Below are 57,671 nucleotides of genomic sequence, written 5' to 3'. Positions count from 1 at the left end.
GGTGACGAGCTTCATCGTCGAGGCGGGGAGCATCGGCTGGTTCGCGTTGATCGCGACGAGCGGCACCGGCGCGCCGATCCGCTGCACGACCACGCTCATCGACGACACCGGCACGTGCGCGCGCGCGAGCGCGGCCATCACGGTTGGCGGCAGCGGGCCGGCCGGCACGGCGATGCGTTCCGCGCGCTCGGCGCGCTTCGCCTTGAGCCCACCGCGCGCCGCGCGCTTGGGCGACTGCGCCTGCGATTCGGCTTTCGTGCCGCCGCGCGCGTCGGCGTAAGGCGCATACGCGAGCGCGCCGCCGACGACGAACGCAACGGCGAGCGCGTAAGAGGACAGGCGCGCAAAGGAGGAGCGGGGGAAGGCGAAAAGCGGAGCGAGCAGCATGAATTCTTTTTGGATGCGAAGTGATGAGCGCCGCACATGCGTCGGGGCCCGGAACAAAGCGGCTATTGTAGACAAGCTTCCTTGCTAAATCGTTGCCGTGCGTCGCAATGTGCCTGACGCGCGTTTAAGGCCCGCTTAATCCTCGGGCCGCCGGGCGCGGCTAAAATGGACCGCTCCCCCATACGACAACGAGCGCGCCATGCGAATCCTGCTAGTCGAAGATGATCGGATGATCGCCGAGGGCGTGAGGAAGGCGCTTCGTGCCGACGGCTTCGCCGTCGACTGGGTGCAGGACGGCGACGCGGCGCTCACGGCCGTCGGCGGCGAGCCCTACGACATGATGCTGCTCGACCTCGGCCTGCCGAAGCGCGACGGGCTCGATGTGCTCAAAAGCCTGCGCGCGCGCGGCAACGCGCTGCCGGTCCTGATCGTGACGGCGCGCGACGCCATCGCCGATCGCGTGAAAGGGCTGGACGCCGGCGCGGACGACTATCTCGTCAAGCCCTTCGATCTCGACGAACTCGGCGCCCGCATGCGCGCGCTGATCCGCCGTCACGCGGGACGCGGCGAGTCGCTCGTGCGCCACGGGCCGCTCACGCTCGATCCGGTCGGCCATCAGGTGACGCTCGAAGGCTCCCCCGTCACGCTCTCCGCGCGCGAGTTCGCGCTGCTCGAAGCGCTGATGGCGCGTCCAGGCGCGGTGCTGTCGAAGAGCCAGCTCGAAGAAAAGATCTACGGCTGGGGCGAGGAGATCGGCAGCAACACGGTCGAGGTCTACATCCATTCGCTGAGGAAGAAACTCGGCGCCGACCTGATCCGCAACGTGCGCGGGCTCGGCTACATGGTCGCGAAGGACGCCTGATGCATTCGATTCGCCGCCAGCTCCTCGTGTGGCTGCTTGCGCTCGTGATCGTCGGCGTGGGGTTCGCGGGCTGGCTCATCTACCGTCAGGCGCTCGCCGAAGCCAACGAACTCTTCGATTACCAGTTGCAGCAGATCGCCTCCGCGCTGCCGTCCGAGCCGTTTTCGTCGGTGCTCAGTTCGCGCGCGGACAGCGACGAAGGCGTCGTGATCCAGATCTGGAATCGCAATGGCGTGCTGATGTACTACTCGCATCCGCGCGTGCCGCTCGCGCCGCACGCGGAACTCGGCTTTTCCACCGAGATGACGGTGCGCGGCGAATGGCGCGTGTATAGCGCGATCGTCGGCGACAACGTCGTGCAGCTCGCGCAACCGCTCTCGATCCGCAACCGGCTCGCGGCGGGCGTCGCGTGGCGTACGCTCTGGCCGCTCGTGCTGCTGCTGCCGTTCCTCGGGCTCGCGGTGTGGCTGATCGTCGGGCGCGGGCTCGCGCCGTTGCAGCGCGTGACGCGCGCGCTCGACACGCGTCATCCCGAAGCGCTCGAACCCTTGCCCGACACGCGTTTGCCGCAGGAAGTGCAACCCGTCGTGCACGCGCTGAACGCGCTCCTTTCGCGCCTCGCGACGGCGCTCGACACGCAGAAGGCGTTCGTCGCCGACGCCGCCCACGAACTGCGCACGCCGCTCGCGGCCGTGCAGATCCAGGCGCAGCTCGTTGCGCGCGCGCAGGACGACGGCGCGCGCAAGGAAGCGCTCGCGGACCTGCAGGCGGGCATCGCGCGCGCGACGCGGCTGGCGGAGCAACTGCTTGCGCTCGCGCGGGCCGAGCCGGACAGCAAGACGTCGATGCAGGACGTCGACCTGCATGCGCTCGTCGACGAATGCGTCGGCGCAAGCGTGCTGCTCGCGCAGGAACGCGGCGTCGATCTCGGCATCGAGACGAGCGAGGCCGCGACCGTCACCGGCAATCGCGACGCGCTGCGCGTGATGCTCAACAACCTCATCGACAATGCGACGAAGTACACGCCGCGCGGCGGGCGCGTCGACGTTTCGTTGAAGGTGGAAGAGGGACGCCCGGTCGTGCGGATCGCGGACAGCGGCCCGGGCATTCCCGCCGACGAACGCGAGCGCGTGTTCGACCGCTTCTATCGCGTGGGCGAAGGCGCGAGCCGCACGCGCACGGACGTCGCGGGCAGCGGCCTCGGCCTTGCGATCGTCAAGCGCATCGCGGACCAGAACGGCGCGCGCGTCGTGCTCGGCGAATCGGCGGCGGGCGGGCTGCTCGTCACGGTGCGGTTTTGAGCGGGACGCGTCGGCGCGAAGTTTCGAGACAGCTTTAAGCGACCTTTAAGCGACGCCACGTAAGCTTCGTTTCATCCTAAAACGCCCCTGTCAGGAGCACACGATGAAAGCGAAGATTTTTACCCGCAGCGCCGTTGCTGCAGCCGTCGCCATCGCCTTGTCGGCGGGCTACGTGGCCGGACACAACAACCTCCCGGCGCCGCAGGTCATCGCACCCGCGCAAGCCGCCGCGATGATGCCGGCCGAAGCCGCCGCGAAGACCGGCGTGCCCGACTTCTCCGGTCTCGTCGAAACCTACGGGCCGGCGGTGGTGAATATCAGCGCGAAGCACGTCGTCAAGCAGACGTCGTCGCGCGGCAATGGCGCCTCGCAACTGCCCATCGATCCGAACGATCCGTTCTACCAGTTCTTCAAGCGCTTCGGCGGCATGCCCGGCTTCGGCGGCCCCGGCGGCGGCAACGGCAACGGCGGCCAGGACCGCCCGAGCGAGGGCCTCGGCTCCGGCTTCATCGTGAGCAGCGACGGCTACATCCTGACCAACGCGCACGTCGTCGATGGCGCGAATGTCGTCACCGTCAAGCTCACCGACAAGCGCGAATACCGCGCGAAGGTCGTCGGCGCGGACAAGCAGTCGGACGTCGCGGTGCTCAAGATCGACGCGAAGAACCTGCCGATCGTGAAGATCGGCGATCCGAACGGCAGCAAGGTCGGCCAGTGGGTCGTCGCGATCGGTTCGCCTTATGGTTTCGACAACACGGTGACCTCGGGCATCATCAGCGCGAAGTCGCGCTCGCTGCCGAACGAGAACTACACGCCGTTCATTCAGACCGACGTGCCGGTGAATCCGGGCAACTCGGGCGGCCCGCTCTTCAACCTGCAAGGCGAAGTGATCGGCATCAATTCGATGATCTATTCGCAGACGGGCGGCTTCCAGGGACTTTCGTTCGCCATCCCGATCAACGAGGCGATCAAGGTGAAGGATGCGCTCGTGAAGACGGGCCACGTCGATCGCGGGCGCCTCGGCGTGACCGTGCAGGGCATGAACCAGACGCTCGCCAATTCGTTCGGCATGAAGACGCCGCAGGGTGCGCTCGTGAGTTCGGTCGAGCCGGGCGGTCCGGCCGCGAAGGCGGGTCTGCAACCGGGCGACGTGATCATGTCGCTCAACGGCCTCGCGGTCACGGATTCGACCTCGTTGCCGTCGCAGGTCGCGGGCCTGCCGCCGGGCAGCCAGGCGAAGGTGCAGGTGTGGCGCGACAAGGGCTCGAAGGACCTGACGGTGACGGTCGGTGCGCTCAAGGACGCCAAGACCGCGAACGCGAAGGGCGACAAGAGCGACGGCGACGGCGCCTCGGCGCAGGACGCGCGCCTCGGCGTCGCGGTGCGCCCGCTCACGCCGGAGGAAAAGCAGGACAGCTCGCTCTCGCGCGGCCTCATCGTGCAGCAGGCGAACGGCGCCGCGGCGAACGCGGGCATCCAGCCCGGCGACGTGATTCTCGCGGTCAACGGCCAGCCGGTGACGAGCGTGCAGCAGTTGAAGGCGATGGTCGCGCACGCGGGCGACAGCCTCGCGCTCCTGATCCAGCGTGACGACGCGCAGATCTTCGTACCGGTCGATCTTGGCTGATCGTCGATGTCGGGGTCGGTGCTGATAGGGCGCGATCGGGCACGAAGTATGCTGTCGCCACGTCGTGGTGCCCCATCGCGCCGTACCGGCGCATCGGGCGGTTTTCGGGTCGAGCGTAGCCCTGCGCTGCGCGAAACACATGGAGCGAAACGACAATGACGATCAAGACCAAAGGCAGGCACGCGACGCTGACACTGGCAGCCGCGATGGCCCTGAGCATGACGGGCGGCGCGTGGGCGCAAGCATCGAGCGCGGCGGCGAGCGACACGAGCAGCGCCGGCAACACCAACGGCGGCGGCCTGCCGCAGATCGAGCAGCAAGGCAGCGTGTCGTATACGTCGGGCGGCGTCGGGCTCGACGAATCGAAGGCGCTGTTGCGCGAACAGGCTCAGTGGCCGCTATCGTTGCGTTTCACGGGGCCGACCGCGGACTATCTCTCGGGCGTCCACGTGAGGATCGTCGATGCGAAGAACGGCGAAGTGCTCAATGCCGAAGCGATGGGTCCCTACATGCTGGTCAAGCTGCCGGCCGGCAGCTACACCGTGTATGCGAAATACAAGGATCAGGAGCAGAAACACGCGGTGAGCGTCGCGGGCGCGGGCAAGGCGAAGGCTGCGTTTCACTGGAGTATTCAATGACCGGCGCGTGAGCGCCCTGCAAAACGCCGGTTGGCGATGGCGCGAAATACGCACGATCGAGCGCGTGAAAGCGCGCACACAGCCGGCCGGAGTTTGCTCATAATGAAGCCGCGGGTCATGAATGTGCCCGCGGCTTTTTTTTGCGGTTAGTCTGGGCACGACGACGTGCCTCGCGCTTTTCTCAGCCGAACCGGGAGGGCATCGATGAACACCGACACGCAAGATTTCGCGCATCGCATCGAGATCACGCCCAATGGCCGACGTTGCCGGGTGATCCACCAGGGCGTCACCTACGCGGATACGCACGCGTCGCTGACGGTCGTCGAAAGCGGCTTGCCCGCCGTGCATTATTTCCCGCGCGCGGACGTCAACATGGCGCGCCTGCAGCGCTCGATCCACGTCTCGCATTGCCAGCACCTGGGCGATGCCACGCATTACCACTTGCTGACCGAGGACGGCCCCGTCGAAAACGCCGCGTGGAGCTACGAACAGCCCACCGCCGACGCCGCCCGGATCAAGGGCTACCTCGCGTTCCATGCGTCGCGCGTCGACCGCATCGACGAGACTTCCTGAACGCTGCAGCCGTTTTGCCGTTTTGCCGTTTTGCCGTTTTGCCCGCTTTGCCCGCTTCGCCCGCTTCGCCGATTCTGCTTCGCCGCTTCATCCACGCCGCAACATAACGAACGAGTGCAGTCTTTGCCTGGGAGGCTCAGATGGAAGTCACCGATGCGTTGCGTGTTCCCCTCGACCCGGCGCACGTCCGGGAAGCCCTCGGCGATCTCGCGCTGCTGCGGGCGAGCCTCGACAACTGCGAATCGTTCGCGAAACTCTCGGGCGGCGAATATGCGCTCACGATGATCGTGCCGCTCGGTGCGTTGCGCGCGCGCTACGAGATTCGGGCGCACGGCGCGGGCGTCACGCGGCAGAACGCCCACACCGATGGCGAAGCCGACGCCGCCGCCGTCGCGCCGGACGCGGCCGGTGCGTACGCCCGCACGCTCAGTTTCAAGGCGCGGGGCGAAGGCGTCGGCTCGTTGCGCGGACAGATCGCCGTCGCGCTCAATCCGGACGCCAGCGGCGAATCGACGTGGGTCGACTACACGCTGTGGGCGACGCTCTCCGGGCCGCTCGCCGGCTTGCCCTCGCGGCAGATCGAGAATTCGCTGCGCGAAGTCGCCGACGATTTCTTCTCCGAATTCTGCGAAGTGGTGCGCGCGAAGCACGGCTTGCCGTCGATGCGCGCGCAGCAGGACCCCGGCACGCGGCGCCATGTGTTCCTGCGGCCGAGCGCGATGTCGGCGGCGTTCATGCGGCGTCCCGGCGCGACGCAACGCCAGATCCACCCGGGCGGCGCCGACGCCGCGAGCGGCGTGCTGCATCACCGGCTGCCGGGACACGGCCTCGGGCACCGCGACCGCGATCATTCCCACGATCCGCATCCGCTCGGCTTGCCTGTCTGGGCGTGGGCGGCGATGCTGGTCTGCATCGCGCTGTTCGCGTTTCTCGCGCCGCGCGTCGGGTTGCAGTAAACGCGCCGCGCGCCCGCTAATTTCCCCGAAACTCGCGTCGATACGTCGACGGCGACGTCTTCAGCGTCTGCGCGAACTGCTGGCGCAGCGTCGCGCCGGTATTGAAGCCGCACGCCTCGGCGATCCGGTCGATCGGCAGGTCGGTGCTTTCCAGGAGCCGCCGTGCGAACGCGATGCGTTCGCCGAGCAGCCACGCGCCCACCGTCGCGCCCGTCAGACGATGGAATCGCCGCGTGAACGTGCGCCGGCTCATCGCGACGCGCGCCGCGAGTGCGTCGAGCGAATGCGGCGTCGCGAGATTGCCGCGCAGCCAGTCGAGCAACTCCGCGAGACGGTCGCCGTTCGCGTGCCTCGGCAGCGGCTCTTCGATGAACTGCGCCTGCGAGCCCTGCCGATGCGGCGGCACGACGAGCCGCCGCGCGACATGATTCGCGGCTTCGGCGCCGCACAACTGCCGCAACACATGCAAACAGCAGTCGATGCCCGCCGCCGTTCCCGCCGACGTGGTGAGCGTCGCGTCGTCGACGTAGAGCACCTTCGGATCGAGCCGCACGCGCGGAAAGCGCCGCGCGAAGTCGTCGGCCCAGGCCCAGTGCGTGGTCGCGACGCGGCCGTCGAGCAAGCCGGCGGCCGCGAGCACATACGCGCCGAGGCACAGGCCGATCAGGCGCGCGCCGCGTGCGTGGGCGGCCCGCAGCGCGTCGAGGAGGGCGGCGGGCGGCGTCTCGGCCGGATCGCGCCAGCTGGGGACGATCACGATATCGGCGTCGGCGAGGGCGTCGAGCGCGTGATCGGCGGCGATCGTGAAACCTGCGGTGGTCGAGAGGCGCCCCGGCTCGGCCGCGCAGACGCGAAACTGGAAGCGCGGCAGGCCGGCGTCGGTGCGGTCTTCGCCGAACACGATGCACGGCACCGAAAGATGAAACGGACTGATCCCGTCGAAGGCGACGACAGCGACAACGGACATTGGCGGATTCCCGGCGCGTGGCATATTGGCCCGATTCTATCGCTGTCTGGCTATCGGGCCACTTACGCCCGCACGCGCGGATCGCGAGAATGACGCCATTGCCAACCAGTTCGAGGAAAGGAAACCATGCCGCGCCGCGCCCTCATCGTGATCGATGTCCAGAATGAATACGTCACCGGCAATCTGCCGATCGAATATCCGGATGTGAACGTCTCGCTTGCCAATATCGGCCGGGCGATCGACGCCGCGCACGCGCACCGCGTGCCGGTGGTCGTCGTGCGGCAGGTGGCGCCGGCCACTTCGCCGCTTTTCGCTGCGGATTCGCACGGCGCTGAATCGCACGAGGTGGTCGCGAGCCGCCCGCACGCGCACCGGATCGACAAGGCGCTGCCGAGCGCCTTCGCCGGCACCGATCTCGCCGGCTGGCTGGCGGAGCACGAGATCGACACGCTCGTGATCGCCGGCTACATGACGCACAACTGCGACGATTCGACGGTGAAGCACGCCGTCCACGCGGGTTTGTCGGTGGAATTTCTCTCCGACGCGACGGGTGCCGTACCCTACGAAAACCGCGCCGGGCGGGCGAGCGCGGAGGAAATCCACCGCGTCTTCACGGTCGTGATGCAGTCGCGTTTCGCGGCGGTGCTCACCACCGCCGAATGGATCGCCGCGCTCGACACGGGCGAGGCGCCCGCGCGCGATTCGATCTACGCGTCGAACCAGAAGGCGCGTTCAGGCCGCGCCGCGGGTTGAGCGCAGCGCCGGGCTGTAGCGCAGCGAGTCGAAGCAGGCGTCGATCAGCCGTTCGGCGTCGCGCTCCAGATCGACGCCTTCGGGGAACATGAGCGAGTCGTGCAGGATGCCGGTGAAAAGCGCGTGGAGGATCGTCGTGGCCTGCCGCGTGTCGAGGTCGGCGGGAAGCTGGCCCTGCGCGATCGCGTTGACGAGCCCGCGCTCGATGCGCTCGATCCCCTCGCGCATGTTGTTCTGATGCCGCTCGCGCACCGGCCCCATTTCCTCGACGAACTCGCATTTCAGAAAAAGAATGTCGAACACGCGCCGGCGCTGCTCGTCGAGCGCGATGTTGCGCATGCACCAGACGAAGATGTCGCGCATCCGGCCGAGCGGATCGGGCTCCTTGCTATCGAGCGTCGCGACGATCAGTTCGTCGAGCGGCATGAGACTGCGGTCGAACATGGCGGTAAACAGGTCGCCCTTGTTCGCGAAATGCCAGTAGATCGCGCCGCGCGTGACGCCGGCTTCCTGCGCGATGTCGGCGAGTGTGGTGCGCGACACGCCCTTGTCGTAGAACACGCGCTCCGCCGCGTCGAGAATGCGGTTGCGCGTCAACTGCGCTTCTTCCTTGGTTCGTCTGACCATATCCTGCGGCCGTGGCCGTCATCTCCTGCTTCACTGCGATCGCCTGGCCGCTGCGGTTGCAGCGGCGTCAAATGTTTGTCAAAGGTAATCGGTACCTTTGAGGGGAATCCGCTCCCGCCCCGCATCTTGAATTAATTTCGTCACTTATACATTCATTCATGAATGTATATACAATACCATCCGTCGATCGATGACCCAAGTCATGTCGAACGGTTAATATCCGACAAGCTTTCAATCCAACCGCCCGATTCAGGCCGTCCCTCCGGCCGAAGGCGCCATCAGAGCGCCACGCGCGGGCATGAATGACGAGTCGGCGCCGGCCGTTTTATCTGCCAGCCGGCTGTAGGTCAGCGTCGTGAAGACGCTCGTGCGCGGCCTGCCCGAAGAAGGCGGCCGCGCACTTATTTCAAACTCAGTCTTAGACAGAGGTCGCTCCATGCGCGTCGAACGGGTTCCATTCCGCTTAATCAGTGCCGCGACGGCTGCCTTGTTTTTTGCAGCCTGCGGACAAAAACAATCGGCACCGCCGCCGCAGACGCCCGAAGTGGGCGTCGTCACCGTCCAGCCGACCAGCGTGCCCGTCGTGGACGAACTGCCGGGCCGCACGAGCGCGTTCCTGAATGCACAGGTGCGCGCGCGGGTCGATGGCATCGTGCTGCGCCGCGAGTTCACCGAAGGCGCGGACGTGAAGGCCGGCCAGCGCCTCTACAAGATCGATCCGGCGCCCTACATCGCGGCGCTGAACAACGCCAAGGCGACGCTGGCGAAGGCGCAGGCGAACGTCGCGACGCAGAACGCGCTCGTCGGGCGCTACAAGGTGCTCGTCGCAGCGAACGCGGTCAGCAAGCAGGACTACGACAACGCCTTTGCCGCGCAGGGCCAGGCGGTCGCCGACGTCGCAGCCGGCAAGGCCGCCGTCGATACCGCGCAGATCAACCTCGGCTACACCGACGTCGTCTCGCCGATCAGCGGCCGCACGGGTCTCTCGCAAGTGACGCCCGGCGCATACGTGCAGGCGAGCGCGGCCACGCTGCTCACGACCGTGCAGCAGCTCGATCCGGTGTACGTGGACCTGACGCAGTCGAGCGTCGAAGGTCTCAAGCTGCGCAGGCAGATCCAGGAAGGGCGTCTGCAGACGCAGGGCATCCACGCGGCGAAGGTGACGCTCGTGCTCGAAGACGGCCGCGTCTATCCCGAAGCCGGCAAGCTCCAGTTCTCTGACGTGAGCGTCGATCAGGGCACGGGTTCCGTCACCGTGCGCGCGATTTTCCCGAACAAGGACCGCGTGCTGCTGCCGGGCATGTTCGTGCGCGCGCGCATCGAGGAAGGCGTGAACGACCGGGCGCTCGTCGTGCCGCAGATCGGCGTGACGCACGACCAAAAGGGTCAGGCGGTCGCGCTCGTGATCGGCCAGGGCGACAAGGTCGAACTGCGCACGCTCGTGACCTCGGGCACGCACGGCAGCAACTGGGTGGTCGACAGCGGGCTGAATCCGGGCGACCGCGTGATCGTGAATGGCGTCGAGAAAGCGAAGCCGGGCATGACGGTCAAGCCGGTGGCGGCTCAACTGCCCGCCCAGCCTGCCTCGGACGCACAAGCGGCGGCTCTATCCAATGCATCCGGCGCGCCCGCCGCGAGCGGCGCGCAGGGCGCCGCGAGCGGTGCAGCGGGGGCGTCGAGCGCTCAGGCCGCATCCGGCGCGCAATAACAGGGAGCCTGTTTCATGGCAAAGTTTTTTATCGATCGTCCGATCTTCGCCTGGGTGATCGCCATCATCCTGATGCTGGCGGGGATCGCGTCGATCTTCAACCTGCCGGTCGCGCAGTACCCGACCATCGCGCCGCCTGCGATCCAGATCAGCGCGACGTATCCGGGCGCATCGGCTTCGACCGTCGAAAACACGGTGACGCAGGTGATCGAGCAGCAGATGAGCGGCCTCGATCACTTGCTGTACCTGTCGTCGACGAGTGACGACTCCGGCACCGCGACCATCACGCTGACGTTCGCCGCCGGCACGAATCCGGACATCGCGCAGGTGCAGGTGCAGAACAAGCTGCAGCTCGCGACGCCGCTTCTGCCGCAAGCCGTGCAGCAGCTCGGCACGAAGGTGACGAAGTCGAGCAGCAGCTTCCTGCTCGTGATGGCGTTCGTCTCCGAAGACGGCACGATGAGCAAGTACGACCTCGCGAACTACGTGGCGTCGAAGGTGCAGGACCCGATCAGCCGGATCGACGGCGTGGGCACGGTCACGCTCTTCGGCTCGCAGTACGCGATGCGCGTGTGGCTCGACGCGACCAAGCTGACCAACTACAGCCTCACGCCCGTCGATGTGAAGACCGCGATCACGGCGCAAAACGTGCAGGTGGCGGGCGGCGGTCTCGGCGGCACGCCGTCGGTGCCGGGCCAGATGCTGCAGGCGACCATCACGGAAGCCACGCTGCTGCAGACGCCCGAGCAGTTCGGCAACATCCTGCTGAAGGTGAACCAGGACGGCTCGCAAGTGCGCCTGAAGGACGTGGCGCGCATCGAGCTCGGCGGCGAAAACTACAACTTCGACACGAAGTACAACGGCGCGCCGACGGCCGGCTTCGGGATCCAGCTCGCCACGGGCGCGAACGCGCTGCAGACGGCGAAACTGGTGCGCCAGAAGATCGACGATCTGTCGAAGTACTTCCCGCACGGGCTTGTCGTGAAGTATCCGTACGACACGACGCCGTTCGTCAAGCTCTCGATCGAGGAAGTGGTCAAGACGCTGATCGAAGGTATCGTGCTCGTGTTCCTGGTCATGTACCTGTTCCTGCAGAACCTGCGCGCCACGCTGATCCCGACGATCGCCGTGCCGGTGGTTCTGCTCGGCACGTTCGCGGTCATGTCGATCGTCGGGTTCTCGATCAACACGCTCTCGATGTTCGGTCTCGTGCTCGCCATCGGCTTGCTGGTGGACGACGCGATCGTGGTCGTGGAAAACGTCGAGCGGGTGATGGCGGAAGAGGGCTTGTCGCCAAGAGACGCCACCCGCAAGGCGATGGAGCAGATCACCGGCGCGCTGATCGGCGTGGCGCTCGTGCTCTCCGCGGTGTTCGTGCCGGTGGCGTTCTCGGGCGGCTCGGTCGGCGCGATCTACCGGCAGTTCTCGCTCACGATCGTCGCGGCGATGGTGCTCTCGGTGCTCGTCGCGCTCATTTTGACGCCGGCGCTCTGCGCGACCATTCTCAAGCCGATCCCGCAGGGCCATCACGACGAAAAGACGGGCTTCTTCGGCTGGTTCAACCGCACCTTCGCGAAGAGCCAGACGAAGTACCACAGCGGCGTCGAGCACGTCATCAGGCGCTCGGGCCGCTGGCTCATCATCTATCTGGTGGTGATCGTCGCGGTGGGGATGCTGTTCATCCGGCTGCCGAAGTCGTTCCTCCCCGACGAAGACCAGGGCACGATGTTCGTGCTCGTCCAGGCGCCGGTGGGCTCGACGCAGGAACGCACGGCCAAGGTGCTCGTCGACGTGCAGAACTATCTGCTGAACGACGAGAAGGCGATCGTGGAATCGGTGTTCACGGTGAACGGCTTTTCGTTCGCGGGCCGCGGCCAGAACTCCGGTCTCGTGTTCGTGCGGATGAAGGACTACGCGCTGCGGCAGTCGAGCAACGAGAAGGTGCAGGCGCTCGTCGGGCGGATGTTCGGGCACTTCGCGGGCTACAAGGACGCGATGATATTCCCGGTCAACCCGCCGTCGATTCCGGAACTCGGCACGGCCTCGGGCTTCGACTTCGAGTTGCAGGACCGGGCGGGCGTCGGCCACGCGAAGCTGATGGAAGCGCGCAACATGCTGCTCGGCATGGCGGCGAAGGACCCGTCGCTCGCGCAGGTGCGTCCGAACGGCCTGAACGACACGCCGCAGTTCAAGGTCGATATCGACCGCGAGAAGGCGAACGTGCTCGGCGTGACGACTGCCGACATCGACCAGACGTTCTCGATCGCGTGGGCGTCGCAGTACGTGAACAACTTCCTCGACGTCGACAACCGGATCAAGAAGGTCTACGTGCAGGGCGAACCGCGCTTCCGCATGAATCCGGAGGACCTGAACGCGTGGTACGTGCGCAATGCGTCGGGCGGGATGGTGCCGTTCTCCGCGTTCGCGACCGGCCAGTGGATCTTCGGCTCGCCGAAGCTCGAACGCTACAACGGCATTTCGGCGGTCGAAATCCAGGGCGCGGCGGCGGCGGGCAAGTCGACCGGCCAGGCGATGACGGCGATCGAGGCGATTGCGGCGAAGCTGCCGGCGGGTATCGGCTACGAGTGGACGGGGCTGTCGTATCAGGAACGCCAGTCGGGTTCGCAGGCGCCGATTCTGTACGGCATCTCGATCCTCGTCGTGTTCCTGTGTCTCGCGGCGCTGTATGAAAGCTGGTCGATTCCTTTCTCGGTCATCATGGTGGTGCCGCTCGGCGTGCTCGGCGCGTTGCTTGCGGCCACGCTGCGCGGTCTGGAAAACGACGTGTTCTTCCAGGTCGGCCTGTTGACCACGGTCGGTTTGTCGGCGAAGAACGCGATTCTGATCGTCGAATTCGCCCGCGAACTGCGCATGCAGGGCATGTCGACGATCGAAGCCGCGGTGGAAGCGGCGCGGCTGCGGCTGCGCCCGATCCTGATGACGTCGCTCGCGTTCATTCTCGGCGTGCTGCCGCTCGCGATCAGTAACGGCGCGGGCTCGGCGAGCCAGCACGCGATCGGCACCGGCGTGATCGGCGGCATGCTCACGGCGACCTTCCTTGCCATCTTCATGATCCCAATGTTCTTCGTCGTGATCAGCAAGTTCAGCAAGAGCAAGGATACGCCGACACCGGGCACGTCGGCCGCGATCGAAGGCCCGCACGGCGGCGACGGCAATGGCGGTGCGCCCAAGGAAGGACATTGAAATGCTTAGACACTCTTTGATGGCGACAGCCGTCGCCGCGGCGCTCACCGTGCTCGTGGCCGGCTGCACGTTCGAGCCGAAGTACGAGCGGCCGGCCGAGCCCACCACGTCGACCTTCCCGGAAGGCGGCATCTACAGCAACCAGCCGACTTCGTCGTCGACTGCAAGCAACGGCCGCACGGCGAACAACCTCGCGGCGCCCGACATCGGCTGGCGCGATTTCTTCAACGATTCGCGCTTGCAGCGCATCGTCGAACTCGCGCTGAAGAACAACCGCGACCTGCGCGTTTCGGTGCTCAACGTCGAGGCGGCGCGCGCGCAGTACCAGATCACGCGCGCGGCGCTGCTGCCGACGATCGACGCGGTCGCGAGCCAGAACAAGCAGCGCACGCCGCGCGATCTGTCGTTCTTCAACCAGACGATCTCGAATACGTATTCGGTCGGGCTCAATGCGTCGTGGGAAATCGACTTCTTCGGGCGCATCCGCAGCCTGAAGGACCAGGCGCTCGCGCAGTATCTGTCGACGGCGGAATCGCGCAAGGCGGCGGAGATCGCGTTGGTGTCGTCGGTGGCGGACCAGTATCTGCAAATGCTCGCCGTCGACGATCTCTTGACCGTCACGCGCAATACGCTCAAGACGGCCGAGGATTCGTACCGCATCACGAAGCTGCAATACGACAACGGCGTGGGGTCGGAACTCGACGAGCGTCAGGCGGAAGGCATCGTCGAACAGGCGCGCGCGAATCTGCAGACGGAGATGCGTCTGCGGGCGCAGGCGGAGAACGCGCTGGTGCTGCTCGTCGGCGAACCGCTGCCGGCCGATCTGCCGACGGGTTTGCCGCTCGACAGCCAGAATCTGCTCTCCGACATTCCGGCCGGCTTGCCGTCCGATCTGCTCGTGCGCCGGCCGGACATCGCGGCGGCCGAGCAGTCGCTGCTCGCGGCGAACGCGAACATCGGCGCGGCGCGCGCGGCGTTCTTCCCGCGCGTCTCGCTGACGGGCAGCTTCGGCACGCTGTCGCCGACGCTCGGCGGGCTGTTCAAGCCGGGCTCGGCGGCGTGGTCGTTCGCGCCGCAGATTTCGGTGCCAATCTTCGAAGGCGGCACGAACCTCGCCAATCTCGATCTGGCGCAGGTGCAAAAGCGCATCGAGATCGCGAACTACGAGAAGGCGATCCAGAACGCGTTTCGCGAAGTGGCGGACGGGCTCGCTGCGCGCGGCACCTTCGACGACCAGATCAAGGCGCTCGAACGCTTCACGAATTCGCAGAGCCGGCGGCTGGAATTGTCGGATTTGCGGTATCGGAACGGGGTCGACAGCTATCTTGCGGTGTTGACGGCGCAGACCGATCTGTACAACGCGCAGCAGTTGCTGATCAACGCGCGCCTGCAACGGCTGACGAATCTCGTCGACCTGTATCAGTTCCTCGGTGGCGGGTGGATCGAGCACGCGGGTGATCAGCCGCGTCCGGCCGACGCGCCGGTCGACTACGGTTCAACGGCGCCGGCCGTTCCGGCTTCGGGAGCGCCGGCTGCGTCGTCAGCGACGGTTTCGCAGATGACGCCCGTCGAACGGTTGCTGCCGCGCGCGCCGCAAGCCGAATCGGCTCGGAAGACCGTCGCGCCGGGCTGATTCGCCGGACGCGCAGGACAAAAAACCGCAGTCTCGAAAGAGGCTGCGGTTTTTTTTGCTTTTCAGCGAGACGAGGCGTCGCTCAGACCCCGATCGCTCCGCCATCGTCCTTCGTGATGAAGATCGTCGCCGAACGCGGACGCGCCGTGCTCGCGGCGTTCCCCTGGCTGTCCGGCCAGTGGCTCGTGAGCTTCGACACCGTCCCGTCTTCGCCCGGATGCTGAATGTTCACCATCAGCGTCTTGTTGTCGGGTGTCATCGCGATGCCGGTCAGTTCGCATTCCTTCGGCCCGACCAGAAAGCGCCGCAGGTTGTGCTCGCCCGGATTCGCGCCCTTGAACGTCGCCGTGCCGCCGCCCGCGGTGATCGCGCCGCCGTCGCCGACCTGGCCCGGCGTCGCCGCGAGCAGCATGCAGTTCGTCGTCGATGTGTAGGCGCCGTCGTCGGTTTCGATCCACAGCATGCCGCGCGAGTCGAACCAGAGGCCGTCGGGGCTCGAAAAGTCATTGTTGTCGGTGAGCGCGGAGAGGTTGTAGCCCGGCGCCTGCGCCGACGGCGATCCGAACAGGTACACGTCCCACTGGAACTGGGTCGCGTCGGCGCGGGCGTTCGCTTCCCGCCAGCGCAGGATATGCCCGTTCACGTTGCCCGGGCGCGGGTTCGCCGCATCGGTCGCGCTTTGCGGGCGCACGGCGGCGTTGCCGTTGGTCAGCGTCACGTAGACCTCGCCGTTCGCGGGATGCACGGCCGTCCACTCCGGCCGATCCATCTTCGTCGCGCCGACGATGTCCGCCGCGAGCCGCGTGTCGATCAGAATGTCGGCGTCGCTCGCAAACGACGCGAGCGCGGCATTCGAAGTCGACAGCGCAACCCAGTTGCCGGTGCCGTCCGCGTTGAATTTCGCGACGTAGAGCGTGCCTTCGTTCAGATACTTCGCGCCGGCGGCGAGGCCCTTGTCGGCGGCGGACCACGGCGCCTTCGACACGAACTTGTAGATGTACTCGTTGCGGCTGTCGTCGCCCATGTAGAACACGAGCGGCTGGCCTTCGACCGGGTTCGACGGCTGGCAGCCCTCGTGTCCGAAACGGCCGAGCGCGGTGCGCTTGACGGGCGTCGAAGCCGGATCGAACGGATCGATTTCGACCACCCAGCCGAACGTGTTCGCGACGTTGGCGTAGTTGGCTGAACCATCGGAAGAACCGCCGGCGCCGGGCGTCGACGAGGTGTCCCAGCGGCGGTACAGGTCGCCCTCCGGCGTGCTCCAGCCGTAGTTGCCAGACTGTCCGGCTTTCACGCCATAACGATTGAGGCTCTTTGCGTCGGCGCGCGTGGTGTCGGTGGCGGCGCGCTTGAAGTAGCCAGCCCAGTTTTCCTCGCAGGTGAGATACGTGCCCCACGGCGTGTAGCCGTTCGCGCAGTTGTTGACGGTGCCGCGCGTGGCGAGGCCGTCGGCGGCGTAGAGCGTCTTCATGCGCGCCGAGCCCGCGGCCGGTCCTTCGATCGCGAAACGGCTCGCCGCCGTGAGACGCCGGTTCAGGCGCGAGCCGCGCACGTAAGCCAGCGCGTTGCCGGTCGAGCGCTTCAGTTCCAGCACGCTGACGCCGTGGCAGTTCACTTCCTTGTCGACTTCGGCGGCGGGGCGCGCGCCCGCGACGGTCGTCGGGCCGGCGGCGTGCAGGTAAGTCTGCGTGATGTTCTCGTGGTTCACGCAGAGCACGCCGCGATCGGAGCGCGAGGCGGCGTAGGTGCCGTTGTCGGCGAGACCGAAGAAGTGCATGCCGTCGTGATGATCGCCCGCGCGGCGATCGTACGATTCCGCGCTCTCCGAGCCGTTGCCCGACCAGCTCGCATCGCCGAACTGCTGTGGGTCGCCGAGCGCATACAGCACGCCGACGCTATAGCCCGCCGGCACCTTCACGATGTCGTCGAGGCTGTGGCCGACCGCGCTGAAGTTCAGCGTGGCCTTCGTGACGGCGGGGGGCGTCGGCGTGGCGGGAGTGTCGTCGGAACTGCCGCACGCGGACAGCGAAAACGAGCCGAAGAGAGCGGCCGTCGTCGCGGACAAGCCGCCGAACACCGTCTGCCGGCGGGTCAGGCGGGCGTTCAGAATGTCGGTGAAATGAAAGTTCGCGCTGGGGTTGTCGTCGTCGGGTTCGGTGTAGGTCTCGGGCGTGTGGGCGTAGCGGTTCTGGCTCATTGTGGATTTTCCGAGGGGAAGAAGAGTCCACGAATGTAGGCTGTCTGTATGGAAGTAATATTACAAAGAACTTTCTCGTTTGTCGGGTTTATCCCGAATCGTCTCAAGCGCAAAAACGCCGCGACTTTCGTCGCGGCGTCCGAGTGCCCAGGCGTTTATCGTTGCAGCGTTACTTTGCTTCCGTCGCCGTTCCGTCGAAATCGTGACCCGCGTGGCGAATCTCGCGGCGCGCATCGCGTTCCTTTCTCACGCCGTTGAAGATGACGTTCAGCACCACCGCCGACACCGACGCCAGCAGAATCCCGCTGTGCAGAATCGGTTCGAGCGCATGCGGCAGTTGCGAGAAGAACTTCGGCGCGACGACCGGCACCATCCCGAGGCCGATGCTCACCGCGACGATGAACAGGTTGTGGTGATTCTTCACGAAGTCCACCTTCGACAGCACCTTGATGCCGTTCGCCGCGACCATCCCGAACATCACGATGCCCGCGCCGCCGAGCACGAACGGCGGCACCGAGGCGACCACCTGCGCCATCTTCGGAAAGAGGCCGAGCACGACGAGGATCACGCCGCCCGTCGCGCAGACGAAGCGGCTCTTCACGCCCGTCACGCCGATCAGTCCGACGTTCTGCGAGAACGACGTATGCGGGAACGAGTTGAAGATGCCGCCGATCAGCGTGCCGAGTCCGTCGACGCGCAGTCCGCGCACCAGCGCCTTCTGGTCGACCGGACGTTCCACCAGATCGCCGACCGCGAGGAACATGCCAGTCGATTCGATGAAGGTGACGAACATCACGATGATCATCGTCGCGATCGAGAGCGGGTCGAAGTGCGGCAGGCCGAAGTGGAACGGCAGCACGACGCCGACCCACGGTGCGTGCGCGACGCCGTCCATGTTGACGAGGCCGAGCGCCGCCGCGATCGCGAAGCCCGCAACCATCCCGAGCAGCACCGAAATGTTCGCGATGAAGCCGCGCATGAACTTGTTGATGAGCAGGATCAGCATCAGCACGACGAGCGACAGCAGCAAGTACACCGGATTGCCGTACTCGGGATTACCGATGCCGCCCGCCGCCCAGTTGATCCCGACGCCCATCAGCGAGAGCCCGATCACCGCGATCACGGTGCCGACCACGACCGGCGGGAAGAAGCGCAGGAGCTTGCCGATCATCGGCGCGAGCAGGATGCCGACGACACCCGCCGCGATCGTCGAGCCGAACACGTCGAGGATGCCGAGGCTCGGATTCGTGCCGATCGCGACCATCGGACCGACCGCCGCGAACGTGCAGCCCATGATGACCGGCAGGCGAATGCCGAAGATCCAGAGGCCGAGCGTCTGGATCAGCGTGGCGATGCCGCACGAGAACAGGTCGGCGCTGATGAGGAACGCGATCTGGTCTTTCGGCAGATTCATCGCGGCGCCGAGGATCAGCGGAACCGCGACCGCGCCCGCGTACATCACGAGGACGTGCTGAATGCCCAGCGTGAGCAATTGTCCGGTGGGTAGCCGCTCGTCGCACGGATGCACGGTGTTCGAAGCCATATGCTGTCTCCTGATTGCTGTTCTGATTGAGTGGCATCAAAGGTAAGCGCCACAAAAAGGCACAACAAGACTGCGTGGCGCTATACGTCGCGTTCGCCGGACGATATGCAAGACGCGTCGGACGATCGGTGCGATCGGGCCGAAGCCCTTGCTGCAAGGGGCTTGACGCACATCGCCCGGTATTTGTCGCGCGGCGAAAGGCCACGATCTTGTGCGCGTCGTTATGATGTTTATCCGTCCGCCGATATAGGCCGTTTTCGACCACTCGTGCGGTCAAAGCGGGTTAACCCGTCTTTCTACGGGATTTCCCTTAACTTTTGAGGCTCCGAATTCCCATGCGTTTTCTCGGCATCGATCTCGGTACGGCTTCGCTGAAACTCGCCATCGTTGACGAGGATGGACGCGAAATCGCGTTCTCGAATGCCGCGTATGCGGTCAGGACCGAGCACCCTGGCTGGGCCGAGACGCCGGTCGACGACTGGTGGCATGCGCTTCTCGCCGCCGCGTCGCGGCTGCCGGCGGCCGAGCGCGAGGCCGTCCGCGCGATCGGCTTCTCCGGGCAGATGCACGGCGTCGTGCTGACGGACGGCCGAGGGCGCGCGCTGCGTCCCGCGATGCTCTGGCCCGACACGCGCGCTCGCGATCTTCTCGATGCGTGGCCTGTGCCGCAGGTCAATCCGGTCGCGCCCGGCATGGCCGGGCCGCTCTTGCGCTGGATCGCGCTCAACGAACCCGCGCTGCTCGACGAAGCCCGCTGGGCGCTCCAGCCGAAGGACTGGCTGCGCACGCGCTTAGGGGGCGAACTCGGGGGCGAGATCGCGACCGATCCGTCCGACGCCTGCGCGACCGCGCTCGCCGAGCCGTCCGGTCTCTGGGACGACGCGCTAATCGCGAACCTGGGCCTGCCGCGCAGATGGTTCGCGCAGTTGGCGCCTTCTTATGCGGCGGCGGGCACGCTGTCGGCCGAGGCGGCGGACGCGCTCGGATTGAAGGCGGGCGTCGTGATGGCGGTCGGCGCAGGCGATACGCCTTGCGCCGCGCTCGGCAGCGGCCTGTGCCGCGACGGCGACGCGCTGCTCACCACGGGCACGGGCGGCCAGATCGTCGTGATGTCGCACGATGCGCCCGCGTCGGTCGCCGGTTTGCACGCGTATCGCGCGGCCACCGACGAGTGGTACCGGATGGCCGCGATGCAGAACGTCGGCGTGGCGCTCGAAGCCGTGCGCGGCTGGCTCGCGTTCGATGCGTGGCCGCGCGCCTACGAGGACGCGTTCGCGGCGCAGGCATCGGCGCGCGTGAGCTTCCTGCCGTATCTGAGCGGCGAGCGCTCGCCGTGGTTGAATCCGTCGGCGCGCGGCGGCTGGCTTGGCCTCGGTCTATCCGACACGCGCGGCACGCTGATGCGCGCGGCGTTCGAAGGCGTCGCGTTTTCGTTGCGCGCCGGTCTCGATGCGATCCGTTCGAGCGGCGCAACGATGACAACGATGCGCCTCGCGGGCGGCGGCTCGATCGATCCGCGCTGGCGGCAATTGCTCGCCGATGCGCTGAAGGTCGAGCTGCACGCCGTCGATTGCCCGAACGCCGCGACGCGCGGCGCGGCGCTCCTCGGCGGCCTTGCGGTCGGCCACTGGCACGCGGGCGATCTCGCGACGCTCGCGCCATCCGCGACACTCGTCGCCACGCCTCGCGACGACGCCGCGCTCGACGAACGCCATGCGCGTTTCGTCGATCTGTACGGGCGCGTCAAGGACTGGTTCTGACATGAGACTTGCCTGAACGCTTACACTTGAACCCCGCGACGCTTTTGGCGCGCGACGTCGAGACATCACTTCGAACTTTCCATGCCCGCCATCGAAACTCCGACATCCACGCAGCCTGCACTACCCGATTTCCGCTCGCGCGAGTTCCTGCTGGACCACGCGTTGCGCACGATGACCTTCTATCACCCGCACTGCATGGACCCGGCGGGTGGCTTCTATCACTTCTACAAGAACGACGGCACGATCTACGATCGCAAGACGCGGCATCTCGTGTCGAGCACGCGCTTCGTCTTCAACTACGCGATGGCGTACCGGCACTTCGGCCTCGACGAGTATCGCGGCGGTGTCGCGCATGGCATCGACTATCTGCGGCGGTTCCATCGCAATCCCGAGACGGGCGGTTATGCGTGGACGCTGAACGGCCGCGACGTCACCGATGCCACGAACCATTGCTACGGCCTCGCGTTCGTCGTGCTGGCGTATGCGAAGGCGCTCGAAGCCGGTTTCGAAGAAGCGCGCGCCTACCTCGATGAAACGTGGAACCTGATGGAGTCGTGCTTCTGGGACGCACCACACGGCCTGTACAAGGACGAAGCGACCGCCGACTGGCAAGTGTCCGACTATCGCGGGCAGAACGCGAACATGCACGCCTGCGAGGCGTTCCTCGCGGCCTATGAAGCGAGCGGCGAAGCGCGCTATCTGGACCGCGCCGCGCTTCTCGCCGACAACATGGTGAACCGGCAGGCGGCGCTCGCGGGCGGCCTCGTGTGGGAGCACTACAAGCCCGACTGGTCGATCGACTGGGCGTACAACAAGGGCGATCGCAGCAACATCTTTCGTCCGTGGGGTTTTCAGCCGGGGCATCAGACGGAGTGGGCGAAGCTCTTGCTGATCCTCGACCGGCATCGGCCGGACGCGTGGCATCTGACGCGCGCGCGTGAGCTGTTCGACCGCGCGCTCGATTTGTCGTGGGACGGCGAGCACGGCGGCATGGTCTACGGCTTCGACCCCGAAGGCCGCTTCTACGACGAAGACAAGTATTTCTGGGTGCAGGCCGAATCGCTGGCGGCGGCCGCGCTGCTCGCTGGACGCATGTCGGAGCAGGGCGACGAAGCCGCGGCCCGGCAATACTGGAACGAATACGAACGACTGTGGGCCTATAGCTGGACGCATTTCGTCGATCACAAGTATGGCGCGTGGTATCGCATTCTGACCCGCGACAACCGCCAGTACAGCGACGAGAAAAGCCCGGCCGGCAAGGTCGACTATCACACGATGGGCGCGTGTTACGAGGTTCTGAACGTCACGCGCTAAAAGCCGAATTGCATTGTCATGAAAGGAGCGACACCATGAAAACCAAAGCCGCCATTGCATGGGAAGCGGGCAAGCCGCTGACGATCGAGGAAGTCGATCTCGAAGGGCCGCGCGCCGGCGAAGTGCTGATCGAAGTGAAGGCGACGGGCATCTGTCACACCGACTACTACACGCTCTCGGGCGCCGATCCGGAAGGCATCTTCCCGGCGATCCTCGGACACGAAGGCGCGGGCGTGATCGTCGATGTGGGGCCGGGCGTCGGCACGCTGAAAAAGGGCGATCACGTCATTCCGCTCTACACGCCGGAATGCCGCCAGTGCAAGTTCTGCCTGTCGCGCAAGACCAACCTGTGTCAGGCGATCCGCTCGACGCAAGGCCGCGGCCTCATGCCCGACGCGACCTCGCGCTTCTCGCTTAACGGCAAGCCGTTGTTTCACTACATGGGCACCTCGACGTTTTCGAACTACATCGTCGTGCCGGAGATCGCGGTGGCGAAAGTGCGCGAAGACGCGCCCTTCGACAAGATCTGCTACATCGGTTGCGGCGTGACGACGGGCGTCGGCGCTGTTGTCTATTCAGCGAAAGTCGAAGCGGGCGCTAATGTCGTCGTGTTCGGGCTTGGCGGCATCGGCCTGAACGTGATTCAAGGCGCGAAGATGGTGGGCGCCGACAAGATCATCGGCGTCGACATCAATCCGGGCCGCGTGGAACTCGCGAAGAAGTTCGGCATGACGCACTTCATCAACCCGAAAGAGATCGAGAACGTCGTCGATCACATCGTGCAGTTGACCGATGGCGGCGCCGACTATTCGTTCGAGTGCATCGGCAACACGAAGGTGATGCGTCAGGCGCTCGAATGCACGCACAAGGGCTGGGGACAGTCGTTCATCATCGGCGTGGCGGCGGCGGGCGAGGAAATCTCGACGCGTCCGTTCCAGCTCGTGACCGGCCGCGAGTGGAAGGGCTCGGCATTCGGCGGCGCGCGGGGACGCACCGACGTGCCGAAGATCGTCGACTGGTATATGGAAGGCAAGATCAACATCGACGATCTCATCACGCATCATCTGCCGCTCGAGCGCATCAACGAGGGCTTCGATCTGATGAAGAAGGGCGAATCGATTCGCTCGGTCGTGGTCTACTAAACCGGAGGCGACGACGATGCTTGAACTCGTGGAAGAACATCGCTCGTGGGGCGGCGTGCAGCGGACCTATCGGCACGACTCGAAGTCGATCGGCCTGCCGATGCGCTTTTCCGTGTTTTTGCCGCAGCAGGCGTCGTCGGGGAAGGTGCCTGCGCTGTTCTATCTCGCCGGGCTGACTTGCACCGAAGAGACGTTTGCGATCAAGGCCGGCGCGCAGCGCTATGCCGCCGAGCACGGCATCGCGCTGATTTCGCCGGATACGAGCCCGCGCGGCGCGGGCATTCCGAACGAGGGTGCGGCGTGGGACTTCGGCGTCGGCGCGGGGTTTTATGTCGATGCGACCGAGGAGCCCTGGTCGAAGCACTATCGGATGTATTCGTATGTGACGCAGGATCTGCGCGAGGCCGTGCTGGCGGAGTTGCCGGTGCGCGGCGACCGGCTCGGGATCTTCGGGCACTCGATGGGCGGACATGGGGCACTCGTTCTGGCCTTGCGCAATCCCGATCTTTACCGGTCGGTGTCGGCGTTTGCGCCGATCGCGGCGCCTTCGCGGTGTCCGTGGGGGGTGAAGGCGTTTTCCGGCTATCTCGGCGAGGATCGCGAGGCGTGGAAAGCGTATGACGCGAGCGAGCTGGTCGCGGCGACGGCGGCGGGGCGGTTCGCCGAGGGCATCCTGATCGATCAGGGGCTCGCGGATCAGTTTCTCGCCGAGCAGTTACACCCCGATGTGTTCGAGGCTGCCGCTGCGGGCGCGGGGCAGAAGGTCGTGCTGCGCAAGCATGAGGGATACGACCACGGTTATTACTTCATTTCCACCTTCGTCGGGGAGCATGTTGCGCATCATGCGCGGGTGTTGAGCCGTTAGGGCGGGGAGCGCCTGCGTGGGGTTCAACACCCCATTGCGACCGTCCGCTCACCGCCGCCCCAACAGACTCCCGCCATAAACCAGCGCCGCGAGCATCGTGATCCAGAAACTGGTGGGCCAGTCCGTGTAATAGGCGAGCACGAGCCCGGCCCACGCTTGCCCGAGCGCGAACACGGCGGCGAGCAGAAGTCCGGTCGAGAGCCGCGTCGTCACGTTCTGCGCCGCCGCTGCGGGACCTACCATCAGCGCGAACACGAGCAGCACCCCGACGATCTGCGTACACGCAGCAACCGCGAGCGCGGTCACCGCAAGAAACAGCACCGACACGAGCCGCAACGACACTCCTTTCGCCTCCGCGAGTTCGGGCTGCAACGAGGCAAACAGCAACGGCCGCATGATCGCCGCCAGCGCGACGAGACTGACCGCCGCGAGCGCGGCCAGAATCCCAAGCGTCTCGCGGCTCACCCCGAGCACATTGCCGAAAAGAAGCGCGGTCGCCTGCGTGGCGTAAGCCGTGAAGAAGTGCAGGAACAGCAGCCCCAACCCGAGCGACAGCGACAGAATCACGCCGATGGCGACATCGCGCCCCGACAGCCGCTCGCCGAGCGCGCCCATGCCGACGCCCGCCGCGAGCGTGAATCCGACCATGCCCCAGAGCGGCGACACGCCGACCAGTACCGCGCCCGTCGCGCCCGTGAAGCCGACATGCGATAGCGCATGACCCGCGAAGGTCTGCCCGCGCAAGACCAGAAAATATCCGACGATGCCCGCCAGCACCGCGACGATCCCCGACGCCGCGAAGGCGTTCACCATGAATTCGTATTCAAACATTGTGCGTGTGCTTTCCCTTGGCCTTGTGTCCGTGCGCGTGATCATGCTCATGGTCGTGCTCGTGCTCGTGCTCGTGGCCTTCGTCGCCTTCTTCGTGCGCGTGGTCGAGCTTGTCGATTTCGACATCGCCCGACATCACGAAGATGCGGCCGTTCACGCGCATGACGTCGATCGGCGAACCGTACAGCCGCGAGAGCACCGCCTTCGTGATGACCTCGTCGACGGTGCCGAGCGCCGCGCGCCCCTTGCCGAGATACAGCACGCGATCGAGCGAGTTGAGCAGCGGATTGAGTTCATGCGCGGAGAACAGCACGGTGATGCCGAGTTCGCGCTGCACGCGCCGCACGAGGTCGACGACACCCGTCTGATGCCGCGGATCGAGGCTGATGAGCGGCTCGTCGAGCAGCAGCACCTTCGGCTTGCCGAGCAGGCATTGCGCGAGCAGAAGGCGCTGCCGCTCGCCGCCCGAAAGCTCCGATAGCGGCCGCGCGGCGAGCGCGTGAGCGTCGACGAGATCGAGCACGCGTTCGACATCCGCGCGCACGGCGGGGCTCGCATGCGGCAGGCCCCAGTGATGCCCGTCGGCGGCCATCGCGACGAAATCCCGTCCGCGCACGCGCCGTCCCGCGAGGCCGCTGCGAATCTGCGGCATGTAGCCGATCGACGGATTGCCGCGCACGACCGCTTGACCATCCACGCGGATCGATCCGCTCGACAACGGCAACAGGCCGAGCAGCGCGCGCATCAGCGTCGTCTTGCCGGCGCCGTTCGGTCCGAGCACGCCGATGAATTCGCCGCGGCGCACGGTAAAGGTCGCGTCGTCGAGAATCGCGCGGTCGCCCAGTTCGAGCGTCACGTGATCCACTTGGATTGCGTTCGCGCGGGTGTCGCTCAAAGCGTCGTTCATTGCTGCCATCCCTGTAGCGCGCCGGAGAGCGCGTCGAGCTGCGCCAGCATCCATTGCTGGAACGTCTTGCCGGCGGGCAGCGTCTCGGTGACGCTCACGCTCGGCACATGCCAGTCCTTCGAAAGCTTGAGCATGCGCTTCGTCAGCCCTTCCGTGGCCTGGCTGTTGTAGATCAGCACGTGTACGCGCCGCTCGCGCAGGTCCTTCTCGAAGGCGGCGATGTCGCTCGCGCTCGGCTCCGTTTCGTTCATCGCGGCGAGCTGGAAGCGCAGGTTGCGCATCTCGAAGCCGATCGCGTCCGCCATGTAGCCGAAGACCGGCTCGGTCGCGGTCACGGGCACGCCCTTGTAGTGCGCATGCAGCGACGCGACGCGGTCGTCGATCGTCTTCAGCGAGGCGAGGAATGTCGCGAGCCGCGCGTCGTAGTCGCTCTTGTGCGCCGGGTCGGCCTGCACGAGATAGCCGCTCACCGCCTTCGCGACAGCGGGCATCGTCGCCGGGTCATACCAGAGATGCGGGTTGTCGCCGGACTTCCTGCCGACGAGATTCGCCACGACGATCGTCGTGCGCTTCTCACCCTTCGATACGGCGAGAAGCTTCTCCATCCAAGGATCGTAGTCGGCGCCGTTGTAGACGACGAGCGCCGCGTGTTGCAGCGCGCGTGCGGTCTTCGGGCTGGCTTCGAAGAGATGCGGGTCTTCGTCGGGATTGTTGAGGATGCTCGTCACCTGGACGCGCTCGCCGCCCAGTTGCTTCACCACGTCGGCGTAGAAATTCTCCGCGGCGACCACCGGGATGCGCGCGCTCTGGGCCGCCACGCTGCCGCACAAACCGAGCGCAAGCGCGGCTCCCGCCAGAAAAATGGCAAGTCTTTTCATGTTGTTGTCGGATGTCGGGTTGGTCGGATTGGATCGTGTTCAGGCGTCGCGATGCTTGTGCTGGCAGTCGCTGCACACACCGCTCAGTTCGACGACCTGATGGCGCACTTCGAAGCCGTGCGCGGGCGCGCTCGCGGAAAGCGTGGACGCGAGTTCGTCGCCGGGAATTTCGAGCGTCGCGCCGCATTCGTCGCAGATCAGGAACTGGCTTTCGTGCGGCTGGCCGACATCGCAGCACGCGAAGAACGCGTTCTTCGACGCGATCCGGTGCACGAAGCCGTTCTCCACCAGAAAGTCGAGCGCGCGATAGATCGTCGTGGGCGGCACGCGGCCGCCGCGATGCGGTTCCATCGCGTCGATCAAGTCGTAGGCGCCGATCGGTTTCTGCGCGCGCAGGACGAGTTCGTAGACCTGGCGCCTGAGCGGCGTGAGCGCGAGGCCGCGTTCGGCGGCGAGCCGTTCGGCTCGCGAGAGCATCTGTTCGTGGGACGCGGACATGAGCGTTTGGCGGCGTTAAAAAGTTCCGAGATGATATAACGTATCACGCGCTTCTGCATGCCGAACTTGCACGGCGCGCGGCTCCCCGAAATGCCTGTCGTCGCGCTGTCAGCCGCGCCAGCAGGGGTTTTCCCGAAGATAACGAGATGGCGCGCCGCAGCATCGAAAGATCGCGACGCGCCTTGACAGCGCCCGGCGCGTCGCCGATCATTCGATCAAAGAGAGAGCAATTGTTCGCATGCAGAGCGTTCGCTCGGTGCGACGGCCGGAAAAACGAATTCGGAGACAGCCTTGAAACTGCAAGACAAGGTCGCGATCATCACCGGCGCGGCGAGCGGCATCGGTGAGGCGGTTGCCAGGCGGTATCTCGACGAAGGCGCGAAAGTCGTCGTCGTCGACGTGAAGGACGCAGGCGAGCTGGCACAGCGGTTCACCGCCACCGCCGATCGCGTGCTTGCCTTGCGCGCCGACGTCACGAAGCGCGAAGACATTCAGCGCATCGTCGAGTCGACGGTCGAGCGTTTCGGCGGCGTCGATATTCTCTTCAACAATGCGGCGCTCTTCGATATGCGCCCGATCCTCGACGAATCCTGGGACGTCTACGACCGCCTCTTCGCGGTCAACGTGAAGGGCATGTTCTTCCTGATGCAGACGGTCGCGCGGCGCTTAGTCGAGCAGGGACGCGGCGGCAAGATCATCAACATGTCGTCGCAGGCGGGCCGGCGCGGCGAGGCGCTCGTATCGCACTATTGCGCGACCAAGGCAGCGGTCATCAGCTATACGCAGTCGGCGGCGCTCGCGCTCGCGAAGGCGCGCATCAACGTGAACGGCATTGCGCCGGGCGTCGTCGATACGCCGATGTGGCAGCAGGTCGACGCGCTCTTCGCGAAGTACGAGAACCGGCCGCTCGGCGAGAAGAAGCGGCTCGTCGGCGAGGAAGTGCCGCTCGGCCGCATGGGATTGCCCGCGGATCTGACGGGCGCCGCGCTCTTTCTCGCATCGGCGGATTCGGACTACATCACCGCGCAGACCCTGAACGTGGACGGCGGCAACTGGATGAGCTGATCGCGCGCGCCGGGGCGCATGCAGGCGCCGCCCGCCGTGTCATCCGGCTTGGCTTCACTTGATTGCCTTCTCGCGCCGTCTACTCGCGCCGTCTATATTGGAACGGCGCAGGACCGAACGACGGCCGGAACGCAATCGAACGGCGGCGCATGCCGCTACATGCATCGGTAACTTGCATCATCAGGGCAGCTTTGTCGGCAACACATAGAGGGAGTCGCAACGCGATGCGTCTCGTGCTGTTTAAGGCGCGTGAATACGCATCGGGCGACCCGCACTATCCATAACCAACCGCATCGAGCCTGCTATCAGGCAAGCCACGCAGCACGAGTGCCCGTGCTCACGAAAAAGGAGACGAAACAACATGAAACGCGCCCAATTCAACGTTCGAGCATTGCAGGGCCGCACGACGGCTGCCCGCGCGCTGGCCCTTGCCGCCTTCGCCGCGGCCGCGCTCGGTTCCATGACGGCGAAGGCCGCCACCACCGTCACGGTCGCCACGCTGAACAATCCGGACATGATCGAGTTGAAGAAGCTCGCCCCGGCGTTCGAGAAGGCGAATCCCGACATCCAGCTCAAGTGGGTGATCCTCGAGGAGAACGTGCTGCGCCAGCGCGCCACGACCGACATCACAACCAACAGCGGCCAGTTCGACGTGGTGACGATCGGCACCTATGAAGCGCCGCTCTGGGGCAAGCGCGGCTGGCTCTCGCCGATCACCGGCCTGCCCGCGTCCTACGATCTCGACGATGTCGTGAAGACCGCCCGCGACGGTCTCTCGTACAACGGCCAGCTGTACGCGCTGCCGTTCTATGTCGAAAGCTCGATGACCTACTACCGCAAGGACCTGTTCCAGGCGGCCGGCCTGAAGATGCCCGACCAGCCGACCTACGACCAGATCAAGCAGTTCGCCGACAAGCTCACCGACAAGTCGAAGGGCCAGTACGGCATTTGCCTGCGCGGCAAGGCGGGCTGGGGCGAGAACATGGCGTTCGTGTCGACGGTGGTGAACACCTACGGCGGCCGCTGGTTCGACGAGAACTGGAAGGCGCAGCTCGATACGCCCGAATGGCAGAAGGCGGTCGGCTTCTACGCGGATCTGCTAAAGACCGACGGCCCTCCGGGAGCCAGCTCGAACGGCTTCAACGAGAACCTCACGCTGATGTCCTCGGGCAAGTGCGCGATGTGGATCGACGCGACGGTCGCGGCCGGCATGCTCTACAACAAGTCGCAGTCGCAGGTGGCCGACAAGATCGGCTTCGCGGCGGCGCCGGTCGCGGTGACGCCGAAAGGCTCGCACTGGCTGTGGTCGTGGTCGCTCGCGATCCCGAAGACGTCGAAGTCGCAGGACGCCGCGAAGAAGTTCATCGCGTGGGCGACCTCGAAGGAATACATCGAGATGGTCGGCAAGGACGAAGGCTGGGCGTCGGTGCCGCCGGGCACGCGCAAGTCGACTTACGCGCGTCCCGAGTACAAGCAGGCGGCGCCCTTCGGCGACTTCGTGCTGAAGGCGATCGAATCGGCCGATCCGAACGATGCGTCGCTGAAGAAGGTGCCGTATAGCGGCATCCAGTTCGTCGGCATTCCGGAGTTCCAGTCGTTCGGTACGGTCGTCGGGCAGTCGATCTCGGGTGTCGTCGCCGGGCAGACCACCGTCGACGCGGCGCTGAAGGCCGGCAACGCCACCGCCGACCGCGCGGTGAAACAGGCGGGGTATCAGAAATAAGCACGGACGTTATTGCTGAACCCAACGCAGTGAAGCGGGCCGCACTCGACTGAGAGCGCGGTGCGGCCCGCGCATCATCGAGAGGTGACACGATCATGAGTCAACTGAATCCCCCCATGACGGAGCACTACGCCGAATCGGCGGCCGAGCGCGACAAGCGCCGCGCGAAGTCGGTCCGCTGGCTCATCTCGCCGTCGACCGGACTGCTGTTCCTGTGGATGGCGATCCCGCTCGCGATGACGATCTGGTATTCGTTCTCGCGCTACAACCTGCTTAATCCCGATGTCAAAGGCTTCGCCGGCCTCGACAACTATCACTTCCTCGCCACCGACCCCGCGTTCGGTCCGTCGATCGGCCACACGCTGACGCTGATCGGCTCGGTGCTCGCGATCACCGTGATCGGCGGCGTGCTGCTCGCGGTGTTGTTCGACCGCAAGTTCATCGGCCAGGGCATCGCGCGGCTGCTCGTGATCGCGCCGTTCTTCGTGATGCCGACCGTCAGCGCGCTGATCTGGAAGAACATGATCCTGCATCCGGTGTACGGGCTCATCGCGCAGGGCATGCTCGCGCTCGGCATGCAGCCGATCGACTGGTTCGCGCAGTATCCGCTCTTCGCGGTGATCATCATCGTGGCGTGGCAGTGGCTGCCGTTCGCGTTCCTGATCCTCTTCACGGCCATTCAGTCGCTCGACCAGGAACAGAAGGAAGCCGCGCGCATCGACGGCGCCGGGCCGTTCGCGATGTTCTTCTTCATCACGCTGCCGCACCTCAAGCGCGCGATCGCGGTCGTGGTGATGATGGAAACCATTTTCCTGCTGTCGATCTTCGCTGAAATCTACACGACGACGGGCGGCGGTCCCGGCACCGCGACGACCAACCTGTCGTACCTGATCTATTCGCTCGGCCTGCAACAGTTCGACGTCGGTCTCGCGTCCGCGGGCGGCATTCTCGCGGTCGTGCTGGCGAACATCGTCGCGTTCTTCCTCGTGCGCATGCTCGCGAAGAACCTGAAAGGGGAGTACGAGTCATGAGCCATCCCGTTACCGCCACCCCGTCCGTACCGGTCCTGGACACGGTCAAGCGCGCCATTCCCGGCATCTTCGCGTGGTTCTTTGCGATCCTGCTGTTCTTCCCGATCTTCTGGATGACCATCACGGCGTTCAAGACCGAGCAGCAGGCGTATGCGTCGTCGCTCTTCTTCACGCCGACGCTCGAGAGCTTTCGCGAGGTGCTCGCGCGCAGCAACTACTTCGGCTTCGCGCTGAACTCGGTGCTGATCTCGCTCGGCGTCACGGTGATCTGCCTCTTGCTCGCGGTGCCGTGCGCCTACGCGATGGCGTTCTTCCCGACGAAGAAGACGCAAAAGGTGCTGCTGTGGATGCTGTCGACGAAGATGATGCCGTCGGTCGGCGTGCTGGTGCCGATCTACCTGCTGTGGAAGAACACGGGGCTGCTGGATACCGTGACCGGCCTCATCATCGTCTACACGCTGATCAACCTGCCGATTGCCGTGTGGATGGCGTTCACGTACTTCAACGAAGTGCCGCGCGACATTCTCGAAGCAGGGCGCATCGACGGCGCGACGACCTGGCAGGAGATCATCTACCTGCTGATGCCGATGTCGCTGCCGGGACTCGCATCGACGGGACTGCTGCTCGTGATCCTTTCGTGGAACGAGGCGTTCTGGAGCATCAACCTGTCGAGCTCGAACGCGGCGCCGTTGACCGTCTTCATCGCGTCGTATTCGAGCCCCGAAGGGTTGTTCTGGGCGAAGCTCTCGGCGGCATCGCTGCTCGCGGTCGCACCGATTTTGATCGTCGGCTGGCTGTCGCAGAAGCAACTGGTGCGCGGTCTGACCTTCGGCGCCGTGAAGTGAGGCCGGGCTCGTGAACCTGAACCTCACTTCCAACCCGGCCGAACACGCGGATCGCCTGATGATCTGCGACTGCGACGGCGTGCTGATCGACAGCGAGGCGGTCGCGGCGCGGGTGCTCGTTTCGGAGCTGCATGCGCTGTGGCCGGGCGTCGATGTCGAGCCGGTCGTGATGCCGCTGCTCGGCCTGCGCATCGAGGGCGTGCTCGCGAGCACCGCCGACACGCTCAACCGCACGCTGACGCACGAGCAGATCGACGCGATCCGGCGCGCGGTCGAAGCGGCCGCCGTCGAGGCGCCGGCGGTCGAGGGCATCGCCGAGGCGCTGGCGGCGATTCCGCTTCGGAAGGCCTGTGCGAGCAACAGCTTTACGCCCTATGTCGAGACCGTGCTCAAGCGCACGGGCCTCGTGCGCTTCTTCGGCGAGCGGCGTTTTTGCGCGGACATGGTGGAGAACCCCAAGCCCGCGCCCGACGTCTACCTCGCCGCGGCGCGCACGCTCCGGGTGTCGACCGCGCACTGCCTCGTGGTCGAGGACAGCGTGACGGGCGTCACTGCGGCGCGGGCGGCGGGCATGGCGGTGCTCGGCTTCATCGGCGGCGGGCACGCGACCGAAGGACAAATCGATGCGCTGCGGCGCGCGGGCGCGAGCGTCGTCTTCGACGACATGAAGCGGCTGCCCGCGCTCGCTGGCGAGTGGTTGCAGAACGCGACTTTCGAAATTCGTTAGGGGCCGCAGTCACGGCCTCACCAGCCTTATCGGCATCGGATGCATGGGAGACACATCATGGCAAGCCTGACCTTACGCGGCATCAACAAGCGCTACGAAGAAACCGAGGTGATGAAGAACGTCAACCTCGACATCAGCGACGGCGAGTTCGTCGTGTTCGTCGGCCCGAGCGGCTGCGGCAAGTCGACGCTGATGCGCATGATCGCGGGACTCGAAGACATCAGCGCCGGCGATCTGATGATCGACGGCACGCGCGTGAACGAACTGCCGCCCGCGAAGCGCGGCATCGCGATGGTGTTCCAGTCGTACGCGCTTTATCCGCATATGACGCTCTACGACAACATGGCGTTCGGCCTCAAGCTCGCGGGCGAAAAGAAGCCGGCGATCGACGCGGCGGTGAAGAATGCCGCGAAGATCCTGCACATCGATCACCTGCTCGATCGCAAGCCGAAGCAGCTGTCGGGCGGACAGCGGCAGCGCGTCGCGATCGGCCGGGCGATCACGCGCAAGCCGAAAGTGTTTCTCTTCGACGAACCGCTCTCGAACCTCGACGCCGCGCTGCGCGTGAAGATGCGCCTCGAATTCGCGCGCCTGCACGACGAGCTCAAGACGACGATGATCTACGTGACGCACGACCAGGTCGAAGCGATGACGCTCGCGGACAAGATCGTCGTGCTGTCGGCGGGGAACGTCGAGCAGGTGGGCACGCCGAACCAGCTTTATCACGCGCCGGCGAACAAGTTCGTCGCGGGGTTTATCGGTTCGCCGAAGATGAACTTCCTGAACGGCACGGTCACGCAGGTGATGTCCGACGGCGTGCTCGTGAAGTACGCGACCGGCGAGACGCAACTGGTCGCGGTCGAGCCGGGGCCGGTGAAGGTAGGCGATGCGGTGACGGTCGGCATCCGGGGAGAGCATCTGCACGCGGGCACGGCGGCGACCGTCGAGCATGGCGTGTCGAGCACGACGATGGCGGTCGAGTCGCTCGGCGATGCGGCCTATCTCTATGCGGAAACGCCGGTCGCGCCGGACGGGCTGATCGCGCGGATTCCGCCGCTCGAACGGCACGCGCGCGGCGAGACGCTCAAGCTCGGCGCGACGCCCGAGCATTGCCACCTGTTCAACGCGGAGGGGCAGGCGTTCAAGCGGAAGATCATCGAGGTGTTGTCGGCGGCTTGAGGAGGCGCCTGGACCGCGTTGCGGCCGGGCGCTTTCATCTTCCGATCCGGATCATTTTCAGGCGCAGGCTGTGCCAGAGGCGCCTCACGCCTCCAGCGCCGCCCTCGCGCATAGCTCGTCGGTCACGAGACCCGACAGCCATTTGCCCTTGAGCGTCGCGATCAGCGCTTCCCGTTTTCGCTGTCCGCCGGCAAAGCCGATTGTCGGGCGCTTCGGCGGCGTGTCCAGCCGCAGACTCGTCACGCGCGCGCCGGTCGCCGAATTCACCCGCGCGCCCCCGGCATCGATCGGCAAGCCGAGCAGTTCCGCCACCGCGCCCGCCTGCATTAGTTCCTTCACTTCGGCCGACGTGATGAACCCGTCCTCATGCAGCGGACAGTTGATGCCCACATTGCCGATCCCGACGAACGCCACGTCCGCCTTCTGCGCGAGCGCATCGACGATGCGATACAGCCGGTGATTGCACCACTGCGCGCGCTCGGCCTCGTTATCGGCCATGAGTGGTGCGGGCAGCATGAAATGCTTGCCGCCTGTTTTCTCGGAAAGATGCTGCGCGACGTCGTAGCGATTCGACGATCCGTCGTGTGCAATCGCGCCCACCATCGACACAAGCCGATGCTGCGGCCGTTCTAGCTGCCCGATCTGCGCGACGGCTGCCTTCAGCGTCCGGCCGCTGCTGATCGACACGACGAGCGGCTTTTCCTCGACGAGAAATCGTTCCATCACCTGCGCGCCCGCGACCGCGAGCTTGCGGTCGACCTGCTCGCTGGTATCGCCGTCGATCGGCACGACTTCGCACATCGAGAGCCCGTAGCGCTTCGACAAAGCCGCCGCGAGCGACAGGCAATCGGCAATCCGATGATCGACCCGCACGCGGATCAGGTTCTTTTCGACCGCAAACGCCACGAGCCGCTGCGCCACCGGCCGCGAAATCTGCAGCTTCTCGGCGATCTCGTTCTGCGTGTTGCCCGCGACGTAGTAGAGCCAGGCGGCTCGCGTCGCGAGATCGAGTTTTTCGTTGGACTTGGGCACGGTGTCGTCGCTGTCGTTACGCGGACGCGGCAAAAGCCTGCGCCCGCTTCGTTCTTATTCTAGATGCTGTGCCTCTGAGGTCGGCGGCGGATGTCGCCGACCCGCTTACGCGAGCCGCGGACGCGCCGGATCGAAGAGCGGCCGCACATGCTGATACAGCTCGCGGAAACCCTTCAGACGCTGGCGCAGCAATTCATGTCGTTCCTGGTTCGGCCTGAACTCGTCCCTGACGGGCGGTTTCGCGAGCACCGTCGCCGGATCGCCGCCCGCCGCGAGCCAGCCGAGCCGTGCCGCGCCGAGCGCCGCGCCCGTCTCGCCGCCGCCATGCGTGCGGGTGGTCGTATCGAGCGCATCGGCGAACATCTGCCCCCAGTACGCGCTGCGCGCACCGCCACCGAGGAGCGACAGCGCGCGCGCCTCCGTGCCGCCCGAGCGCAATGCGTCGAGGCCGTCGGTCAGCGCGAGCGTCACGCCTTCGAGCACCGAATAGCCGAGCAGGGCGCGGTCGGTCGCGTGCGTCATGCCGAAGAACACGCCCTGCGCGAACGGATCGTTGTGCGGCGTGCGCTCGCCGCTCAAATACGGCAAAAAGAGTGGAGCGATGGCAGTCGACTCGGGTCCGAGCGCGGCGATTTCGGCGAGCAGCGTCGGTTCGTCGGTGGACGTGAGCTTGCAGACCCAGCGCAGGCAGCTCGCCGCCGAGAGGATCACGCTCATCTGATGCCAGCGGTCGGGGATCGCGTGGCAGAACGCGTGCACCGCCGACGCCGGATTCGGCCGGAAGCGGTCGCCGACAACGCACAGCACGCCCGACGTGCCGAGCGACAGGAAGCCGTCGCCCGGTTCCGTCGCGCCGATGCCGATCGCGCTCGCGGCGTTGTCGCCGCCGCCCGCCGCGACGATCACGCCCTCCGCGAGGCCCAGTTCGCGCGCGAGTTCGGGAAGCAGCGTGCCGGACGGCTCGCTGCCCTCCGCGAGCGCGGGCATCTGCGCGCGCGACATGTCGCAGGCGGCGAGCAGTTCGTCGGACCAGTCGCGGCGCGCCACATCCAGCCAGAGCGTGCCGGCCGCGTCCGACGGATCGGAGACCTTCGTGCCCGTCAGGTGCAGTCGCAAGTAATCCTTCGGCAACAGCACGCAAGCCGTCTGCCGGAAGATGTCCGGCTCGTTGTGCGCGACCCACAGCAGCTTCGGCGCGGTGAAGCCGGGCATCGCGAGATTGCCCGCGATCCGATGCAGTTCCGGCGCGCGCTCGGTGAGTTCCGCGCATTCCTTGTCGCTGCGCATGTCGTTCCAGAGGATCGCGGGGCGCAGCACGCGATCGTTCGAATCGAGCAGCACGGCGCCGTGCATCTGCCCCGAGAGGCCGATGCCGCGCACTTGCGCGAACTCGTTCGGATACTTGTCGCGCAAGGCGAAGAGCGCGGTGCGCGTGCCTTCCCACCAGTCGAGCGGATTCTGTTCCGCCCAGCGCGGCTTCGGCCGGGACACGGAGAACGGCGTGCCCGCCGTGCCGATCACGCTGCCGTCGCTCGCGAGCAGCAGGACTTTTACTTCAGAGGTGCCGAGGTCGATACCCAGATACATGAACGAACCCTTATCGAAGGCGAAAGGCGATGGGGAAAGCCGCGAGCCGCTAATGTAGCGCCGCGCCCCGCGTTGCGCCATGAGCATTAGAACGGAGCCCGCAGGCTCCGTGTGCCGGGGTGAGCGCCCGCAAGCGCTCGCGGATCAGGCGCGCTTCTCGAGCCACCCGTCGACGCGGGCGACGGCGGCGCGCAGCACCCGTTCGAGCCCTTCCGAGCCCGCCATGCTGCCCCACAGCAGCTTGTCGCCGGCGAACGCCTTGAGCGGATCAGGCGAGGTGAAAAAGCCGTGCGCGACCGCCGGGTCCATCACGCCGTCCTGGTAGGTGTAGGGCAGCTTGCCCTCGTGCCAGCGTTCGAGGAAGCGGAAGAAGAGCGCGGGCAGGATGGCGGTCGCGTTCGGATCGACATGGCGGGCGAAGCATTCGGAAAGCGTCGGCGCGATGAAGCCGGGCAGCTTCGAGAAGCCGTCGGCGGCGACGCGCTGGTTGGTGTCCTGGATATGCGGATTGCTGAAGCGGTCGAGCACGACGTCGCGATATTTCGCGAGATCGAGCGGGCTGGGCGTGAGGCACGGAATCACGTCTTCGGTGACGTAGGCCTCGGCGAACGCGCGGATTTCGGGGTCGAGCGTGCCTTCGTGGATGTATTGCAGCCCGACCAGCGTCCCCGCCCACGCGATGCAGCTATGGCTCGCGTTCAGGATGCGGATCTTCGCCTCTTCGTAAGGCAGCACCGATTCGACCAACTCCGCACCGACCTTTTCCCACGCGGGCCGTCCCGCGCAGAAATGATCCTCGATGACCCACTGGATGAACGCCTCGCCCATGACGGGCGCGCGGTCGTCGAAACCGGTCGCGGCCTTCACGCGCTCGCGCACGTCAGGCGTCGGGCGCGGCGTGATGCGGTCGACCATCGAATTCGGACACGACGTGTTCGCGATCATCCAGTCGCGCAACGCGGTCTCGCCGCGCAACGTCAGGAATTCGAGCATGCCGGCGTTGAAGCGATCGCCGTTGCTGCGCAGGTTGTCGCAGTTCTGCAGCGTGAGCTTGCCGGCATCGCCTTTCATGCGCGCATCGAGAATCGCGGCGAGCGCGCCGTAGATCGTCGTGCGCGCGCCTTTCAGGTCGGCGGCGAGATCGGGATTGGCGGTGTCGAGCTTGTCGTTTTCGTCGAGGTAATAGCCGCCTTCGGTCACGGTGAACGACACGATCTTCGTCTCCGGCGCGGCGCCCGCGGCGACCAGCGCGTTCAGATCGGCGGACCACGGCACGACCTTCGTGATCGACTTGACCGTCTCGTATGCGCGCTCGCCCTGCGGCGTCACGGTTTCGAGCGTATAGGCGCCGTTCTGGGCCGCGAGCGCTTCGAGCACGGCGTTCATGTCGCCGCGAATGTTGCCGACGGCGAGCGACCAGCGCGTGTCGCCCGACTCGATCAGCCGGTGCAGATACCACGCCTGATGCGCGCGATGAAACGATCCCGCGCCGATGTGCAGGATCACATCGGCGGCCGCACTGCGTTCGCTAGTCATGTCTGTCGTCCTCTGAATGGAAGCGTCCGTCGATGGCGTCCGCTGTTGTGCGTCGATCCCGGCATCGCCGATGGTCGATCAATTGCTCTCGTTGTGAGCGAATGATCGTATCTGGATTGCCGAAAGTCAAGGCGGCTTGCAGCTCAAAGGGCGCTGCGATGCGGCAGGAAACGAGTGGAAAGGTTCGGTGCGCGCGCGTGGTCCGGCGCGCCGCGAAGGTTGCATCGCACAACGGTTGTCAGCGCGAATTCGCCGGATGGGCGTCGAACACGGGGCCTTGGACGAAGCGCACGTCGAATTGCTGGAGGGCGTCGAACTGCGCTTCGTCGACGACGTGACTGAAGATGAGCGGAATGCGCAGGCGTCCCGCGTAACCGACGAGATGCTTCACCACCGAGTCGCGCAATGCCGCGCCCGCGTCCATCTTGATGAAGTCGAGCCGCGCCATGTCGGACACCGACATGATCTGTCCGGCGTTCGGCAGGTTGCCCGCGACCTTGAAGCCGTAGTGCTGGTAGCTCTTCGTCAGATAACCGAGAAAGGTCTTGTGCGCGACGGCCGCCTCCGGCAATTCGATCACGATGCGCGAAGGATTGAGCCCGAAGTCGATCAGCACGGACGAGAAGTGCAGCCCGTGATCGTATTTCACGCTTTTCAAAAGCCGCTCGTGGACGCGCAGGAACAGGAGGCCCGGCCGCTGCGCGCCGAAAAAATTGAACGCGTGCAGGGCGCGCGAGAGGCGGTCCAGCTCGACCAGCTCGCGATCCTCGTCGATTTGCGCGAACGGATCGTACGACGTGCGGTCACCGACGAGCGTCAGCGCCTGCATGCCGAGTTCGTCGCCGAAACGCTCGGCGCTCTCCGGCGACGCGGAGAGCGTCTGCGGAAAGCTATGCGTGCCGACATCGAAGATCGGCTCGTAGGCGCTCGCGAGCGTGACGTCGTGGTATTGCGCGACGGCCACGCCGCCCTGCTCGCGATCGCCGAGCGCGATGTGCGCGCCGAGAAACGGATGGGTCGCTGCTTTGGAGACGAGTTCGGGGACGGTCGGCGCGATCATTGTGGTCGTAGCTTTAGGCAGGGCGCGATGCCGGATGCGATGACGCAGCGGGGCATCCAACGATGGTAGCAGTGCGCGGCGCGCCGCTTTGCACAATATTCACATATTGATATGGCCGCTCCCTAGCGCAGGACGCGTGCCTAGGGTTAACGACGATTTAACTAAACGTAATTCGTTTTACTATTCGTAAATCGTATTTGAATAGATCATCTCTCCGTCCGTCTCGAAACGCGGCTGTTCGCGTTGCGGGGCCGACAGCCCAACGAGGACATTCACCATGCCGACGTTCGAGACTCACACGGACACGAGCCTTCACTATCAGTCGGGCTTCGCCAACGACTTCGCGACCGAGGCGCTGCCCGGCGCGTTGCCGCTCGGCCGAAACTCGCCGCAACGCGCGCCCTACGGGCTTTACGCCGAGCAGATGTCGGGCACGGCGTTCACCGCGCCGCGCGCTCACAACCGTCGCGCGTGGCTGTATCGCATTCGCCCGGCGGCGGTCCACATGCCGTTCACACAGGTCGCCGGCGACCTGCTGCGCGCGAAACTCGTCGCGAATTTCGCCGAAGTGCCGCCGACGCCGCCGAACCAGCTTCGCTGGGACCCGCTGCCGATGCCCGCCGAGCCGACCGATTTCATCGACGGCTGGGTGACGATGGCGGGCAACGGCGCGGCCGAATCGATGACGGGCTGCGCGATCCATCTGTACGCCGCGAACCGCTCGATGAAGGACCGCTTTTTCTACAGCGCCGACGGCGAGTTGCTGATCGTCCCGCAGGAAGGGCGCCTCGCGATCTTCACGGAGATGGGCAAGCTCGACGTCGCGCCGTTCGAGATCGCGGTGATTCCGCGCGGCGTGCGCTTCTCGGTCGCGCTGCCGGACGATCAGGCGCGCGGCTATATCTGCGAGAACTTCGGCGCGCTTTTGCAACTGCCGGATCTCGGGCCGATCGGCTCGAACGGTCTCGCCAATCCGCGCGACTTCCTCACGCCGCAGGCCGCGTATGAAGACCGCGAAGGCGCGTTCGAACTCGTCGCGAAGATGAACGGCGTGCTGTGGCGCGCGGACATCGGCCATTCGCCGCTCGACGTGGTCGCGTGGCACGGCAACTACGCGCCGTACAAGTACGACCTGCGCCACTTCAATACCATCGGCTCGATCAGCTACGACCATCCGGATCCGTCGATCTTCCTGGTGTTGCAGTCGGTGAGCGACACGCCGGGCGTCGATACGATCGACTTCGTGATCTTCCCCCCGCGCTGGCTCGCCGCCGAGGATACGTTCCGCCCACCGTGGTTCCATCGCAATGTCGCGAGCGAGTTCATGGGACTCGTGCACGGCGCCTACGACGCAAAGGCCGAAGGCTTTGTGCCGGGCGGGTCGAGCCTGCACAACTGCATGTCGGGACACGGCCCGGACGCGGGCACGTTCGAGAAGGCATCGAGTATCGATACGTCGAAGCCGGCGAAGGTCGGCGACACGATGGCGTTCATGATCGAAACCCGCACGCTCATCAAGCCGACGCAATTCGCGCTCGAAACCGCGCAGTTGCAGGCGCATTACTACGAATGCTGGCAAGGCCTCACGAAACATTTCAACCCGGAGCAACGATGAGCACGTCCGAGCAACTGAACGCCACGCTGGCTCCGGCGCTGAAAAGCTGGATCGAATCGGCCAACGACCCGGCGAGCGACTTCCCGATCCAGAACCTGCCGTTCGGCGTGTTCAGCAACGCGGTGAATCCGTCGCCGCGCGCGGGCGTGGCGATCGGCGAGTGGATCGTCGATCTCGCCGCGCTCGAACGGGCCGGACTGCTGCCGGCGAGCGGCGTGTTCGACAAACCGCGCCTGAACGATTTCATCGCGCTCGGCCGCGATGCGTGGCGTAACGTGCGCGTCGTGCTCTCCGCGCTGCTCGCGAACGGCAACGCGACCCTGCGCGACGACGCCGCGTTGCGCCAGCGCGCGCTCGTGCCGCAATCGGACGCGACGCTGCATTTGCCCGTCGAGATTCCCGGCTACACCGATTTCTACTCGTCGAGGGAGCACGCGACGAACGTCGGCTCGATGTTCCGCGATCCGAAGAACGCGCTCTTGCCGAACTGGTCGGAGATGCCGATCGGGTACAACGGACGCGCGTCGTCGGTGATCGTGAGCGGCACGCCGGTGCGCCGTCCGAACGGACAGATCAAGCTGCCGAACGACGAGCGGCCGGTTTTCAGCGCGTGTCGCAAGCTGGATATCGAACTGGAGATGGGGTTTATCGTCGGCGCGGGAAATGCGCTCGGCGAGCCGATCGCGTGCAATGAGGCCGAGTCGCACATCTTCGGCATGGTGCTGCTGAACGACTGGAGCGCGCGCGACATCCAGCAGTGGGAATACGTGCCGCTCGGGCCGTTCAACGCGAAGGGTTTCGCGACGACCATCTCGCCGTGGATCGTCACGCTCGACGCGCTCGAACCGTTTCGCACCGCGACGCCCGCGCAGGACCCGCAACCGCTCGCGTATCTGCGCCACGAAGGCGATCACGCATTCGACATCGAACTACAGGTGACGCTGCGTCCCGAAGGCGCGTCGAAGGCGACCACGATTTCGCGGACCAACTTCAAGCTGATGTATTGGTCGATGGCGCAGCAACTCGCGCATCACACGGTGGCAGGCTGCAATACGCGCGTCGGCGACCTGATGGGCTCGGGCACGATCAGCGGACCGACGCCGGATTCCTGCGGCAGTCTGCTCGAAAGCACCTGGAACGGCCAGCGTCCGATCACGCTTGCGGAGGGCGGCGAGCGCGCGTTCATCGTCGACGGCGACGAACTCACGCTTACGGGCTGGTGCCAGGGCGAAGGCTATCGCGTCGGCTTCGGCCAATGCGCGGGGCAGATCCTGGCGGCGCGTGCCGTGCCTTCAGCCTGAGACGTTCGTCATCGCGCGAGCGCCGCGCGCTTCCCAGGCCGCCGCGACCAGAAACGCGGCGGCGCTCGCGATGAGCACCGCGATCAACGCATTCGGTCCGCTCTGGCGCATCAACGCGCCCGCGACGACCGGGCCGTCGAAGCTCGCGATACTCCACGAACCACCGACGATCGACGTCGCCGAGACGAGCGCCGCGCCGCGAAAGCGTTCCCCGCAAGCGACGAGCGACAGCGTGTAGATGCTGCCCGCCGCCGCGCCGATCACGTAGAGCAGCGGCCAACAGACCCACGGCCGCGACGCTGCCCACGGCAAAAGCGGCAACAGCATCACCACGACCACCCCCGCGCCGATATGCACGCGCGTGCGCCCGACATGGTCGGCGAGCCAGCCGATCGGGAACTGCATCGTCGTGTCGCCGAGAAGGAGCGCCGAGGCGAACAGCACCGCCACTTCCGCCGACACCCCGTGCGACATCGCGAAGAGCGGCATCAGCGAGAGCGCGAGCGTGTCGAAGAGCGCGAAGAAGCCCGTGCCCGCCACGATAGCCGGCATGCGCGGCAGGACGTGCCGCCAGTGCGCGGGCGCGTCGTGCGTTTCCTCCGTCTGCGGCGCGACGCGGATCAGCGCGAGCGCGGGCAGCGCGCACAGAAAGATCGCGCCGCACAGCGCGAAGCGTCCCGCCTGCCGGTCGCCGATGAAGCTCACCAGCACCGGCCCCGCCATCTGGAACAGCGTGAAGTTGGTCGCGTAGATCGCGACGACGCGGCCGCGCGTCGAATCGTCGGCGAGTTGCGTGACCCACGCCTCGCCGATCGTAAAGAGCAGCATCAACGCCGCCCCGCATACGAAGCGCAGCACCGCCCAGAGCCACAGGTTGGTCGTGAACTGCATCAGCGCGGTCGCGCCTGCAACCGCGATCACCGTGCCGACGATCGCCTCGCGCGCACCGAAGCGCGCGGCGATCCGGCTCGCGAGCGGGACGATCGCGAGGCCGCCGCCGGCCTGCATCGCGGTCATCAGGCCGACGACGTCGGTGCCGTAGCCCGCCTGCGTCAGCGCGAGCGCGGTGAGCGGCAGCGTCGCGCCGAGGCCGAGCCCGACCACGGCGACGCTGAGAATCAAGGCGAGAAAGTCACGCGAGAGAATGCGTTTCATCGACGAACGCGCCGGCGCGGGTTCACCGGCGGCGCGTGGGATAGTGAAGCCGTGATTGTGCCTTTTCCGGCTGAAAAGGCGGAGGGAAGGACGTTCAGGCCGCCTGCCCGACGGCCGAGCGCCGCGCGCGCCGCTCAAGCGACGCGGAAAGCAGCGTCAGCCCGAACGCGCCGCACGCCATCAGCACGCCGACCCACGGCAGTGCCTCGAGCGGCGCGCCCGCGCTGATCGCGACGCCGCCGAGCCACGCGCCCGTCGCGTTGCCGAGATTGAAGGCGCCTTGATTCAGCGTCGAGGCGAGATTCGGCGCGTCGCTCGCGCGGTTCACGATCAAAATCTGCAGCGGCGGCACGATCGCGAACGCGAGCACGCCCCAGAGGAAAATCGTGATCATCGCGGGGATTTCGAAGCGCATCGTGCCGGCGAAGATGATGAGGATCACCACGATCGCGAGCAGGAACGACAAGAGCGAGCGCAGCACTTTCCAGTCGGCGAGCTTGCCGCCGAGCGTGCTGCCGACCGTCAGTCCGAGCCCGAAGAGCAGCAGCACATACGTGACCGCATGCGGCGAGAAGCCGGTGACGTCTTCGAGAATCGGCGTGATGTAGGTGAAGACCGAGAACAGGCTGGCAGACGCCAGCACGCTGATGCCGAGCACCATCAGCACTTGCGGGTTCTTGAGCACGTCGAATTCGCGCAGGATGCTGGTTTCGCGCATCTCGATGTGCCTCGGCAGGCAGACGGCGAGCGCCCCCGCCGCGACGAGGCCGATCAGCGTCACGACCCAGAACGTCGCGCGCCAGCCGGCCGCCTGGCCGAGCGCGGTGCCGAGCGGCACGCCGAGCACGTTCGCGAGCGTCAGGCCGGTGAACATCAGTGCGATCGCCTGCGCGCGGCGGTTCGGCGCGACGAGGTCGGCCGCGACCACCGAGCCGATGCCGAAGAACGCGCCGTGGCAGAACGCCGTCACGATGCGCGCGCCCATCAGGACCCAGTAGCCCGGCGCGATCGCGCACAGCATGTTGCCGACGATGAACACGCCGATCAGCCCCATCAGCGCCTTCTTGCGCGGCATCTTCGCGGTGATGATGGCGAGGATCGGCGCGCCGATGGTCACGCCGAGCGCATAGCCGGAGACGAGCATGCCGGCGGCGGGAATCGATACATCGAGGTCGCGGGCGACGTTGGGCAAGAGGCCCATGATGACGAATTCGGTCGTGCCGATGCCGAACGCGGCAATGGCGAGAGCGAGAAGAGGCAGGGGCATGGCGGCGAAGGGCGCGGAAGTGTCGTCGCGACGCGCGTTTTCGAAATGAACGACGCCAAGCGTTACGCGATGAATGAAGGAGTGAAGTGTACCGAAGGATGTACGCCGTCGCTGGTGAAAACCCTTAGTTCCGCCGCTCGGGCACGGCGCTCGCGTAAGGGTTATTTTCCGGAAGGGTCCGATGTACGCATGAGTCTTCCCTGCGATGGGTCGCTTGTGAATGGTTCTTTTAATTACGCGATGTCAAAATTCGGATCATTGCGCGTTGACGCGGTGTTGGAAAAGCGCCGCGTTTCAGGAGTCATTCGATGATCGTTTGCCGGAGAGTGCTTCAGGTTCTGTTCGCGGCCGCGACGCTCGTCGCGAGCGTCGCGCATGCGCAAAGCGTCACAGCGGGGCCTGTCGCGACGGTGGCCGGCGCGCTGCAGTTCGTGCAGGAGGGCAGCGCGTACGTCGCGCAGATCGACGGCCAGCCGTTCGATCGCGTGAACAACAACCGCCTGCGCCATTTCGACGACACGTCGGGCGCCCACGAGGCGGTCGCGCGGATGCTGGTCGAGGAGGGCAATGGGCTCGTGCTCTACGACTTTCGCAGGAAACCGCCGGCGGTCGAGCGTATCGGGCGGCGCCTCAGGATCGAGAGCGTCTACTGGCAGCGCGACGAAGCCGTGCTCAGAACCGGCGAGGGCTGGTTCAGGTTCCAGCGCGGGACGCTGACGAAGCTCACGTCGTCGAAGACGATTTATCACTGAGGGTGGATCGACCCCCGCACCTCCAGCACTCTTTCGCCCGCGACGACGTAAATCGCCTCTCCCCGCGCCGAGTCGTTCACTTCGAACCCGCCGGTGAATTCACCGAACGCCGGCAGCACCCCGTTTCGCGCACCGAACCGAAAGCACGGCAGCCGCACCCGGTCCGCTCGCGTCGCGATGCGATAAACCGGATGCTCGTGCCCGCCAAGCGCATACGCGGCGTCCACGGTCTGCGGATGATGGCAAAGCGCCCACGGTCCCATCGCATAGGGCTCGAACACCGTCTCGATGCCGAACGCCGCCGGCAGCGCGCCCGCATGCCGGTCGTGATTGCCTTCGACGAGCAAGAGCCGCAGCGCCCGATGCCGCGCGCGCCAAGCCGACAGCGCGCTCAACGTCTCGTCGGCGTGCGATTCCCGCGCGTGCAACAAGTCGCCGAGAAACACGATCGACTCGGGCCGATGCGTCGCGACGAGCGCATCGAGCCGCGCGAGATTTGCATCGGTCGTCCCGGCCGGCACCGGAATCCCGCGCGCACGGAACACGGCGTCCTTGCCGAAATGCGCGTCGGCGATGAAGAGCGCCTTCAGGAGCGGATCGAACGCCGCGCGCTCGGCCGAGAGCAGCAACGTGTGGCCGGCGACATCGACGGTCAGCGCTTCGGTCGTCATGTGCGCGCCGCCTTTTCCAGATCGGCCAGCATCCGTTCGACGCGATCGGACAGCTTCTCGGTGCTCACCTTCTCGCGCAGTCGTCCGACGATCAGCGGAAACGCGAAGGGCGTCGGTTTCTTCGGATGCGTGAGCGCGAGACGGCTCGCGTTCATCCGTTCGAGCGCCACGCGGATGCGGTCCAGTTCGAGTTCCTGAAGCCGCACTTCGTCCTCGGCCTGCGCGAGCAGCAGGTTATCGGCGTCGTGCTTGCGAAACACTTCGTAGAAGAGCCCGCTCGACGCCTGCAATTGCCGCGCGCTCTTTTGCTGCCCCGGATGTCCCTGATACACGAGCCCCGACACGCGCGCGATCTCGCGAAAGCGCCGCGCCGCGAGTTCGGAGGAATTGAGGCTCGCGAGAATGTCGTGTTCGAGATTCGCGGGCGAAAAGAGTCCGCCTTCCATGAGCGTCTCCCAGTCGAACGGACGCGCCGACAGCAGCTCGAACCCATAGTCGTTCATCGAAATGGAAAACGTGCTCGGCGAATCGCGCGCGACGCGCCAGCCGATCAGCGATCCCAGCCCGATATGCGCGGTGCGTCCGGCGAACGGGTAGCAGAAGAAATGATGTCCCTCGCGCGAACGGATCGCCTCGACGAGCAGCACGCCCGGTCCCGGCAGCGCGGACCATTTCGCCTGCAATTCGAGCAGCGGCCGCACGGCGCGCATTTCGGGTTCGTCGTAGATGCCGGCGTTTGCGCGCGCGAGCATCATGAGCGTTGCGCCCGCGAGTTCCGACGACAGCGGCATGCGGCTGCCGGCCCATTGCGGCATCGCGCCGCGCGAGGAGGTCGCGCGCTTCACGTAGGCGGTCATGTCGCGCACGCGCACGAGTTCGAGCGTGCGGCCGCCGAACGTGAAGACGTCGCCGGGTTTCAGGCGCGAGATGAACGATTCCTCCATCGCGCCGATGCGCCCGCCCGTCAGGTAGGCGACGTTGATGGTCGCGTTCGCCACGATGGTCCCGACGTTGTTGCGATGCCGCCGGATCAGGTCCTCGCGCGGCACGCGATAGACGCCGCCGTCGTCGCGCTCGACGCGGTGATAGTCCGGATACGCCGCGAGCGACGTGCCGCCGCGCTCGACGAAGGCGAGCGCCCAGTCGAATTCCTGCTGCGTCAGGTCGCGATACGCATACGCGTGGCGGACTTCGTCGAAGAGTTCGGACGCCGTGAAGCCGCCGCCGATCGCCACCGTCACGAGATGCTGCACGAGCACGTCGAGCGGTTTGTACGGCATCTCGCGGCCTTCGATGTGCTTTTCCTCGACCGCCCAGCGCGCCGCCGCCGCTTCGACGAGTTCGAGCGCATGCGTCGGCACGATCGTCACGCGCGACACGCGTCCGGGCGCGTGGCCGGAGCGCCCGGCGCGCTGCATCAGGCGCGCGACGCCCTTCGGCGAGCCGATTTGAAACACGCGATCGACCGGCAGGAAATCGACGCCGAGATCGAGGCTCGACGTGCACACGACCGCCTTCAATTGCCCGTTCTTCAGCCCGAGTTCGACCCATTCGCGTACTTCCTGATCGAGCGATCCATGATGCAGCGCGATGAGGCCGGCCCAGTCGGGACGCAGTTCGAGCAGCGCGCGATACCAGATTTCCGATTGAGAGCGCGTGTTGGTGAAGACGAGCGAACTCTGCGCCCGGTCGATTTCATCGGCGACCGGCCCGACCTGCCGCACGCCGAGATGGCCGCCCCACGGAAAGCGCTCGATCGTCTCGGGAATCAGCGTATCGACGATAAGCGTCTTCGGCTGCGCGCCGCGCACGATCACGCGCGGCGTTTTTACCGATGCGAGCAGCGCGTCGTGCGCGAGTTGGGTGTTGCCGAGCGTCGCGGAGAGGCCCCAGACCTGCACTTCGGGCCGCCAGCGGACGAGGCGCGCGAGCGCGAGCTGGGTCTGCGTGCCGCGCTTGTTGCCGAGCAGTTCGTGCCATTCGTCGACGACCACGAGCCGCACGTGCGCGAGTTCCTCGCGTGCGTTGGCGCGCGTGAGCATCAGCGTGAGGCTTTCGGGCGTCGTGACGAGCGCCGACGGCATCCGGCGATTCTGCCGCGCGCGTTCGGCCGATTGCGTGTCGCCGGTGCGCAGGCCGACCGACCACGGCACGGCGAGCGCCGTCACGGCGGCCTGCAACGCGCGCGCGGTATCGGCCGCGAGCGCGCGCATCGGCGTGATCCACAGCACGGTGAGCGGCGCGGGCAGCGCGCGCGCCTTCGGTTCCGCGAACGCCGCGAGCGCGCCGAGCCACACCGCCCATGTCTTGCCGGCGCCGGTCGTCGCGTGAAGCAGGCCGCTCGATCCGTGCGCGATCTCGCGCCACACTTCGCGCTGGAAGTCGAACGGCTGCCAGCCTTTGTCCGCGAACCAGCGTTTCACGCGTTCGTCGAACGGCTTCGCCGCTTCGAGCGGATCGACGCCGAACGGCGCGGGCCGGAACGATCCGGCCGCCGTGGCATCGCTTTTCGCCTGCGCCGCGCGCGTCTTCGGCACGCGTCGCGGACGTGGCGGGCGCGGCCGCCGCTCGCGGGCGTCGTCGGGCGCATTCATGATGCGGTCTCGCCGAGAAAGCCCTTGAGCATGTCGAGCGTGTCGGCGTCGTCGATCTGCTTGTCGGTGCGCCAGCGCAGCATGCGCGGAAAACGCACCGCGATGCCCGACTTGTGGCGCGGGCTCGCCTGAATCCCTTCGAAGCCGATCTCGAAGACGAGCGTCGGCGTGACGCTGCGCACCGGGCCGAACTTCTCGACCGTCGTCTTGCGCACGATTGCATCGACCTGGCGCATTTCCTCGTCGGTGAGGCCCGAATACGCCTTGGCGAACGGCACCAGCGTGCGTACGCCGTCGGCTTCGTCCCAGACCGCGAAGGTGAAATCCGTGTAGAGGCTCGCGCGCCGGCCGTGGCCGCGCTGCGCGTAGAGCAGCACGGCATCGACGGCGTACGGGTCGATCTTCCACTTCCACCATGTCCCCGACGCCTTCGTGCGCCCGACGCCGTACATAGAGTGGCGCGCCTTCAGCATCAGACCTTCGACGCCGCGCGCGCGGCTCTCGTCGCGCAGCGTCGCGAGCGTGTTCCAGTCGTCGGCGGCGACGAGTGGCGAGACGCGCAGCAAGTCCGTCGCAAGCGTCGTGGCGAGGGCATCGAGCCGCGCGCGGCGTGCTTCGAGCGGCGTCGTGCGCAAGTCGATGCCATCGGCTTCGAGCAGATCGTAGGCGAGGAGCGCCGCGGGCGAATCGGCGAGCACCTTCTTCGTCAGCGACTTGCGCGTGATGCGCGGCTGCAGGCGCGCGAACGGCAACGGCGCCGCGCTGCCCGGCTCCCAGGCGAGAATCTCGCCGTCGATCACGGTGCCGTCCGGCAGCGCCGCGCCGAGCGACGCGAGTTCGGGAAAGCGATCCGTGATGAGGTCCTCGCCGCGCGACCACAGCCACACGCGGCCGCCGCGCTTGACGAGCTGCGCGCGAATGCCGTCCCACTTCCATTCGACGAGCCAGTCCGATGGCGCTCCGAGCGTCGCCGGATCGGCTTGCAGCGGATGCGCGAGAAAGAACGGATAGGGCAGACCGAGATCGCTTTCGTGCGGCGCGTCGGCCTCTTCGCCCGCGCGCTCGGGGGCGACGAGCCGCAAATAGCGCGCGGCGCTCGGCGCCTGACGCGAATCGGTCCAGCCGACCATCCGTTGCGCGATGCGCTTGTGATCGACGCCCGCGACCTCGGCGAGCGCGCGCACGACGAGCTGCCGCGCCACGCCGACGCGAAAGCCGCCGCCGATCAGCTTCGTCAGCAGAAAGCGCTCGCTCCAGTTCAGTTCGTCCCAGTAGCCGACGAGCCGCTCGCGCAACTCCGGGGGACTCGCGCCGCGCAAGGTCAGTACGCGATCCTCGATCCACTGCGCGAGCCCGAGTTCGGATTCGCGCGTCGCGGGGGGCAGGATATGCGCGATCGTTTCGGCCAGATCGCCGACCGCCTGATACGACTCCTCGAAGAGCCATTCCGGCAGGCCGGCGCGCTCGCGGGCGAGTTCGGTGAGCACGCGCGTCGGCACCGACTGGCGCGGCTTGCCGCCCGCGAGGAAATACGACGCCCACGCGGCATCCTCGGGCTCGGCCGCCGAGAAGTACGCGGTCAGCGCTTCGAGCTTCTCGTTCGTCGAAGTCGTCGCGTCGAGGGCGGCGTAGAGCGTGGCGAAGCGTTTCATTCTGCGTGGCTCGTCGTGCTCTCGACGGCCGCCGGCGCTTCGGCCGCGTCGGCTTCTATCGCGTCGTCGCCGTATTCTGTCGTGAAGGCGCCTGCTTCGAGGCCCTGTTCGCGCAGCCAGCGCACCATCGGCTCGATCTGGCCGTGCGTGACGATCACGCGTTCTGCACCGGTCGCGCCGATCGCGAGTTGCAGGCCGGGCCAGTCGGCGTGATCGGAGAGCACGAAGCCGCGATCCAGCCCGCGACGCCGCCGCGTGCCGCGCAGGCGCATCCAGCCGGACGCGAAGGCGTCGCTGTAGTCGCCGAAGCGCCGCATCCACGCGCTGCCCTGCGCGGACGGCGGCGCGACGACGAGCGCGCCCTTGAACGCGGCCTTGTCGCGCGCGGCGATCTCGGAGACCGGGCGCGTCGGCGGCAAATGCACGCCGGCCTGCACGTACGCGCGGTTGAGCGGCTCGACGGCGCCGTGGCAGAAGATCGGGCCGATCGCGGCATCGACGCCCGCGAGAATGCGCTGCGCCTTGCCGAACGAATAGCAGAAGAGCACCGACGCGCGTCCCTGCGCCGCGTTGTGCCGCCACCAGGAGTCGATGCCGTCGAACACGGTCTGCGACGGCTCCCAGCGATAGATCGGCAGGCCGAACGTCGATTCGGTGATGAAGGTGTCGCAGCGAACCGGCTCGAACGGCGCGCAGGTGGGATCGGGCTCGACCTTGTAGTCGCCCGAGGCAACCCACACGCGGCCCGCGTGCTCCACGCGCACCTGCGCCGAGCCGAGCACGTGCCCCGCCGGATGCAGCGAGACCGTCACGCCGTTGATCACGATGCGCTCGCCGTAAGGCACGCCCTGCAAGTCGATGCCGGGCAGCCGCGACAAGAGCACGCCGACGCCCGGCTCGGCCGCCAGATAGTGCCGATGGCCGAAGCGCGCATGATCGGCATGCGCATGCGTGATGACGGCGCGTTCGACCGGCCGCCACGGATCGATATAAAAGCGGCCTGCCGGACAGTAAAGCCCTTCCGGACGCGCGACGATCAGGTCAGCCCGTGTGTTCGTGCTTGTGCTTATGTTCGTGTTCAACCTCGCTCCGGCTCGTCCTTCGGATGAGCGTAGTTTGATTCACGCAACAGAGCACATGCCGTGCCCGTCATGAGTCTTTCACGAACCGTCACTAGGGTGTACAAGTTTCACTTAACAAGCGTGCGCATGGAGTGCGCGCGGCCCCGGCTCTTCTCTATGTCGATCGATACTGCGATGATTGCCCCGGCCGCTGCCGAAGCGGTCTGGATCGTGCGGCTGCAAGGCCACGCGCTGTACGACTTCGTGCGCCTGAAGCGCGTCTTCACGGGGCGCGACTCGCGTCATCAGGTCGTGCTGGTCGACGTCAAGCGGCTTCTCGAATGCGCCGATCGCGACGAGACCGACTATGTGCTCACGGCCGTCAGCGACTGGCATGCGGGCAAGGTAAAAGGAATCCGCGAATTCCTCGATCCCGACAATCCGCGCGTGCCCGAAATGCCTTATGTGACGATCTCGGCGCGGCGCGCGCCGGGGCTCCTAGGGCTCATCGGCGTGCACCGGGAGGGCGTGGTGTCGTTCCGGAACGGCCAGCATCGCGCGCGCTATCTCGCGCACGCGGGCGCGCTGTGCATGCCGGTGGAAGTGCACGAGCGCGAAGCCGAACTGCTGCGCCAGATGTGCGCGGCGTCGGGCGAGGCGTCGTCGGAATACGGGGATATCTGAGTTCGCGCGGGCCGAAAGCGCCTCAGCCGTCGACCACGTTGGTCGGCGCGCCGTCCTGCCACGCCCTGACGTTGCCGAGCGTCGTCGTGGCGATTTCGAGCAGCGCCTCGCGCGTGAAGAACGCCTGGTGCGACGTGGCGATCACGTTCGGAAACATCAGGAGGCGCGCGAGCACGTCGTCCTGCAGGAGACGGTTCGAGTGGTCCTCGAAGAAGAGGCCGCCTTCTTCCTCGTAGACGTCGAGCCCGAGATGGCCCAGCTGGCCGCTCTTCAATGCACCGGCCAGCGCATTGCTTTCGACGAGCCCGCCGCGCCCGGTGTTGATCAGCATCGCACCGCGCTTCATCTTGCCGAGCGCGCGTTCGTCGATGAGGTGATACGTCGCCGGCAAGAGCGGACAGCGAGCGGCACGTAGCGCGCGCCGCGTGCGAGCAGGTCCTCGGCGGGCGTGCCGGGATCGTACGCCAGCACGTTCATGCCGAAACCCGCCATGATGCCGCCGAACACACGGCCGATCCGATCATGCGGGTCGGCATACCGGGAATCCGTCAGTGAGTGGACCGGTCCGCCAGCGGCATGGCGTGCCCCGCGCTTGCGGTCGAAATCGGCATGAAGCCGGGCACGTGGGTCAACACCGCGTCCGGGCGTTCGACGCCGCCGTTCACCTGCGGCGCGAGCTTGGCGAGCGTGTAATCGATGAAAAAGCGCGTCTTGGCGGGCAGGTACTGGCGTCCGGGATAGACCACCGAAACCTTCATGTCGGGATCGTCGATTGCGTAGTCGGGCAGGACCCGCACGAGCGTTCCGGCATCGAGGTCGGCTCTGACGAGGCCTTCCGGAAGGACGGAGAAACCCATGCCCGCGAGCGTCGCGAGGCGCACCATCAGCGCGTTGTTGACCGTGTAGACCGGCGCGAGCGTGACCTGATCGGAGGCGCCGTGGCGATGGCGAAAATGCCAGGTGGAACTGCGGATTTCGTTGGGCAGCGCGACCGACGGATACGCCTGCAGGTCGACGGGCGCGCGCGGCGTGCCGTGCTCGGCGAGGTAGGCGGGCGTGGCGACCGGAATCAGCGGGTTGGTCGCGACCGGACGTTCGACGAGCGCGGTGCTTGTCACCATGAAGGCGGTGACGATGCCGACGTCGAAGCCGTCTTCCACCAGATCGACGTGGCGTTCGGCCAGCGTGAGCCGCACGTTGACCCTGGGATAGAGCTTGCGGAAGCCGTCGATGAGCGGTGTCAGCGTGAGCAGCGACAGCGAACTCGACGCCACGACGCGCAAGGTGCCGCTCGGTTCGCCTTCGGTGTGCGCGAGCGCGGATTCCAGATTGTCCAGTTCTTCCAGCAGGGCGCGGCAGCCTTCCAGATAGCGCGTGCCGGCTTCGGTGAGCGAAAGATTACGCGTGGTGCGGTTGATGAGACGCGTGCGCAGGTGCGCTTCGAGCATGGCGATCGATCGGGTGACTAACGCATTCGATACGTCGAGTTGTTGTGCTGCGCGTCGGAAACTTTCAGTCTCGGAGACGCGGACGAAGACTCGCATGGCATGAATCTGATTCATCACTATGACCCTCGGAAGATGTGTCGATTTATCCGATGCAAAACGTCGACCTCGATACAGCGGATTTTTAGAGACCCGCAAGGAAATAATATTGACAGCCGGTTCAAATTACAATATTTAATTTCTTCACGGTATTTCGTACGGGTTCTTAATACTTGTATGCTAGCGACCGGAATTCACTGACCACGGCGGCGAAATGCACGTGTAAAAATGACCAGAGAGGGCCGGTGACGATTTTGCAGAACGCGAAGTATTCTTGGAATGTTGCGCCAGCGGCTTGGTAAGCAAGGCGCTGCTGGATTTGCAGTTTGCGCCATTTGTTATTCTATAAATGCTTAGTCGTAAATCTGAGAATAGTTGTCAAGTGTGTACCGTTTCGCGTTTCGCTTTATGGAAGCTAAACTCTGATTCGGAAATTGCAACCTGTTATCGCAGAACGGGTGCCAATGTCGTGTAAACAACTGTACGAATCTCGTCCTATCCGGAATAAAGCCGTTTATTTCGCAGAGAAAGAGATAATCCATGCTCTGGCAGTTGCTCGCCGCTCAGCCTGAAATCGCGCTGTTCGCCAGTCTGGCGATCGGTTATCTCATCGGCTCCGTGAAGATCGGCCCGATCCAGCTCGGCGGCGTCTGCGGCACGCTGATCGTCGCGCTGATCCTCGGGCAAAGCGGCGCGCGCATTTCTCCCGATCTGAAAAACATCGCCTTCGCGCTTTTCATCTTCGCGCTCGGCTTCACGGGCGGCCCGCAGTTCTTCGCCAACATCGGCCGGGGCTGGCGCTACGGCATCCTGTCGATCGTCGAGATGGTCGTCGTGATCGGGCTCGTGCTCGGCGCCGTCGCGATGTTCAAGCTCGACCAGGGCACCGCCGCCGGCCTGCTCGCGGGCGCCGCGACCGAATCGGCGGTGGTCGGCACCGCGTCCGAGGCGATCGGCCGGCTCGGCCTTTCCGCCGCCGACACCGCGCGCCTGCAGGCGAACATCGTCACCGCGTACAGCGTGAGCTACCTGTTCGGGCTCGTCACGATCGTGCTGTTCACGAGCCAATTCGCGCCGCTCCTCTTGCGCGTGAACCTGCGCGAGGAGTCCGAGCGGCTGTGGCGCAAGCTCGGCGGCGACGGCGCCCTCGCGGAAGGCCAGAGCCTCGCCGCGCCGCCGCTCGTCGGGCGCGAAGTGAAGGTGATCGGCGCGGCGGGGCAGACCATCGGCGAACTCGAAGCGCGCTACGGCCACAACATCAGCGTGCAGCGCGTGACGCGCAGCCGCTCGGTGATCCGCGCGCAGCCGGCCGTCGTGCTGAAACCGGGCGATCGCATCCTGATCGGCGGACGGCGCGAAGCGGTCGTGCAGGCGATCCCCGCCATCGGCGAGGAAGTGTTCGGCGCGGATGTCGCCGATGCCTACGCCGACAAGCTCGACGTCATGCTCACGCATCGCGGCGTGCACGGCTTAACGGTCGCACAGGTGCGCGAGCGCGCGTCGCCCGCGGACGCGCGCGGCGTCTTCATCTCGGCGGTCACGCGGCTCGACAGCACGATTCCCGCGCTGCCCGGCACGGAATTGCATCGCGGCGACGTGCTGACGCTCGTCGGGGCGCGGGAAGACGTGGCGCGCGGCGCGGCGAAGCTCGGCTACGTCGTGCGCGCGACGCAGAAGACCGACTTCGTGTTCCTCGGCCTCGGCGTGCTCGTCGGCATTGCGCTCGGGCGGCTCTCCGCGCGGATGGGCGGCATCGACGTGACGCTCGGCACGGGCGGCGGGTGTCTCCTCGCCGGGCTGCTGTTCGGCTGGATCCGCTCGCGCTATCCGCTGATCGGCTCGCTGCCCTCGGCGGCCGCGCAGATATTGAAGGACTTCGGCCTCTGCACGTTCATCGCGGCGGTCGGGCTGTCGGCGGGCGCCGACGCCGTGCGCCTGATCCGCGAATACGGCGTCGCGCTGCCGGTCGCGGGGGTCGTCATCACGCTCGGGCCGGCGCTCGTCTCGCTGTTCGTCGGACGGTTCCTGCTGAAGCTCGAAGTGCCGATGCTGCTCGGTGCGATCGCCGGACAGCAGTGCAGCACGCCGGCGATCAGTGCGCTCGTCGGCGTGACCGGCAACTCGACGCCCGTCATCGGCTACACGATCACCTACGCGCTCTCGAACGTGCTGCTGCCGCTGATGGGCCCGCTGATCGTCGGCCTCGCGGGCAAGTTCGGCTAGGGCGGCGCCCACCACCATAAAGGGACCCGATGGACTGGCTACACCAGATCGTCCAGAAGTCGCCGGAAGTGGCGCTTTTCCTGTCGCTCGCGATCGGCTACCTGATCGGCCAGATCAACTTCGGCAAGTTCCAGCTCGGCGGCGTGGGCGGATCGCTGCTCGCGGCGGTCGTGATCAGCCAGGTGGGCGTGCAGATCGACAACGGCGTCAAATCCGTGATGTTCGCCGTCTTCATCTACGCGGTCGGGTACGACTCGGGCCCGCAGTTCTTCAACTCGCTCAATCGGCGCACGCTGCGCGAGATCGCGATGGCCGTGTTTCTTGCCGCGACCGCGCTCGTCACGGTGATCGTCTGCGCGCGGCTTTTCGGGCTGAACAAGGGTCTCGCGGCGGGGCTCGCGGGCGGCGCGCTCACGCAGTCGGCGATCATCGGCACGGCCGGCGACGCCATCGCGCGGCTCGGCCTGCCGGCGGCGGAAACGAAGGCGCTGCAGTCGGATGTCGCGATTGCCTACGCCGTCACCTACGTGTTCGGCTCGCTCGGCGCGATCATCGTGTGTGTGAACATCCTGCCGAAGTTCATGGGCCAGAACCTGCACGACGCCGCGCTCGACGCCGAGAAGGCGCTGGCCGGCACGGGCGGTAGCGGGCCGGGCGCGGGGCAGACGTCGACGTTGCCGGTGCTCGTCGGGCGCGCGTTTCGCGTGCTCGGCGGCGGTGGACGCACCGTCGCGCAGATCGAGACGGCGGAGCAGGACATGATCACGATCGAGCGCATCCGGCGCGCGGGCAAGCCGCTCGAACCGCGTCCGGACGTGATGCTCGAAGCCGGCGACATCGTGCTCGTCGTCGGGCGCCGGGAAGTGATGGTCGCGGCGGCGTCGCAACTCGGCGAGGAAGTCGGCGACACCGACGGCATCAGCCTCGTCATGCAGCGCCGCCAGGGCGTGTTCACGCGCCGCGGCATGAATCACACGACGATCGCGGCGGTGCGCGCGAGCGTCGACCGCGAATTGCGGCATGGCGTCTATATCCACGAGATCCGGCGCGTGGACCGGCCGCTGCCGGTGCTGCCCGAAACCGAACTCGAACACGGCGACGTGATCACGTTCTTCGGGTCGCCGCAGGACACCAGACGCGCCGTCGATGCCGCCGGCTACGAGCTGCCGTACACCAACAAGACCGACTTCATCTACATGGGCGTCGGCATCGTGGTGGGATTGCTGATCGGCCTCGTCGTGGTGAACCTGGGCGGCATTCCGCTCACGCTCGGCTCGGGCGGCGGGTGCCTGCTCGCAGGGCTCGTGTTCGGCTGGATGCGCGGCAAGCATCCGATGTACGGTGTGATGCCGCCGGCGGCCTCGCAACTGCTCAAGGATTTCGGGCTGGCCGCGTTCGTCGCGGTGGTTGGGATCAACTCGGGACTGCAGGCGGTCGTGACGGTCAAGGAGAGCGGCCTCACGATCTTCCTGCTCGGCGTGTTCGTCACGCTGTTTCCGCTCTTGCTGACGATGCTGTTCGGCCGCTACGTGCTGCGCTACGACAACGCCGCGCTGCTCGCCGGCGCGCTTACCGGTTCGCGCAGCGCGAATCCGGCATTCGGCGCCGTGCTCGACAAAGCCGCGAGCGGCGTGCCGACGGTGCCGTTCGCGATCACCTATGCGCTCGCGAACGTCCTTTTGACGCTGCTCGGGCCGCTCGTCGTCGGGCTGCTTTGAACGCTTCGCGACGATCCGGGGAACCCGCGGCGCCCGCGCGGACCGAAGTACGATAGTGCTTCGAGGAGAACGCGATGACCCAATCGATTGAAACCGTAGCCTTGCCGACCGGCGAGGCGATTCCGAAGCTCGGCCAGGGCACCTGGGGAATGGGCGAACGCGCGGGCGCGCGCCGGGACGAGATCGCCGCGTTGCGCGCGGGCGTCGAACTCGGCATGACGCTCATCGACACCGCCGAGATGTACGGCGACGGCGAAAGCGAAAAGCTGATCGCCGAAGCGCTCGGCAGCCTGCGCGACGACATTTTCATCGTGAGCAAGGTGTATCCGCACAACGCCAGCGAGCGCGGCGTGCAGGCGGCGTGCGAGCGCAGTCTGAAGCGCCTGAACACCGACCGCATCGAACTGTATTTGCTGCACTGGCGCGGCGGCGAGGATCTCGAAGGCGCGGTGGCCGGCTTCGAAAAGTTGAAGCGCGA

General features: G+C 66.1%; 47 protein-coding genes and 1 pseudogene (2 of these 48 running past the window's edge). 27 read left to right on the top strand and 21 right to left on the bottom strand.

Annotated elements, in window-relative coordinates:
• Positions 1–387: the 5' portion of a D-alanyl-D-alanine carboxypeptidase/D-alanyl-D-alanine endopeptidase gene (gene dacB, locus AWB66_RS18105; RefSeq protein WP_087631560.1), read on the bottom strand. The gene continues 1,221 nt to the left of window position 1, outside the view; 387 of the gene's 1,608 nt are visible here — the first part of the coding sequence; the start codon lies at positions 385–387; its stop codon lies off the left edge, out of view.
• 199 nt (positions 388–586) lie between these two features.
• Between dacB and AWB66_RS18100 the strand changes: the two genes are divergently transcribed.
• The 6 genes from AWB66_RS18100 to AWB66_RS18075 all read left to right on the top strand — a co-directional run bounded on the left by AWB66_RS18100 (position 587) and on the right by AWB66_RS18075 (position 6,344).
• Positions 587–1,249: a response regulator gene (locus AWB66_RS18100; RefSeq protein WP_087631559.1), complete on the top strand. Its 663-nt coding sequence runs from the start codon at positions 587–589 to the stop codon at positions 1,247–1,249.
• Positions 1,249–2,550 (top strand): ATP-binding protein, encoded by a 1,302-nt coding sequence (locus AWB66_RS18095; RefSeq protein ID WP_087631558.1) that lies wholly within the window; start codon positions 1,249–1,251, stop codon positions 2,548–2,550. The genes AWB66_RS18100 and AWB66_RS18095 overlap by 1 nt, the downstream gene beginning before the upstream one ends.
• A gap of 103 nt (positions 2,551–2,653) precedes the next feature.
• Entirely contained in the window at positions 2,654–4,177 is a 1,524-nt protein-coding gene (locus AWB66_RS18090; protein ID WP_087631557.1) for a DegQ family serine endoprotease, read from the top strand.
• 155 nt (positions 4,178–4,332) lie between these two features.
• Positions 4,333–4,815, top strand: coding sequence for a hypothetical protein (locus AWB66_RS18085; protein WP_087631556.1), 483 nt, complete (start codon positions 4,333–4,335; stop codon positions 4,813–4,815).
• Positions 4,816–5,019: 204 nt separating this feature from the next.
• Positions 5,020–5,388 (top strand): DUF427 domain-containing protein, encoded by a 369-nt coding sequence (locus tag AWB66_RS18080; RefSeq protein WP_087631555.1) that lies wholly within the window; start codon positions 5,020–5,022, stop codon positions 5,386–5,388.
• 140 nt (positions 5,389–5,528) lie between these two features.
• Positions 5,529–6,344, top strand: coding sequence for an SRPBCC family protein (locus tag AWB66_RS18075; protein ID WP_087631554.1), 816 nt, complete (start codon positions 5,529–5,531; stop codon positions 6,342–6,344).
• Positions 6,345–6,360: 16 nt separating this feature from the next.
• Here the strand turns inward: AWB66_RS18075 and AWB66_RS18070 are convergent, their stop codons facing one another.
• On the bottom strand, positions 6,361–7,311 hold the full coding sequence (locus tag AWB66_RS18070) for a helix-turn-helix domain-containing protein (protein WP_235021157.1): 951 nt from the start codon (positions 7,309–7,311) through the stop codon (positions 6,361–6,363).
• A gap of 126 nt (positions 7,312–7,437) precedes the next feature.
• Here AWB66_RS18070 and AWB66_RS18065 point away from each other — a divergent pair, with 126 nt between their 5' ends.
• Positions 7,438–8,064, top strand: a complete 627-nt coding sequence (locus AWB66_RS18065) for an isochorismatase family protein (RefSeq protein WP_087631552.1) — start codon at positions 7,438–7,440, stop codon at positions 8,062–8,064.
• Here the strand turns inward: AWB66_RS18065 and AWB66_RS18060 are convergent.
• Positions 8,044–8,691 (bottom strand): TetR family transcriptional regulator, encoded by a 648-nt coding sequence (locus AWB66_RS18060; RefSeq protein ID WP_087631551.1) that lies wholly within the window; start codon positions 8,689–8,691, stop codon positions 8,044–8,046. The two genes, AWB66_RS18065 and AWB66_RS18060, sit on opposite strands and share 21 nt — an antisense overlap.
• A 436-nt stretch (positions 8,692–9,127) precedes the next feature.
• Here AWB66_RS18060 and AWB66_RS18055 point away from each other — a divergent pair, with 436 nt between their 5' ends.
• From AWB66_RS18055 to AWB66_RS18045, 3 genes are read left to right on the top strand one after another with little or no spacing between them, the layout of a single operon-like run.
• Complete coding sequence (locus AWB66_RS18055; RefSeq protein WP_087631550.1) at positions 9,128–10,399, top strand: efflux RND transporter periplasmic adaptor subunit; 1,272 nt, start codon at positions 9,128–9,130, stop codon at positions 10,397–10,399.
• 15 nt (positions 10,400–10,414) lie between these two features.
• Positions 10,415–13,603 (top strand): efflux RND transporter permease subunit, encoded by a 3,189-nt coding sequence (locus tag AWB66_RS18050; protein ID WP_087631549.1) that lies wholly within the window; start codon positions 10,415–10,417, stop codon positions 13,601–13,603.
• A 1-nt stretch (position 13,604) separates the two neighbouring features.
• A complete protein-coding gene (locus AWB66_RS18045; RefSeq protein ID WP_087631548.1) occupies positions 13,605–15,236 on the top strand; it encodes an efflux transporter outer membrane subunit in 1,632 nt (543 codons plus the stop codon).
• Between the two features lie 82 nt (positions 15,237–15,318).
• On the opposite strand, the gene AWB66_RS18040 is transcribed toward AWB66_RS18045, so the two are convergent.
• Complete coding sequence (locus AWB66_RS18040; RefSeq protein WP_087631547.1) at positions 15,319–17,433, bottom strand: PhoX family protein; 2,115 nt, start codon at positions 17,431–17,433, stop codon at positions 15,319–15,321.
• Positions 17,434–17,602: 169 nt separating this feature from the next.
• Positions 17,603–18,976, bottom strand: a complete 1,374-nt coding sequence (locus AWB66_RS18035; protein WP_125469745.1) for a nucleobase:cation symporter-2 family protein — start codon at positions 18,974–18,976, stop codon at positions 17,603–17,605.
• Between the two features lie 335 nt (positions 18,977–19,311).
• Here AWB66_RS18035 and AWB66_RS18030 point away from each other — a divergent pair, with 335 nt between their 5' ends.
• The 4 genes from AWB66_RS18030 (at position 19,312) to fghA (ending at position 24,057) form a co-directional block, all read left to right on the top strand.
• On the top strand, positions 19,312–20,736 hold the full coding sequence (locus tag AWB66_RS18030; protein ID WP_087631545.1) for a xylulokinase: 1,425 nt from the start codon (positions 19,312–19,314) through the stop codon (positions 20,734–20,736).
• 81 nt (positions 20,737–20,817) lie between these two features.
• On the top strand, positions 20,818–22,050 hold the full coding sequence (locus tag AWB66_RS18025; protein ID WP_087631544.1) for an AGE family epimerase/isomerase: 1,233 nt from the start codon (positions 20,818–20,820) through the stop codon (positions 22,048–22,050).
• A gap of 35 nt (positions 22,051–22,085) precedes the next feature.
• A complete protein-coding gene (locus AWB66_RS18020; protein ID WP_087631543.1) occupies positions 22,086–23,192 on the top strand; it encodes an S-(hydroxymethyl)glutathione dehydrogenase/class III alcohol dehydrogenase in 1,107 nt (368 codons plus the stop codon).
• 16 nt (positions 23,193–23,208) lie between these two features.
• Entirely contained in the window at positions 23,209–24,057 is an 849-nt protein-coding gene (gene fghA, locus AWB66_RS18015; protein ID WP_087631542.1) for an S-formylglutathione hydrolase, read from the top strand.
• A gap of 48 nt (positions 24,058–24,105) precedes the next feature.
• On the opposite strand, the gene AWB66_RS18010 is transcribed toward fghA, so the two are convergent.
• Genes AWB66_RS18010 through AWB66_RS17995 form a run of 4 tightly spaced genes read right to left on the bottom strand, consistent with a single transcriptional unit; the run spans position 24,106 to position 27,171 of the window.
• A complete protein-coding gene (locus tag AWB66_RS18010) occupies positions 24,106–24,888 on the bottom strand; it encodes a metal ABC transporter permease (protein ID WP_087631541.1) in 783 nt (260 codons plus the stop codon).
• A complete protein-coding gene (locus AWB66_RS18005) occupies positions 24,881–25,795 on the bottom strand; it encodes a metal ABC transporter ATP-binding protein (protein ID WP_087631540.1) in 915 nt (304 codons plus the stop codon). Before AWB66_RS18005 ends, AWB66_RS18010 begins: the two co-directional genes overlap by 8 nt.
• Positions 25,792–26,673, bottom strand: a complete 882-nt coding sequence (locus AWB66_RS18000; protein ID WP_087631539.1) for a metal ABC transporter solute-binding protein — start codon at positions 26,671–26,673, stop codon at positions 25,792–25,794. The genes AWB66_RS18005 and AWB66_RS18000 overlap by 4 nt, the downstream gene beginning before the upstream one ends.
• Positions 26,674–26,712: 39 nt before the next feature.
• Positions 26,713–27,171 (bottom strand): Fur family transcriptional regulator, encoded by a 459-nt coding sequence (locus AWB66_RS17995; RefSeq protein WP_087631538.1) that lies wholly within the window; start codon positions 27,169–27,171, stop codon positions 26,713–26,715.
• Between the two features lie 291 nt (positions 27,172–27,462).
• Between AWB66_RS17995 and AWB66_RS17990 the strand changes: the two genes are divergently transcribed.
• The 6 genes from AWB66_RS17990 (at position 27,463) to AWB66_RS17965 (ending at position 33,741) form a co-directional block, all read left to right on the top strand.
• On the top strand, positions 27,463–28,236 hold the full coding sequence (locus tag AWB66_RS17990; protein ID WP_087631537.1) for an L-iditol 2-dehydrogenase: 774 nt from the start codon (positions 27,463–27,465) through the stop codon (positions 28,234–28,236).
• A 361-nt stretch (positions 28,237–28,597) separates the two neighbouring features.
• On the top strand, positions 28,598–29,959 hold the full coding sequence (locus AWB66_RS17985; RefSeq protein ID WP_087631536.1) for an ABC transporter substrate-binding protein: 1,362 nt from the start codon (positions 28,598–28,600) through the stop codon (positions 29,957–29,959).
• A gap of 116 nt (positions 29,960–30,075) precedes the next feature.
• Positions 30,076–30,990, top strand: coding sequence for a carbohydrate ABC transporter permease (locus tag AWB66_RS17980; RefSeq protein ID WP_407642293.1), 915 nt, complete (start codon positions 30,076–30,078; stop codon positions 30,988–30,990).
• Positions 30,987–31,835, top strand: coding sequence for a carbohydrate ABC transporter permease (locus AWB66_RS17975; protein ID WP_087631534.1), 849 nt, complete (start codon positions 30,987–30,989; stop codon positions 31,833–31,835). The genes AWB66_RS17980 and AWB66_RS17975 overlap by 4 nt, the downstream gene beginning before the upstream one ends.
• Before the next feature lie 58 nt (positions 31,836–31,893).
• On the top strand, positions 31,894–32,562 hold the full coding sequence (locus AWB66_RS17970; protein WP_087631642.1) for an HAD family hydrolase: 669 nt from the start codon (positions 31,894–31,896) through the stop codon (positions 32,560–32,562).
• A 57-nt stretch (positions 32,563–32,619) separates the two neighbouring features.
• On the top strand, positions 32,620–33,741 hold the full coding sequence (locus AWB66_RS17965) for an ABC transporter ATP-binding protein (RefSeq protein WP_087631533.1): 1,122 nt from the start codon (positions 32,620–32,622) through the stop codon (positions 33,739–33,741).
• A gap of 84 nt (positions 33,742–33,825) precedes the next feature.
• Here the strand turns inward: AWB66_RS17965 and AWB66_RS17960 are convergent, their stop codons facing one another.
• The 4 genes from AWB66_RS17960 to AWB66_RS17945 form a co-directional block, all read right to left on the bottom strand.
• Entirely contained in the window at positions 33,826–34,773 is a 948-nt protein-coding gene (locus AWB66_RS17960; RefSeq protein ID WP_087631641.1) for a sugar-binding transcriptional regulator, read from the bottom strand.
• Positions 34,774–34,878: 105 nt separating this feature from the next.
• Positions 34,879–36,360, bottom strand: coding sequence for a xylulokinase (xylB, locus tag AWB66_RS17955; RefSeq protein WP_087631640.1), 1,482 nt, complete (start codon positions 36,358–36,360; stop codon positions 34,879–34,881).
• Positions 36,361–36,504: 144 nt separating this feature from the next.
• Positions 36,505–37,896: a D-arabinitol 4-dehydrogenase gene (dalD, locus tag AWB66_RS17950; RefSeq protein WP_087631532.1), complete on the bottom strand. Its 1,392-nt coding sequence runs from the start codon at positions 37,894–37,896 to the stop codon at positions 36,505–36,507.
• A gap of 238 nt (positions 37,897–38,134) precedes the next feature.
• On the bottom strand, positions 38,135–38,956 hold the full coding sequence (locus AWB66_RS17945; RefSeq protein WP_087631531.1) for an EAL domain-containing protein: 822 nt from the start codon (positions 38,954–38,956) through the stop codon (positions 38,135–38,137).
• 277 nt (positions 38,957–39,233) lie between these two features.
• On the opposite strand from AWB66_RS17945, the gene hmgA reads away from it, so the two are divergent.
• On the top strand, positions 39,234–40,571 hold the full coding sequence (gene hmgA / locus AWB66_RS17940) for a homogentisate 1,2-dioxygenase (RefSeq protein ID WP_087631530.1): 1,338 nt from the start codon (positions 39,234–39,236) through the stop codon (positions 40,569–40,571).
• Positions 40,568–41,872 carry a fumarylacetoacetase gene (gene fahA, locus AWB66_RS17935; RefSeq protein ID WP_235021156.1) on the top strand — a complete coding sequence of 435 codons (1,305 nt, stop codon included), beginning with the start codon at positions 40,568–40,570 and terminating at the stop codon, positions 41,870–41,872. Before hmgA ends, fahA begins: the two co-directional genes overlap by 4 nt.
• On the opposite strand, the gene AWB66_RS17930 is transcribed toward fahA, so the two are convergent.
• Positions 41,864–43,027, bottom strand: coding sequence for an MFS transporter (locus AWB66_RS17930; RefSeq protein WP_087631528.1), 1,164 nt, complete (start codon positions 43,025–43,027; stop codon positions 41,864–41,866). The genes fahA and AWB66_RS17930 overlap by 9 nt on opposite strands.
• A 94-nt stretch (positions 43,028–43,121) precedes the next feature.
• On the bottom strand, positions 43,122–44,294 hold the full coding sequence (locus AWB66_RS17925; protein ID WP_087631527.1) for an MFS transporter: 1,173 nt from the start codon (positions 44,292–44,294) through the stop codon (positions 43,122–43,124).
• Positions 44,295–44,620: 326 nt separating this feature from the next.
• On the opposite strand from AWB66_RS17925, the gene AWB66_RS17920 reads away from it, so the two are divergent.
• Complete coding sequence (locus tag AWB66_RS17920; protein ID WP_235021155.1) at positions 44,621–45,046, top strand: hypothetical protein; 426 nt, start codon at positions 44,621–44,623, stop codon at positions 45,044–45,046.
• On the opposite strand, the gene pdeM is transcribed toward AWB66_RS17920, so the two are convergent.
• From pdeM to AWB66_RS17900, 4 genes are read right to left on the bottom strand one after another with little or no spacing between them, the layout of a single operon-like run.
• Entirely contained in the window at positions 45,040–45,717 is a 678-nt protein-coding gene (gene pdeM / locus AWB66_RS17915; protein WP_087631525.1) for a ligase-associated DNA damage response endonuclease PdeM, read from the bottom strand. The genes AWB66_RS17920 and pdeM overlap by 7 nt on opposite strands.
• Positions 45,714–48,311: a ligase-associated DNA damage response DEXH box helicase gene (locus tag AWB66_RS17910; RefSeq protein WP_087631524.1), complete on the bottom strand. Its 2,598-nt coding sequence runs from the start codon at positions 48,309–48,311 to the stop codon at positions 45,714–45,716. Before AWB66_RS17910 ends, pdeM begins: the two co-directional genes overlap by 4 nt.
• Positions 48,308–49,963, bottom strand: coding sequence for an ATP-dependent DNA ligase (locus AWB66_RS17905; protein ID WP_087631523.1), 1,656 nt, complete (start codon positions 49,961–49,963; stop codon positions 48,308–48,310). The genes AWB66_RS17910 and AWB66_RS17905 overlap by 4 nt, the downstream gene beginning before the upstream one ends.
• A complete protein-coding gene (locus AWB66_RS17900) occupies positions 49,960–51,045 on the bottom strand; it encodes a ligase-associated DNA damage response exonuclease (RefSeq protein WP_235021154.1) in 1,086 nt (361 codons plus the stop codon). The genes AWB66_RS17905 and AWB66_RS17900 overlap by 4 nt, the downstream gene beginning before the upstream one ends.
• Before the next feature lie 156 nt (positions 51,046–51,201).
• Here AWB66_RS17900 and AWB66_RS17895 point away from each other — a divergent pair, with 156 nt between their 5' ends.
• Positions 51,202–51,708, top strand: coding sequence for a plasmid fertility inhibition factor family protein (locus tag AWB66_RS17895; protein ID WP_087631522.1), 507 nt, complete (start codon positions 51,202–51,204; stop codon positions 51,706–51,708).
• A gap of 22 nt (positions 51,709–51,730) precedes the next feature.
• Here the strand turns inward: AWB66_RS17895 and AWB66_RS17890 are convergent.
• Both AWB66_RS17890 and AWB66_RS17885 read right to left on the bottom strand, forming a co-directional pair.
• Positions 51,731–52,224: pseudogene (locus AWB66_RS17890) on the bottom strand (NAD(P)-dependent oxidoreductase); the annotation flags it as partial.
• A gap of 32 nt (positions 52,225–52,256) precedes the next feature.
• Positions 52,257–53,270, bottom strand: coding sequence for a LysR family transcriptional regulator (locus AWB66_RS17885; RefSeq protein ID WP_087631521.1), 1,014 nt, complete (start codon positions 53,268–53,270; stop codon positions 52,257–52,259).
• Positions 53,271–53,792: 522 nt separating this feature from the next.
• On the opposite strand from AWB66_RS17885, the gene aspT (AWB66_RS17880) reads away from it, so the two are divergent.
• The 3 genes from aspT (AWB66_RS17880) to AWB66_RS17870 all read left to right on the top strand — a co-directional run.
• A complete protein-coding gene (aspT, locus tag AWB66_RS17880) occupies positions 53,793–55,475 on the top strand; it encodes an aspartate-alanine antiporter (protein ID WP_087631520.1) in 1,683 nt (560 codons plus the stop codon).
• A gap of 29 nt (positions 55,476–55,504) precedes the next feature.
• The gene (gene aspT / locus AWB66_RS17875; RefSeq protein ID WP_087631519.1) at positions 55,505–57,193 is read left to right on the top strand and encodes an aspartate-alanine antiporter; all 1,689 of its coding nucleotides are present in this window, start codon (positions 55,505–55,507) and stop codon (positions 57,191–57,193) included.
• A 74-nt stretch (positions 57,194–57,267) separates the two neighbouring features.
• A protein-coding gene (locus AWB66_RS17870) for an aldo/keto reductase (RefSeq protein ID WP_087631518.1) crosses the window boundary here: on the top strand, positions 57,268–57,671 show its start. Its footprint extends 442 nt past the window's final position; only the first 404 of its 846 coding nucleotides appear in the window; its start codon is at positions 57,268–57,270; its stop codon lies beyond the right edge, outside the window.

The sequence above is a fragment of the Caballeronia telluris genome (assembly GCF_001544495.1).
In the GTDB taxonomy this organism is placed as follows: domain Bacteria; phylum Pseudomonadota; class Gammaproteobacteria; order Burkholderiales; family Burkholderiaceae; genus Caballeronia; species Caballeronia telluris.
The sequence above is the reverse complement of the archived record's forward strand: the minus strand, read 5'-3'. Positions and strand labels throughout refer to the sequence as shown.

Excerpts from the sequence above, each read along its gene's own strand:
- AWB66_RS18100 (WP_087631559.1), top strand. The coding sequence starts at position 587 with ATGCGAATCCTGCTAGTCGAAGATGATCGGATGATCGCCGAGGGCGTG.
- AWB66_RS18095 (WP_087631558.1), top strand. The coding sequence starts at position 1,249 with ATGCATTCGATTCGCCGCCAGCTCCTCGTGTGGCTGCTTGCGCTCGTG.
- AWB66_RS18090 (WP_087631557.1), top strand. The coding sequence starts at position 2,654 with ATGAAAGCGAAGATTTTTACCCGCAGCGCCGTTGCTGCAGCCGTCGCC.
- AWB66_RS18085 (WP_087631556.1), top strand. The coding sequence starts at position 4,333 with ATGACGATCAAGACCAAAGGCAGGCACGCGACGCTGACACTGGCAGCC.
- AWB66_RS18080 (WP_087631555.1), top strand. The coding sequence starts at position 5,020 with ATGAACACCGACACGCAAGATTTCGCGCATCGCATCGAGATCACGCCC.
- AWB66_RS18075 (WP_087631554.1), top strand. The coding sequence starts at position 5,529 with ATGGAAGTCACCGATGCGTTGCGTGTTCCCCTCGACCCGGCGCACGTC.
- AWB66_RS18070 (WP_235021157.1), bottom strand. The coding sequence starts at position 7,311 with ATGTCCGTTGTCGCTGTCGTCGCCTTCGACGGGATCAGTCCGTTTCAT.
- AWB66_RS18065 (WP_087631552.1), top strand. The coding sequence starts at position 7,438 with ATGCCGCGCCGCGCCCTCATCGTGATCGATGTCCAGAATGAATACGTC.
- AWB66_RS18060 (WP_087631551.1), bottom strand. The coding sequence starts at position 8,691 with ATGGTCAGACGAACCAAGGAAGAAGCGCAGTTGACGCGCAACCGCATT.
- AWB66_RS18055 (WP_087631550.1), top strand. The coding sequence starts at position 9,128 with ATGCGCGTCGAACGGGTTCCATTCCGCTTAATCAGTGCCGCGACGGCT.
- AWB66_RS18050 (WP_087631549.1), top strand. The coding sequence starts at position 10,415 with ATGGCAAAGTTTTTTATCGATCGTCCGATCTTCGCCTGGGTGATCGCC.
- AWB66_RS18045 (WP_087631548.1), top strand. The coding sequence starts at position 13,605 with ATGCTTAGACACTCTTTGATGGCGACAGCCGTCGCCGCGGCGCTCACC.
- AWB66_RS18040 (WP_087631547.1), bottom strand. The coding sequence starts at position 17,433 with ATGAGCCAGAACCGCTACGCCCACACGCCCGAGACCTACACCGAACCC.
- AWB66_RS18035 (WP_125469745.1), bottom strand. The coding sequence starts at position 18,976 with ATGGCTTCGAACACCGTGCATCCGTGCGACGAGCGGCTACCCACCGGA.
- AWB66_RS18030 (WP_087631545.1), top strand. The coding sequence starts at position 19,312 with ATGCGTTTTCTCGGCATCGATCTCGGTACGGCTTCGCTGAAACTCGCC.
- AWB66_RS18025 (WP_087631544.1), top strand. The coding sequence starts at position 20,818 with ATGCCCGCCATCGAAACTCCGACATCCACGCAGCCTGCACTACCCGAT.
- AWB66_RS18020 (WP_087631543.1), top strand. The coding sequence starts at position 22,086 with ATGAAAACCAAAGCCGCCATTGCATGGGAAGCGGGCAAGCCGCTGACG.
- fghA (WP_087631542.1), top strand. The coding sequence starts at position 23,209 with ATGCTTGAACTCGTGGAAGAACATCGCTCGTGGGGCGGCGTGCAGCGG.
- AWB66_RS18010 (WP_087631541.1), bottom strand. The coding sequence starts at position 24,888 with ATGTTTGAATACGAATTCATGGTGAACGCCTTCGCGGCGTCGGGGATC.
- AWB66_RS18005 (WP_087631540.1), bottom strand. The coding sequence starts at position 25,795 with ATGAACGACGCTTTGAGCGACACCCGCGCGAACGCAATCCAAGTGGAT.
- AWB66_RS18000 (WP_087631539.1), bottom strand. The coding sequence starts at position 26,673 with ATGAAAAGACTTGCCATTTTTCTGGCGGGAGCCGCGCTTGCGCTCGGT.
- AWB66_RS17995 (WP_087631538.1), bottom strand. The coding sequence starts at position 27,171 with ATGTCCGCGTCCCACGAACAGATGCTCTCGCGAGCCGAACGGCTCGCC.
- AWB66_RS17985 (WP_087631536.1), top strand. The coding sequence starts at position 28,598 with ATGAAACGCGCCCAATTCAACGTTCGAGCATTGCAGGGCCGCACGACG.
- AWB66_RS17980 (WP_407642293.1), top strand. The coding sequence starts at position 30,076 with ATGACGGAGCACTACGCCGAATCGGCGGCCGAGCGCGACAAGCGCCGC.
- AWB66_RS17975 (WP_087631534.1), top strand. The coding sequence starts at position 30,987 with ATGAGCCATCCCGTTACCGCCACCCCGTCCGTACCGGTCCTGGACACG.
- AWB66_RS17970 (WP_087631642.1), top strand. The coding sequence starts at position 31,894 with ATGATCTGCGACTGCGACGGCGTGCTGATCGACAGCGAGGCGGTCGCG.
- AWB66_RS17965 (WP_087631533.1), top strand. The coding sequence starts at position 32,620 with ATGGCAAGCCTGACCTTACGCGGCATCAACAAGCGCTACGAAGAAACC.
- xylB (WP_087631640.1), bottom strand. The coding sequence starts at position 36,360 with ATGTATCTGGGTATCGACCTCGGCACCTCTGAAGTAAAAGTCCTGCTG.
- dalD (WP_087631532.1), bottom strand. The coding sequence starts at position 37,896 with ATGACTAGCGAACGCAGTGCGGCCGCCGATGTGATCCTGCACATCGGC.
- AWB66_RS17945 (WP_087631531.1), bottom strand. The coding sequence starts at position 38,956 with ATGATCGCGCCGACCGTCCCCGAACTCGTCTCCAAAGCAGCGACCCAT.
- hmgA (WP_087631530.1), top strand. The coding sequence starts at position 39,234 with ATGCCGACGTTCGAGACTCACACGGACACGAGCCTTCACTATCAGTCG.
- fahA (WP_235021156.1), top strand. The coding sequence starts at position 40,568 with ATGAGCACGTCCGAGCAACTGAACGCCACGCTGGCTCCGGCGCTGAAA.
- AWB66_RS17930 (WP_087631528.1), bottom strand. The coding sequence starts at position 43,027 with ATGAAACGCATTCTCTCGCGTGACTTTCTCGCCTTGATTCTCAGCGTC.
- AWB66_RS17925 (WP_087631527.1), bottom strand. The coding sequence starts at position 44,294 with ATGCCCCTGCCTCTTCTCGCTCTCGCCATTGCCGCGTTCGGCATCGGC.
- pdeM (WP_087631525.1), bottom strand. The coding sequence starts at position 45,717 with ATGACGACCGAAGCGCTGACCGTCGATGTCGCCGGCCACACGTTGCTG.
- AWB66_RS17910 (WP_087631524.1), bottom strand. The coding sequence starts at position 48,311 with ATGAATGCGCCCGACGACGCCCGCGAGCGGCGGCCGCGCCCGCCACGT.
- AWB66_RS17905 (WP_087631523.1), bottom strand. The coding sequence starts at position 49,963 with ATGAAACGCTTCGCCACGCTCTACGCCGCCCTCGACGCGACGACTTCG.
- AWB66_RS17895 (WP_087631522.1), top strand. The coding sequence starts at position 51,202 with ATGTCGATCGATACTGCGATGATTGCCCCGGCCGCTGCCGAAGCGGTC.
- AWB66_RS17885 (WP_087631521.1), bottom strand. The coding sequence starts at position 53,270 with ATGAATCAGATTCATGCCATGCGAGTCTTCGTCCGCGTCTCCGAGACT.
- aspT (WP_087631520.1), top strand. The coding sequence starts at position 53,793 with ATGCTCTGGCAGTTGCTCGCCGCTCAGCCTGAAATCGCGCTGTTCGCC.
- aspT (WP_087631519.1), top strand. The coding sequence starts at position 55,505 with ATGGACTGGCTACACCAGATCGTCCAGAAGTCGCCGGAAGTGGCGCTT.